General features: G+C 54.2%; 49 protein-coding genes, 2 tRNA genes and 2 pseudogenes (1 of these 53 running past the window's edge). 15 read left to right on the top strand and 38 right to left on the bottom strand.

The window, feature by feature from the left end:
- Nucleotides 1–111 precede the first annotated feature (111 nt).
- The 4 genes and pseudogenes from O1722_RS10270 to O1722_RS10255 form a co-directional block, all read right to left on the bottom strand.
- Nucleotides 112–333 carry a DNA-binding transcriptional regulator gene (locus O1722_RS10270; RefSeq protein ID WP_071963964.1) on the bottom strand — a complete coding sequence of 74 codons (222 nt, stop codon included), beginning with the start codon at nt 331–333 and terminating at the stop codon, nt 112–114.
- Between the two features lie 75 nt (nt 334–408).
- Nucleotides 409–798, bottom strand: a pseudogene (locus O1722_RS10265) (phage late control D family protein); the annotation flags it as partial.
- 228 nt (nt 799–1,026) lie between these two features.
- Nucleotides 1,027–3,402, bottom strand: coding sequence for a DUF4238 domain-containing protein (locus O1722_RS10260; protein WP_072015909.1), 2,376 nt, complete (start codon nt 3,400–3,402; stop codon nt 1,027–1,029).
- A 166-nt stretch (nt 3,403–3,568) separates the two neighbouring features.
- Nucleotides 3,569–4,024 carry a phage virion morphogenesis protein gene (locus O1722_RS10255; RefSeq protein ID WP_080296607.1) on the bottom strand — a complete coding sequence of 152 codons (456 nt, stop codon included), beginning with the start codon at nt 4,022–4,024 and terminating at the stop codon, nt 3,569–3,571.
- Here O1722_RS10255 and O1722_RS10250 point away from each other — a divergent pair.
- Nucleotides 3,974–4,708: pseudogene (locus O1722_RS10250) on the top strand (phage integrase); the annotation flags it as partial. The gene O1722_RS10255 and the pseudogene O1722_RS10250 sit on opposite strands and share 51 nt — an antisense overlap.
- A gap of 110 nt (nt 4,709–4,818) precedes the next feature.
- On the opposite strand, the gene leuE reads toward O1722_RS10250, so the two are convergent.
- The 4 genes from leuE to O1722_RS10230 all read right to left on the bottom strand — a co-directional run bounded on the left by leuE (nt 4,819) and on the right by O1722_RS10230 (nt 6,361).
- Nucleotides 4,819–5,454 carry a leucine efflux protein LeuE gene (leuE, locus tag O1722_RS10245; protein WP_006810877.1) on the bottom strand — a complete coding sequence of 212 codons (636 nt, stop codon included), beginning with the start codon at nt 5,452–5,454 and terminating at the stop codon, nt 4,819–4,821.
- Between the two features lie 67 nt (nt 5,455–5,521).
- Nucleotides 5,522–5,932 carry an Exc2 family lipoprotein gene (locus O1722_RS10240; RefSeq protein WP_033486847.1) on the bottom strand — a complete coding sequence of 137 codons (411 nt, stop codon included), beginning with the start codon at nt 5,930–5,932 and terminating at the stop codon, nt 5,522–5,524.
- Nucleotides 5,933–5,943: 11 nt separating this feature from the next.
- The gene (locus tag O1722_RS10235) at nt 5,944–6,069 is read right to left on the bottom strand and encodes a KPN_01571 family protein (RefSeq protein ID WP_208971014.1); all 126 of its coding nucleotides are present in this window, start codon (nt 6,067–6,069) and stop codon (nt 5,944–5,946) included.
- Nucleotides 6,070–6,187: 118 nt separating this feature from the next.
- On the bottom strand, nt 6,188–6,361 hold the full coding sequence (locus O1722_RS10230) for a YciY family protein (RefSeq protein ID WP_017384232.1): 174 nt from the start codon (nt 6,359–6,361) through the stop codon (nt 6,188–6,190).
- Nucleotides 6,362–6,504: 143 nt separating this feature from the next.
- Between O1722_RS10230 and cls the strand changes: the two genes are divergently transcribed.
- Both cls and O1722_RS10220 read left to right on the top strand, forming a co-directional pair.
- Nucleotides 6,505–7,965, top strand: coding sequence for a cardiolipin synthase (gene cls / locus O1722_RS10225; protein WP_003856750.1), 1,461 nt, complete (start codon nt 6,505–6,507; stop codon nt 7,963–7,965).
- Between the two features lie 33 nt (nt 7,966–7,998).
- Nucleotides 7,999–8,328 (top strand): HI1450 family dsDNA-mimic protein, encoded by a 330-nt coding sequence (locus tag O1722_RS10220; protein WP_003856748.1) that lies wholly within the window; start codon nt 7,999–8,001, stop codon nt 8,326–8,328.
- 31 nt (nt 8,329–8,359) lie between these two features.
- On the opposite strand, the gene O1722_RS10215 is transcribed toward O1722_RS10220, so the two are convergent.
- From O1722_RS10215 to O1722_RS10185, 7 genes are all read right to left on the bottom strand, one after another.
- Nucleotides 8,360–9,196 carry an ion transporter gene (locus tag O1722_RS10215; protein WP_003856745.1) on the bottom strand — a complete coding sequence of 279 codons (837 nt, stop codon included), beginning with the start codon at nt 9,194–9,196 and terminating at the stop codon, nt 8,360–8,362.
- A gap of 45 nt (nt 9,197–9,241) precedes the next feature.
- A complete protein-coding gene (gene oppF / locus O1722_RS10210; RefSeq protein WP_033486846.1) occupies nt 9,242–10,246 on the bottom strand; it encodes a murein tripeptide/oligopeptide ABC transporter ATP-binding protein OppF in 1,005 nt (334 codons plus the stop codon).
- The gene (gene oppD, locus O1722_RS10205; RefSeq protein WP_017384234.1) at nt 10,243–11,256 is read right to left on the bottom strand and encodes an ABC transporter ATP-binding protein; all 1,014 of its coding nucleotides are present in this window, start codon (nt 11,254–11,256) and stop codon (nt 10,243–10,245) included. The genes oppF and oppD overlap by 4 nt, the downstream gene beginning before the upstream one ends.
- An 11-nt stretch (nt 11,257–11,267) precedes the next feature.
- Nucleotides 11,268–12,176, bottom strand: coding sequence for an oligopeptide ABC transporter permease OppC (gene oppC, locus O1722_RS10200; protein ID WP_003856740.1), 909 nt, complete (start codon nt 12,174–12,176; stop codon nt 11,268–11,270).
- 12 nt (nt 12,177–12,188) lie between these two features.
- Nucleotides 12,189–13,109 carry an oligopeptide ABC transporter permease OppB gene (oppB, locus tag O1722_RS10195; RefSeq protein WP_003856738.1) on the bottom strand — a complete coding sequence of 307 codons (921 nt, stop codon included), beginning with the start codon at nt 13,107–13,109 and terminating at the stop codon, nt 12,189–12,191.
- Between the two features lie 82 nt (nt 13,110–13,191).
- Complete coding sequence (gene oppA, locus O1722_RS10190) at nt 13,192–14,823, bottom strand: oligopeptide ABC transporter substrate-binding protein OppA (protein ID WP_003856736.1); 1,632 nt, start codon at nt 14,821–14,823, stop codon at nt 13,192–13,194.
- A 770-nt stretch (nt 14,824–15,593) separates the two neighbouring features.
- The gene (locus O1722_RS10185; RefSeq protein ID WP_100151292.1) at nt 15,594–16,241 is read right to left on the bottom strand and encodes a YchE family NAAT transporter; all 648 of its coding nucleotides are present in this window, start codon (nt 16,239–16,241) and stop codon (nt 15,594–15,596) included.
- 480 nt (nt 16,242–16,721) lie between these two features.
- Here O1722_RS10185 and adhE point away from each other — a divergent pair, with 480 nt between their 5' ends.
- Entirely contained in the window at nt 16,722–19,403 is a 2,682-nt protein-coding gene (gene adhE, locus O1722_RS10180) for a bifunctional acetaldehyde-CoA/alcohol dehydrogenase (RefSeq protein ID WP_032103375.1), read from the top strand.
- A 70-nt stretch (nt 19,404–19,473) separates the two neighbouring features.
- Here adhE and tdk read toward each other — a convergent pair whose 3' ends face one another.
- Both tdk and O1722_RS10170 read right to left on the bottom strand, forming a co-directional pair.
- A complete protein-coding gene (tdk, locus tag O1722_RS10175) occupies nt 19,474–20,088 on the bottom strand; it encodes a thymidine kinase (RefSeq protein ID WP_033486914.1) in 615 nt (204 codons plus the stop codon).
- Between the two features lie 41 nt (nt 20,089–20,129).
- Complete coding sequence (locus tag O1722_RS10170; protein ID WP_126498617.1) at nt 20,130–20,318, bottom strand: hypothetical protein; 189 nt, start codon at nt 20,316–20,318, stop codon at nt 20,130–20,132.
- Nucleotides 20,319–20,638: 320 nt separating this feature from the next.
- Here O1722_RS10170 and hns point away from each other — a divergent pair, with 320 nt between their 5' ends.
- Nucleotides 20,639–21,052 (top strand): histone-like nucleoid-structuring protein H-NS, encoded by a 414-nt coding sequence (hns, locus tag O1722_RS10165; RefSeq protein ID WP_003856724.1) that lies wholly within the window; start codon nt 20,639–20,641, stop codon nt 21,050–21,052.
- 202 nt (nt 21,053–21,254) lie between these two features.
- Here the strand turns inward: hns and galU are convergent, their stop codons facing one another.
- The 3 genes from galU to rssA all read right to left on the bottom strand — a co-directional run bounded on the left by galU (nt 21,255) and on the right by rssA (nt 24,365).
- Nucleotides 21,255–22,160 carry a UTP--glucose-1-phosphate uridylyltransferase GalU gene (gene galU, locus O1722_RS10160; protein WP_003856723.1) on the bottom strand — a complete coding sequence of 302 codons (906 nt, stop codon included), beginning with the start codon at nt 22,158–22,160 and terminating at the stop codon, nt 21,255–21,257.
- 199 nt (nt 22,161–22,359) lie between these two features.
- Entirely contained in the window at nt 22,360–23,373 is a 1,014-nt protein-coding gene (gene rssB / locus O1722_RS10155; RefSeq protein WP_003856721.1) for a two-component system response regulator RssB, read from the bottom strand.
- Nucleotides 23,374–23,462: 89 nt separating this feature from the next.
- Nucleotides 23,463–24,365: a patatin-like phospholipase RssA gene (gene rssA, locus O1722_RS10150; protein ID WP_032653830.1), complete on the bottom strand. Its 903-nt coding sequence runs from the start codon at nt 24,363–24,365 to the stop codon at nt 23,463–23,465.
- 113 nt (nt 24,366–24,478) lie between these two features.
- Here rssA and O1722_RS10145 point away from each other — a divergent pair, with 113 nt between their 5' ends.
- From O1722_RS10145 to O1722_RS10130, 4 genes are all read left to right on the top strand, one after another.
- Nucleotides 24,479–24,943, top strand: coding sequence for a YchJ family protein (locus tag O1722_RS10145; RefSeq protein WP_026094296.1), 465 nt, complete (start codon nt 24,479–24,481; stop codon nt 24,941–24,943).
- Between the two features lie 41 nt (nt 24,944–24,984).
- Entirely contained in the window at nt 24,985–25,827 is an 843-nt protein-coding gene (gene purU, locus O1722_RS10140) for a formyltetrahydrofolate deformylase (RefSeq protein ID WP_003856715.1), read from the top strand.
- Between the two features lie 157 nt (nt 25,828–25,984).
- Nucleotides 25,985–26,069, top strand: a tRNA-Tyr gene (locus O1722_RS10135).
- A 34-nt stretch (nt 26,070–26,103) separates the two neighbouring features.
- Nucleotides 26,104–26,188: transfer RNA gene (locus tag O1722_RS10130), tRNA-Tyr, on the top strand.
- 225 nt (nt 26,189–26,413) lie between these two features.
- Here O1722_RS10130 and narI read toward each other — a convergent pair.
- From narI to O1722_RS10105, 5 genes are all read right to left on the bottom strand, one after another.
- The gene (narI, locus tag O1722_RS10125; RefSeq protein WP_017384241.1) at nt 26,414–27,091 is read right to left on the bottom strand and encodes a respiratory nitrate reductase subunit gamma; all 678 of its coding nucleotides are present in this window, start codon (nt 27,089–27,091) and stop codon (nt 26,414–26,416) included.
- Entirely contained in the window at nt 27,091–27,801 is a 711-nt protein-coding gene (gene narJ / locus O1722_RS10120; protein ID WP_022651366.1) for a nitrate reductase molybdenum cofactor assembly chaperone, read from the bottom strand. Before narJ ends, narI begins: the two co-directional genes overlap by 1 nt.
- Nucleotides 27,798–29,333 (bottom strand): nitrate reductase subunit beta, encoded by a 1,536-nt coding sequence (gene narH, locus O1722_RS10115; protein ID WP_017384243.1) that lies wholly within the window; start codon nt 29,331–29,333, stop codon nt 27,798–27,800. The genes narJ and narH overlap by 4 nt, the downstream gene beginning before the upstream one ends.
- The gene (locus O1722_RS10110; RefSeq protein WP_023300281.1) at nt 29,330–33,073 is read right to left on the bottom strand and encodes a nitrate reductase subunit alpha; all 3,744 of its coding nucleotides are present in this window, start codon (nt 33,071–33,073) and stop codon (nt 29,330–29,332) included. Before O1722_RS10110 ends, narH begins: the two co-directional genes overlap by 4 nt.
- Before the next feature lie 381 nt (nt 33,074–33,454).
- Nucleotides 33,455–34,852: a NarK family nitrate/nitrite MFS transporter gene (locus tag O1722_RS10105; protein WP_017693303.1), complete on the bottom strand. Its 1,398-nt coding sequence runs from the start codon at nt 34,850–34,852 to the stop codon at nt 33,455–33,457.
- A gap of 309 nt (nt 34,853–35,161) precedes the next feature.
- On the opposite strand from O1722_RS10105, the gene narX reads away from it, so the two are divergent.
- Both narX and narL read left to right on the top strand, forming a co-directional pair.
- Entirely contained in the window at nt 35,162–36,958 is a 1,797-nt protein-coding gene (narX, locus tag O1722_RS10100) for a nitrate/nitrite two-component system sensor histidine kinase NarX (protein WP_033486844.1), read from the top strand.
- Entirely contained in the window at nt 36,951–37,601 is a 651-nt protein-coding gene (narL, locus tag O1722_RS10095) for a two-component system response regulator NarL (RefSeq protein ID WP_479954567.1), read from the top strand. Before narX ends, narL begins: the two co-directional genes overlap by 8 nt.
- Before the next feature lies 1 nt (nt 37,602).
- Here the strand turns inward: narL and O1722_RS10090 are convergent, their stop codons facing one another.
- From O1722_RS10090 to nasR, 7 genes are all read right to left on the bottom strand, one after another.
- Nucleotides 37,603–39,021, bottom strand: coding sequence for a YchO/YchP family invasin (locus O1722_RS10090; RefSeq protein WP_033486843.1), 1,419 nt, complete (start codon nt 39,019–39,021; stop codon nt 37,603–37,605).
- A gap of 174 nt (nt 39,022–39,195) precedes the next feature.
- Nucleotides 39,196–41,673 carry a nitrate reductase gene (locus O1722_RS10085; RefSeq protein ID WP_032669672.1) on the bottom strand — a complete coding sequence of 826 codons (2,478 nt, stop codon included), beginning with the start codon at nt 41,671–41,673 and terminating at the stop codon, nt 39,196–39,198.
- Nucleotides 41,670–45,656: a nitrite reductase large subunit NirB gene (nirB, locus tag O1722_RS10080; RefSeq protein WP_072209404.1), complete on the bottom strand. Its 3,987-nt coding sequence runs from the start codon at nt 45,654–45,656 to the stop codon at nt 41,670–41,672. Before nirB ends, O1722_RS10085 begins: the two co-directional genes overlap by 4 nt.
- 12 nt (nt 45,657–45,668) lie before the next feature.
- Nucleotides 45,669–46,457 (bottom strand): ABC transporter ATP-binding protein, encoded by a 789-nt coding sequence (locus O1722_RS10075; protein WP_032648515.1) that lies wholly within the window; start codon nt 46,455–46,457, stop codon nt 45,669–45,671.
- Between the two features lie 9 nt (nt 46,458–46,466).
- Nucleotides 46,467–47,345: a nitrate ABC transporter permease gene (gene ntrB, locus O1722_RS10070; RefSeq protein WP_015570358.1), complete on the bottom strand. Its 879-nt coding sequence runs from the start codon at nt 47,343–47,345 to the stop codon at nt 46,467–46,469.
- A 2-nt stretch (nt 47,346–47,347) separates the two neighbouring features.
- Nucleotides 47,348–48,595 (bottom strand): CmpA/NrtA family ABC transporter substrate-binding protein, encoded by a 1,248-nt coding sequence (locus O1722_RS10065; protein WP_033486842.1) that lies wholly within the window; start codon nt 48,593–48,595, stop codon nt 47,348–47,350.
- A gap of 227 nt (nt 48,596–48,822) precedes the next feature.
- Nucleotides 48,823–49,995 carry a nitrate regulatory protein NasR gene (nasR, locus tag O1722_RS10060; protein WP_033486841.1) on the bottom strand — a complete coding sequence of 391 codons (1,173 nt, stop codon included), beginning with the start codon at nt 49,993–49,995 and terminating at the stop codon, nt 48,823–48,825.
- Between the two features lie 73 nt (nt 49,996–50,068).
- Between nasR and O1722_RS10055 the strand changes: the two genes are divergently transcribed.
- The 3 genes from O1722_RS10055 to O1722_RS10045 all read left to right on the top strand — a co-directional run bounded on the left by O1722_RS10055 (nt 50,069) and on the right by O1722_RS10045 (nt 52,747).
- Entirely contained in the window at nt 50,069–50,422 is a 354-nt protein-coding gene (locus tag O1722_RS10055; protein ID WP_015570354.1) for a DsrE/DsrF/TusD sulfur relay family protein, read from the top strand.
- A gap of 106 nt (nt 50,423–50,528) precedes the next feature.
- Nucleotides 50,529–52,313, top strand: coding sequence for a methyl-accepting chemotaxis protein (locus O1722_RS10050; RefSeq protein WP_479954564.1), 1,785 nt, complete (start codon nt 50,529–50,531; stop codon nt 52,311–52,313).
- A gap of 194 nt (nt 52,314–52,507) precedes the next feature.
- On the top strand, nt 52,508–52,747 hold the full coding sequence (locus O1722_RS10045; protein ID WP_015570352.1) for a hypothetical protein: 240 nt from the start codon (nt 52,508–52,510) through the stop codon (nt 52,745–52,747).
- Nucleotides 52,748–52,777: 30 nt separating this feature from the next.
- Here O1722_RS10045 and O1722_RS10040 read toward each other — a convergent pair whose 3' ends face one another.
- Together O1722_RS10040 and chaB are read right to left on the bottom strand one after the other, a co-directional pair.
- A complete protein-coding gene (locus O1722_RS10040) occupies nt 52,778–53,473 on the bottom strand; it encodes a gamma-glutamylcyclotransferase (protein WP_017384255.1) in 696 nt (231 codons plus the stop codon).
- Between the two features lie 177 nt (nt 53,474–53,650).
- Complete coding sequence (gene chaB, locus O1722_RS10035) at nt 53,651–53,881, bottom strand: putative cation transport regulator ChaB (protein WP_003856674.1); 231 nt, start codon at nt 53,879–53,881, stop codon at nt 53,651–53,653.
- A 269-nt stretch (nt 53,882–54,150) separates the two neighbouring features.
- On the opposite strand from chaB, the gene chaA reads away from it, so the two are divergent.
- Nucleotides 54,151–55,251: a sodium-potassium/proton antiporter ChaA gene (gene chaA / locus O1722_RS10030; protein ID WP_003856672.1), complete on the top strand. Its 1,101-nt coding sequence runs from the start codon at nt 54,151–54,153 to the stop codon at nt 55,249–55,251.
- A gap of 106 nt (nt 55,252–55,357) precedes the next feature.
- Here the strand turns inward: chaA and kdsA are convergent, their stop codons facing one another.
- The 4 genes in view from kdsA to prmC are tightly spaced (at most 36 nt apart) and all read right to left on the bottom strand, a layout consistent with a single transcriptional unit that may run on beyond the window.
- Nucleotides 55,358–56,212: a 3-deoxy-8-phosphooctulonate synthase gene (gene kdsA / locus O1722_RS10025; protein WP_003856671.1), complete on the bottom strand. Its 855-nt coding sequence runs from the start codon at nt 56,210–56,212 to the stop codon at nt 55,358–55,360.
- Between the two features lie 36 nt (nt 56,213–56,248).
- On the bottom strand, nt 56,249–57,058 hold the full coding sequence (gene sirB1 / locus O1722_RS10020; RefSeq protein WP_006810913.1) for an invasion regulator SirB1: 810 nt from the start codon (nt 57,056–57,058) through the stop codon (nt 56,249–56,251).
- Nucleotides 57,059–57,061: 3 nt separating this feature from the next.
- The gene (gene sirB2 / locus O1722_RS10015; protein ID WP_023296762.1) at nt 57,062–57,454 is read right to left on the bottom strand and encodes an invasion regulator SirB2; all 393 of its coding nucleotides are present in this window, start codon (nt 57,452–57,454) and stop codon (nt 57,062–57,064) included.
- On the bottom strand, nt 57,451–57,671 hold the 3' end of the coding sequence (prmC, locus tag O1722_RS10010; protein WP_023303859.1) for a peptide chain release factor N(5)-glutamine methyltransferase. 610 nt of this gene lie beyond the right edge of the window; the window shows 221 of its 831 coding nt (coding positions 611–831); its start codon lies beyond the right edge, outside the window; its stop codon occupies nt 57,451–57,453. The genes sirB2 and prmC overlap by 4 nt, the downstream gene beginning before the upstream one ends.

The following is a 57,671-nucleotide window of genomic DNA, read 5'->3' as shown; positions in this document are numbered from 1 at the left end:
TGCTTTTGCGAAGATTTTTCGTCTAACATACTGAATAAAAAGAGTTCCTTCTGGTAAGGTACATATTAAAAACATCGAACAAAAGCCCCGCATTTGCCGGGCTTTCTTTTGTCACATCCACGTGATTTGTTGCTGTCCTGATTGCGTCGGGTGCGGTGGCACTGGCACGACTTCACCCGGCGATACAATGAAACGCTCGACCGTCTCAGTGGTGACGAACGTGCAACTGCAGTTGATGTTTGTGCACTGATGATAACGCTCTTTTGTCGTATCGGAAAAATAGCGACTAGTGCGAGCGTGGGCGGCGTAATGGCATTTTGGACAGTGGAACATGGCGAGTACCTCAGAGCGTTATTGATGCATCAATCTTAACCATTAAAACCTTATATATCAAACACATAAACAACTTTATTGTGTTATCTCTTCGCTTTCATACTCCACCTCCGAAACCTTAACCTCAAGCTCTAAGCCCGTCGTGTAGCCGTTCCCGTTAAGGTTATGCACCACCCGGCTGATGATCCAAGCCTGCTCGTCTATAACGCGCTTAAAGCCTTTCACCGCTATCGGCGTTTCAGGAAATAAATCAGCCCTGCCATTAGCCAGCGAGATTGAAAACTCAGCGACACCACGCTGTAGCTTGTCCCACTTTGCCTGAGCGGCGCGCATGGCCTGCGCCTTTGTCGCGTAGATGGTTGTTAGCTCCAGCACGTTGTCAGACTCACCGGCCATATACTCACCCTCGCGGGCTTCCTGCTCTTTTTTGGCTTTTACCTTTGCCGTGGTTTTGGTCGCTTTCGGATCGCGCGTGCGATTTCCTGCAGAGAATTTAGATTATTCATGGGGAAAGGATGCCGCCGGGCGAGGCCAGCGGCAATTGAAAGGGGTTTTATGGTGGCTCAAACAACACACGTAGTTCTAAGATTTCTTCCACAATCTAATTTGAAATATCACGAAACTCTCTGAGAGTATTTTTAGCATCTAAAAAATCAAATTTAAATTCAGAAGCATTCCACTCACAAACCCACATTAAATATCAATACCAATAATAGCCGTCACATATCGCTTATACTTTAAACAACTCGAGCTAAGCAACAAACGCTGAACATTATCATCATGAAAACCATACTTTGGACATGATATTTTCAAGCCTCTCATTATTAATGACTCTCGAGACTGGTCAACACCTGCCATTACTTCATTAATCGTTTTTTTAGCATTGGATAAATGCTGAACATCATAATCCTGTGCATCTAACATCCGCACCAAAGATCGAATCAGATTTCTGATATTTGCAAACACACCCTGTGATTTGCAAAACGATTCCATGTAGGCAGCATCAATTGGCAACTTATTAAGGTCAAGAAGCATTTCACCCCAAGGAAAACTTATCATTCCTAATTCACGATGCTGAGCAGACATTAATTGTTCCCATCTAGCAAAACTATCGGTCACCACAACAGAACCTGTCACCTGAGCAATAAACAATGACATTTCATAATTAGGCTCCATCTTATTAAACATAACCTGCCCACTACCCTGCACTGTTGTATCTTGCAACATCATTAAGGGCGAATTTTCAGAAACCTTTTCAAAATCATCAAAGCGTAGTTCAGCCTCTTTAAAATCAATGCTCATCTGCTGAGCAATGTAATTAACTTTAGCTTCCCTTGGCAGCCCCACCGATGAATTCAACACATCTTGAATTATCAAGCTACGATGATATTGAAATTCATCTCCATTATATACAACTTGCTTATGCCTTCGTTTTTTAACCATCCTCATCATTTCCAATTTCAACTGAATATCAAATTCAGTTGGATCTGGAATAATATTAACCAAGCCCTTATCTATAAACGGTTCCAACTCAAGCATAAACAAAAACTCTTTTAGTGCTTGATATTTAAAATCCTCGGAGCGATGAATAGGATTAAATTCAGGCTTAATATTTATTGGGTTAGTTACGGGACTTTGGATTATAAACTCATCAAAAAATGATGACATCGGCACCGCATTAGAGTATATAGCCCTGATATCTAACAGACCTGAATATAATGCGCGACTTTTCCCGTCTGGTTTTGGCAGCAACGAATATATGTCTGTATCCTTAGGCCAAAGAAATTCATAAAACTCATAGATTTCCCTAACTTGCTTCTCTGACAACCCCTTTCTAACATCATCCCAGGACTTTCCATTATTAAGCCCTAACACATCTTTTATACATTGACAAAAACAAATATTCCTTTCTCTAATACTAATAAAATCCCACGTCGTTCGCATACCCACCGGTATATCTTTACAGCATTTTTTATATTTCTTTCCGCTACCGCAACCACAAGGGTCATTACAACCCATCTGTGACTCGTCTATTTTTTTCATTAGATATTCATTTTTATAAGTTGTCCTACCAAACTCATCTTGATAGTGAACGGATCCATCATCAAATTTGACAAACATTTCCCCCCCAAACCCAAATAAATCACTTAATTGTGGTAAGAGAGTGTTTTTTAGCTGAGACCAATCACATGAAATATCATCTTCCGGAAAAAGCCATTCCTCTCTTCCAGCTGCGATACATTCTTTTGATCTCGATTTAATAATATAGTTTATTTGAATTACTTGCTCTCTTGTTAGCTTGCGAGTATTGATAAAATTAATAGTATTAACCATACTCTGACGCAAACGTGTAGCATTAGTGCGTTGTTCCAAAGGATTTACATTTTCTGGAGATCGTGCATACTCTAAATTAGTTAAAATCAAACACCGATTTTTATCCAGAGGAAATATAGTCTGGGAACCCTTCAAAGAGATATCAGGGTCTCTAGGATACAGACATGCATCTGAATCGGGAGGACAAGCGTAATTATAGATAGTTACTGGATGATCCGAGGTAATGAATTTAACATCTGAGTCCTCAGCTGATACAAATTCCCTTACACCTTCTGCCCACAATGTACAATGCATAGTCCTGAGTGATTGCATCTCGACCATAAGGTTTTCCTGGGTTAAACCATGATACTGAGTTTTAATCCATTCCAAACCTTTGGGAGTTCGTAACTTTTGGGCATCCAGATAAGTAAAAAACTCCTTAAAGTTATGATGCCATTGCCCTTGGTCGTCAGTCAAAAAAGCCCGAACAGCCCTCGAACCATTATCATCGATTGGGCCAAACAATTTTCTTTCTATATCGTCATTAATATCACCATCAAATAATATTGAATATAAATCCTTTAGATACAGCTTCTGAGTGGGGTTATACCATTTTTTTTCATTGACAATTTTAACCTCAGAATTTTTTAATGGGAATTCCCTACGCGTCAAATAACATAAATGATTATCCCTCCCATCCATAAATCCCTTTTGATGCCATACCGGAACATAATGATTTTCTCGTGTTGTAGTCATTTTCCCTCACACCATTACACATAGTTAATTCATTCACAATTCATATGAAAAAACATCACCTTAGGAAAAATAAATTTTCACATAGGGAGGCAAGTTATTATAGTCAATTCAGATAGTTTGGTGTTACAAACTAACTTTAAATTATGCATTTTGCTTTAACAAATGTTTAGTGAAACTTCTTTAGATAGCCAATCACAAGCATTTCGACGAACTGCTCATGTTCTCTGCTAAATCCGAGTAGCTGCCGTTCTGCGTACTGTACGTCCTTAGCGCGCGGATTTGGCCGGTCCTTTAGGCCGTACTGATGGACACGCGCGATGCGCTGCACTTTGCCGGTAAATTCCACCACGGCACTATTTTCACGGCCACTGGCTTTCATGTACCGGTTAGTGCGCAGCTTTTGAAACATCGCCCGCTTAATCCGACCTCTTTTAGCCCTGAGAGGCTGACGCTTTCGCACCTGATACGGTGAGCCGTCCGGGGCTTTTTGCTGTTTGATGCGTTGCTGCTGCGCCGCTCTGAGCTGTTTCGCAATCTCACCGGCAAGCTTTCGACGCCCTGCAGGTGACAGAGCAGCAACCCATGCGCTTTCCAGATCACCAAGAGCCTGATAACGCAATATTGTGCTCAACGCCGGGCTGAAGGTATTAAGCCAACTACCATCAACCGCGACCTGATTACATTAGGTGGGATGTTTACTACCCTGATTGAGTCAGAAATGTATAACGGCGAGCATCCGTTTAGGGGGTTCAAAAAACTGAAAGAGCAGACTGCCGAAACGGGCTATCTCACTCTTGAGGAAATTGACGCCTTACTGGCAGCGCTTTCAGGAGATAATCGTAAAATTGCCGTCTTGTGTCTGAGTACCGGGGCAAGATGGGGTGAGGCTGCAAGGCTGAAAGCGGAGAACGTGATTCATAACCGGGTGTCTTTCGTTAAGACGAAAACCAACACACCGCGTACGGTCCCGATCTCTGATGACGTTGCGGCTTACGTAGTCGGCAAAACACGAGGCTTTCTTTTTCCTGAAGCCAGTTATGCTGACTTCAGGCGAACCCTCAAAGAGGTTAAGCCCGATTTACCGGCCGGACAAGCAACACATGCGCTACGACACTCTTTCGCCACGCACTTTATGATTAACGGGGGCAACATCATTACACTGCAGAGGATCTTAGGTCATACGAAAATTGCGCAGACAATGGTCTATGCGCACTTCGCTCCTCAGTACCTGCAGGATGCGATTTCGCTTAACCCGTTGAAGGGTGCAAATGGTTGTCAGAGTGTCCACAATGTGTCCACACCCTAGCCGCTTTTTATGGCTTTTGGCTGCTAGTAGTATAACGTGAAGCCTTGTCTGGCGCGGCTTCCCAGCTACGCCAGACATTAAAAAGGCCCCCTCGGGAGCCTTTTCTTCATTCAGTGCAGCGACGCCAGCCTCGCCGCAAATCCGACAAACAGCAGTCCTATCAGCCCGTTCCCCAGCTTCGCCAGTTTCTTTTTAGTTTTGAGGTAACGCGTGACAAACGCGCCTGAAAAAATCAGGAAGCTCATGTACATGAAGCTGATCAGCTCAAGCGTTGTGGCGAGGATCAGGAACGACGTGCCGGTATTCTTCGCATTGACATCAATGAACTGCACGAAGAACGACACGTAAAAGAGAATCGCTTTCGGGTTCGTCAGGCTAAGCACCAGCGAACGCTTAAGGATTGCGCTTGCCGGTTCGGCGCTACTTTCGTGCGCATTTTTTTGACGCGTCATAACGGACCAGAGCATTTTTCCGCCCAGCCACAGCAGATAAAACGCGCCCAGATAGCGGACAATATTAAATAAAACCGGAGTGGTCTGGATCAACGCGGCGACGCCCGCCCAGGCCAGAAACATCAGCACGGCATCACCAATAAACACACCGGTGGCTGCCAGATAGCCTTTCTTAACGCCGTGGCCAATCCCTGTTTTCAGCACAAACAAGGTGTTCGGTCCTGGAACCAGCACGATAAAAAATGCGCCGACAACATAGGTCCAGAAATTCAGTACACCAAACTCCGCAAACACGTCTCACTCCTTTCGCTCAAAAACAGCGGGGATACCGGTAATTACGGTATCCCCTGAATCAGTTGCGCTATTGTACGCCGTTATAGCCATCAAGATAAGTCGCGGCCAGTTCGTTACCAAATAATAGGGCGTCTTTACTGTCCATGTCCGAAGACCATTTATCCTTCGCGTTGCCTGCGAACAATTCCTGCGACTTCGCATTTTCTTTTAGCTGATCGCGAATGCTTTGCGCGTATTCACTGGCTTCAGCCTCAGTCCGCCCTTGCGCGCGGTCAGCTTTGCCACGGGCATAAAGCTCGCGGAACTGCGCCACGTTCAGCTGATAATTTTTCTGCACGCTGGAGGTGTAATTGCCGCCAGTAAAGCTGGACTGATGCGACACGAAATAAAACGCGTGCCGTTCGGGTGAGGTTTTGCTGCTGGCACAACCGCTTAATATCGCAATCCCAAAGAGTGCTGCCATTACTTTTCCGTTCATCCTTTTTTCCTTTAATAAAAATGTATTCCCCATGCGAAAACATAATCTGCCAATGAGGAAAATGACGAAAGTCCTAAATCTTCCCTGAGCGCATCCAGCGCCAAAAGTACAATAAAAATCCAGAGATAAGGATTCATCTTTTAATATCATGACGTTATGGGGACTTAGTATATCGCGGAAAGCAGATGGGAAGAGACTGCAAAAATTGATAGCCTGGATGTTTAATGGGCACCTTTACGGTGCCCTTCATGCTTTTCAGATGTCCTGGACCGCGAACAACAGCGCGTTACGGTGTCTGTTCAGTCCACATTTTCTGATGGCGTGGATACGCATATTGCGGCGGGATTGTGCTTCCAGCCAACGAGCCTTACGACGACTCACCTGTCGCAACATGCGCCAGCGCCCAACTTCAGTTCTACTGCGCTTCATGTCTACAACTCTTTCTCTAACAGAGATGCCATTATATGCCTAAGCAGGCGGCAAACCAGCGCTTTTATCTGCCGTTTTTATTTGCCAGATGAATCCTGATGCGTAAACTCATAACAATACGCTTTCAAAAGGATTTTTTATTTATGACAACCTTCTACACCGTGGTGAGTTGGCTGGTCATTTTAGGATACTGGCTGTTAATTGCCGGGGTGACGTTGCGCATTCTGATGAAACGCAGAGCGGTACCTTCCGCCATGGCCTGGCTTCTGATTATCTACATTCTGCCGCTGGTGGGCATCATCGCCTATCTCTCTTTCGGTGAACTTCATCTGGGTAAACGCCGCGCCGAACGCGCCCGCGCCATGTGGCCCTCCACGGCGAAATGGCTTGCCGACCTTAAAGCCTGCAAGCATATCTTCGCTGAAGAGAACAGTAGCGTGGCCGCATCTCTGTTCAAGCTGTGCGAACGCCGCCAGGGGATTGCTGGGGTAAAAGGCAATCAGCTGCAACTGATGACCTCTTCTGATGATGTGATGCAGGCGCTGATCCGTGATATCCAGCTCGCCCGGCATAATATCGAGATGGTGTTTTATATCTGGCAGCCGGGCGGCATGGCGGACCAGGTCGCCGAATCGCTAATGGCCGCTGCACGTCGCGGTATCCACTGCCGCCTGATGCTGGACTCCGCCGGCAGCGTGGCCTTTTTCCGTAGCCCGTGGGCAGGCATGATGCGCAACGCCGGTATCGAGGTGGTCGAGGCGCTGAAAGTGAATCTTTTCCGCGTCTTTCTGCGCCGCATGGATCTCCGCCAGCACCGGAAAATGGTTCTGATCGATAACTACATCGCCTACACCGGCAGCATGAACATGGTTGACCCCCGCTTCTTCAAGCAGGATTCCGGCGTGGGGCAATGGATCGATCTGATGGCGCGGATGGAGGGACCGATCGCGACCTCAATGGGCATCGTCTACTCCTGCGACTGGGAAATTGAAACCGGTAAACGCATTCTTCCCCCGCCGCCGGATGGCAATATCATGCCGTTTGAGGAAGCCAGCGGGCACACTATCCACACTATCGCCTCCGGTCCTGGCTTCCCGGAAGATCTGATCCATCAGGCACTGCTTACCGCCGCCTACTCCGCGCGGGAATATCTGATCATGACCACGCCCTATTTCGTTCCCAGCGACGACCTTCTGCATGCCATCTGTACAGCGGCACAGCGCGGAGTGGATGTGAGCATTATTATGCCGCGCAAGAACGATTCGCTGCTGGTAGGATGGGCAAGCCGCGCGTTCTTTAGTGAGCTGCTGGCCGCAGGCGTTAAAATTTATCAGTTCGAAGGCGGCCTGTTACACACCAAGAGCGTGCTGGTGGACGGAGAGCTGAGCCTGGTGGGTACCGTCAACCTCGATATGCGCAGTCTGTGGCTGAATTTTGAAATTACGCTGGTCATTGATGACGCCGGGTTCGGTGGCGATCTGGCAGCGGTTCAGGACGATTATATCTCCCGCTCACGCCTGCTGGACGCCAGACTGTGGGCGAAACGTCCGCTGTGGCAGCGAATTGCCGAACGACTGTTTTACTTCTTTAGTCCGTTGCTGTAAAACGTGCCCAACGATGTTTAACAGGTAGTCATCATGGAAATGGATCTGAACAATCGCCTGACCGAAGACGAAACGCTCGAACAGGCCTACGATATTTTTCTCGAGCTGGCGGTCGATAATCTCGACCCTGCTGACGTCATTCTTTTCAACCTGCAATTTGAAGAGCGTGGCGGTGCTGAGCTGTTCGATCCGGCTGAAGACTGGGCCGAACACGTTGATTTTGACCTCAACCCGGACTTCTTCGCCGAGGTGGTGATTGGCCTGGCAGATGAAGACGGCGGAGAAATTAACGACATCTTTGCCCGCGTCCTGCTATGCCGCGAGAAAGATCACAAACTGTGCCATATTCTCTGGCGCGAATAATAAAAAAGGCTGCCCGCGCAGCCTTTTTTATTTAATCCGGTAAGGCATTTCCACAGCGGTGACAAAACCGCGCGCCGGGTTCATGATTCCCCTGCTGACAATTCGGACATTTGCGTTGCTGCTTGCTGTTCTGGAAGGCGCTGCTCATATGGGTGGTAATTAGCCCCGTCGGAATCGCTATCACCGAATAGCCGATCAGGATAAGAACCGATGCCACAATACGTCCGAGCGGCGTATGCGGGGTAATATCGCCATAGCCCACGGTGGTCACCGTGACGATAGCCCAGTAAACAGACGCATTAAGCGTGGTAAACCCGTATTTCGGCCCTTCGATTAAATACATCAGGGAGCCAAAAACGATCATCACGATAGCAATAAACGAATAGAAGAGAATCAGCTGGTGGCGGGCGCTGACAATGGCAACCCAAAAAACCCGCAGCGACGGCATAAAGCGCAGCAGTTTGAGAATCCGTAACACACGAATCGCCCGCATTGCACGCCAGGCAAACACATAATTCAGGCTGATCTCAGGCCACAGCCACATGACATACAGCGGCAGGATGGTGGCTAAATCAATAAATCCCCAGAAGCTGAAAACGTATTTCGCCGGATTCGGCCAGCTAATGACCCTCAGCACATATTCCGCAGTAAACACCAGCGTGACAATCAATTCCAGCCAGACGAAAACGTGCCACTCCTCATACGTCATGTGGTACTGCGTTCCGGCGCCGGATTCGATAAAGATAATAATGACGCTAATCAGCGCAAATAAACCACACAGACCTTCGAAGCGGCGACCGGAAACCGTTTCAGGATCAAATAAAAGGTGATACAGCCGCTGACGGGCCGACGTGAATAATCGCGACACATTAACCTCGAAAAATAAGGGCTGACATCATGTCAGCCCTTGCGATTATAACGAGTCTACTTTCAGGCAGGAAACCGCATGTCGGAAACTGCCCTCCAGAACCGGCCGTGTTTTTGCACATTCCGGCCCGGCTATTGGGCATCGAGTACGGAATACGCAGCCTGAAGGCGGGTTGATTGGCGAAGGCAGTTCACCTTCCAGAAGCTGAATGGTTTTATTTTTTTCCAGATCGGGGTCCGGAACGGGAACCGCAGACATCAGCGCTTTGGTATAAGGGTGCAAAGGATTGTGGTACACCTCATCATACGTGCCCAGCTCTACGGCGTGGCCCAGATACATGACCAGCACACGGTCCGAAATGTGTTTTACCACCGCCAGATCGTGGGCGATGAAGATCAGCGACAGCCCCATTTCCCGTTGCAGTTTCTGTAGCAGGTTAACCACCTGGGCCTGGATGGAAACGTCCAGCGCCGAAACCGGCTCATCACAGATAATCAGTTTTGGTTCAAGGATCAACGCGCGTGCGATACCGATACGCTGGCACTGACCGCCGGAAAACTCGTGTGGGTAGCGGTTGATGAGGTTAGGCAGCAGACCCACCTTGAGCATCATCGCTTTCACCCGATCGCGAATTTCCTGGCGCGGCATCTTCGGATGATAGGTGCGCAGCGGCTCGGCAATGATTTCGCCAATGGTCATACGCGGGTTCAGGGACGCAAGTGGATCCTGGAAAATCATCTGGATGTCGCTGCGCACGTCGCGCCATTCATCCGGCTTCATCCCCAGCAGATCTTTGCCAAGCCAGGCCACTTTCCCGTCGGTAGCCTTCACCAGGCCGATGATCGCCCGCGCAAACGTCGATTTGCCGCAGCCGGATTCGCCTACCACGCCCAGAGTTTCGCCTTCGTACAGGCGCAACGTGACGCCATCCACCGCTTTCAGGGTTTTGGCAGGCTGCCAGAACCACTGTTTACCGTCTTTGATATCGAAATGGACCTTCAGGTCAGCGATTTCGAGCAGCACATTTCTTTTTTCGTCGATCGCGTTCATACCAGCTCCTCCAGCGGCTTAAAGCAGGCGCGCAGACGGCCTGGGGCAAACGCTTCCAGCGGCGGTGCGCTGTTACAGATTTCCATCGCATGCGGACAACGCGGCTGGAACGGGCAGCCTTTTGGCAGGCGCAGCAGGTTTGGCGGGTTACCCGGGATAGTCAGCAGCGACTCCCCTTCCGCATCAAGACGCGGAACGGCATTCAGCAGCCCGATAGAGTACGGATGGGCTGGCTGGTAGAACACATCGCGAGCATTACCGTATTCCATCGTGCGGCCTGCATACATGACTAACACTTTGTCGCAGATCCCGGCAACGACGCCTAAATCGTGGGTAATCATGATGATGGCGGTGTTGAACTCGCGCTTCAGCTCATTCAGCAACGTCATGATCTGCGCCTGAACGGTCACGTCCAGGGCGGTGGTCGGTTCATCAGCGATCAGCAGTTTTGGCCGGCAAAGCAATGCCATCGCGATCATAACGCGCTGACGCATACCGCCGGAAAACTCGTGCGGATACATGCGCATGCGCTTGCGTGCTTCAGGCATTTTCACCGCATCCAGCATTTTGACGGACTCTTCAAACGCTTCGGCTTTGCCCAGCCCCTTGTGGAGCATCAGCACTTCCATCAGCTGTTCACCCACCCGCATATAGGGGTTCAGGGACGTCATCGGATCCTGGAAAATCATTGAAATCTGCTCGGCGCGCAGCTTGTTCAGCTCATGTTCCGGCAAATTCAGGATCTCTTTCCCGTTAAACGTCGCCGAACCGCCGATCACGCCGTTTGACGCCAGCAGGCCCATCAGCGCGAATGCGGTCTGGGATTTACCGGAACCGGATTCGCCCACAATGCCCAGCGTTTCACCGGCACGCAGGTCGAAGTTGAGATCGTTAACGGCAGTAACATCACCGTCGGGGGTTTTAAACGTCACGCGGAGGTCTTTAACGTCCAGCAGTGCGCTGGTCCGCTGTTGCGCCTGTGGCGCGGTTGCCGTTTCAATAATGGTCATGACGGCGCTCCTTAACGGTCTTTCGGGTCGAGGGCATCACGCAGGCCATCGCCGATAAAGTTGAAACAGAACAGGGTGACGACCAGGAAGCCCGCCGGATACAGCAGTAACCACGGTGACACTTCCATGGAGTTTGCGCCATCACTTAACAGAGCGCCCCAGCTACTCAACGGCTCCTGCGTACCTAATCCCAGAAAGCTCAGGAAAGATTCAAACAGGATCATACTTGGCACCAGCAGAGAGGCGTATACCACCACCACGCCCAGCACGTTAGGAACGATATGACGCACCACAATATTGGCGGTAGAAACGCCCCCAACCTGTGCGGCTTCGATAAACTCCTTACGTTTGAGGCTCAGCGTCTGGCCGCGCACAATACGCGCCATATCCAGCCAGGACACCATCCCGATCGCCACGAAGATTAGCAGGATATTTTGACCAAAGAAGGTCACCAGCAGAATGACGAAGAACATGAACGGGAAGGAGTTCAGGATTTCTAGCAGACGCATCATCACGGAGTCCACTTTCCCGCCGAGGTAACCGGAAAGCGAGCCGTAAAGCGTGCCGACAATCACCGCCACCAGCGCCGCCGCGATGCCAACCATCAGGGAGATACGGCCGCCAATCGCCACACGCACCAGCAAATCACGCCCGGAGGAGTCGGTGCCGAAATAGTGCCCGGATTCCATATCCGGCGCGCTGGACATCATGCCCCAGTCCGTATCGAAATAGGTGAACTGAGAGAGCATGGGTGCCAGGGTTACGAACAGCGCGATAAGCACCAGCACGACCAGGCTGGCAACGGCGGCACGGTTATGCATAAAACGACGGCGGGCGTCCTGCCAAAGGCTACGACCTTCGACCTCCAGCTTTTCACTGAAGTTTTCCAGCGCCTCGCTGTTTTTCTTACTCAACATCATGGCGTGCTCCAGTTAGTAACGGATTTTCGGGTCGATAACGGCATATAGCACATCGACAACGGCATTAAACAGAATGGTCAGCGCGCCCACGAGGATCGTCAGGCTCAGCACCAGCGAATAGTCACGGTTAAGCGCGCCGTTAACAAACAGCTGCCCGATGCCCGGCAGACCATAAATGGTTTCAATCACCATTGAACCCGTGATAATGCCGACGAAAGCCGGACCCATATAGGAGAGTACCGGTAACAGTGCAGGCTTGAGGGCATGACGGAAAATAATCCGGCGCATCGGCAGCCCTTTCGCACGGGCGGTACGGATGAAGTTCGAGTGCAGGACTTCAATCATTGAACCGCGGGTAATACGGGCGATGCTGGCGATGTAGGCCAGAGATAATGCCACCATCGGCAATATCATGAACTTCAGCGCCCCGCCGTTCCAGCCGCCCCCGGGAAGCCATTTCAGGGTTATGGCGAATATCATGACCAGCAACGGCGCGACAACGAAGCTGGGGATAACCACCCCGGTCATTGCGACCCCCATTACGGCGTAATCCCATCGGGTATTTTGTTTTAGCGCAGCGATAACGCCCGCAGTGACACCGAGAACAACGGCCAGGATAAATGCAGCAGCCCCTAATTTAGCCGATACCGGGAAGCTGGACGCCACCAGGTCGTTAACGGAATAGTCTTTATATTTAAATGACGGACCAAAATCACCGTGTGCAAGCTGCTTCAGATAGTTGAAGTACTGCGTGGTGATAGGATCGTTTAAATGGTATTTCGCTTCGATGTTGGCCATAACTTCTGGCGGAAGCGTGCGTTCACCGGTAAAAGGACTGCCCGGTGCAAGACGCATCATGAAGAAGGAAATTGTAATTAGAATAAATAACGTTGGAATCGCTTCAAGACAGCGACGCAGGATAAATTTCAACATTGCCCGTACCTTCTGGCGTGTGCCTGATGAATGTTACAAAATAGACACAGTGGGGCAAGCTCGCTCGCCCCACGTATTGCCATTAATGCTTGATAATATAAAGATTCTTAACGGAAATATTATCCAACGGGTCTTTACCGGTATAACCCCCTACCCATGGTTTCACCAGGCGGGCGTTAACGTAGTAGTAAACCGGAACGATCGCAGAGTCTTTATCGAGCTGTTGTTCTGATTTCGCGTACAGATCGGCGCGCTGGGCGTCATCTGCCACCTTCAGGGTTTCGCCAATCAGCTTATCAAACGCCGGGCTCTTATAGTGTGCGGTATTGTTCGAACTGTCGCTCAGCATGGTGTTCAGGAATGAGGTCGGTTCGTTATAGTCCGCACACCATCCTGCACGAGCCACGTCAAAGGTTCCCTGGTGGCGCGTATCGAGGAAGGTTTTCCATTCCTGGTTTTCCAGCTTCACGTTCACGCCGAGGTTTTTCTTCCAGATTGACGCGACGGCAATAGCCAGCTTTTTATGCAGATCGGAGGTGTTGTACAACAGGCTAAAGGTCAGCGGCTTGTCGGCGGTATAGCCAGCTTCAGCCAGCAGTTTTTTCGCTTCTTCGTTACGTTTTTCCTGGGACCATTTGAACCATTCAGGTTCAACCAGCTTCATACCGTCGGTGTAAGGCGGGGTGTAGCTGTAAGCCGGCAGGTCGCCCTGATTCTTCACTTTATTCACGATAATGTCGCGATCCAGAGCCAGCTTCAGTGCGGTACGAACACGTACGTCGGTGAACGGTGCTTTCTGGTTGTTAATTTCGTAATAGTAGGTGCACAGATACGGATCGACGTGAACTTCTTTAGGGATCTCTTTTTTCAGCTTCTGGAACAGTTCAATCGGCATATTGTTATAGGTCATGTCGATTTCACCGCTGCGGTAGCGGTTTACGTCCGTCACTTCAGAAGAGATTGGCAGGTAGGTGACCTGATTGATAACGGTCTTCGCATTATCCCAATACTGCGGGTTGCGCTCCAGCACCATACGTTCGTTAACGACCCAGTCCTTCAGCTTATATGCACCGTTGGTCACGATATTCGCAGGCTGCGTCCATTTTTCACCAAATTTTTCTACTGCGGATTTTGGTACCGGGGAGACGGACGGGTGAACCAGCAGCTTATAGAAGTACGGAACAGGTTCGCTCAACGTCACTTCAAAGGTGTTGGCATCGATGGCTTTTACGCCCAGGTCGGTAACTGGCTTTTTACCCGTGATGATGTCATCGATATTGGCAATATGGCCATACTGGAGGTAACTCGCATACGGGGAGGCGGTATTCGGATCCGCCAGACGCTGCCAGCTATAGACGAAATCTTCGGCGGTAACCGGCGTACCGTCAGACCATTTCGCATCTTTACGCAGATGGAAGGTCCAGACTTTAAAATCTTTGTTGTCCCATTTTTCCGCCACGCCCGGAGCCGGGTGGCCGTCTACGTCAGTCACCAGCAGACCTTCAAACAGATCGCGGTTAACGTTAGACTCTGGAACACCTTCAATTTTGTGCGGATCAAGAGACTGCACTTCCGCACCGTTATTACGTACCAGCGTTTGCTTCTCAGCCAGCTGAACACCAGCAGGAACGTCCGCAGCCATTGCAGCGTTGCCCGCGATTAGCGCAGTTAAAATCCCCGCCGCTACCAGACTTTTTTTTGTGATGATGGACATTGTGTTGATACTCCACTCATTATAATGACCGGCCTTCGCCAGTTGTGTAATCCCCTGTTGGGGCCTGTACAGCGCAGGAGTTTTTTTTGCTACTGTCAGGTTCTTTTTTTACTTCTTGCTATCACCGACTTCATTATTACTGACCGCTCGTACGGCGGTCTTGCGTCGATTCTTTACACCTCTCCCCTGTCAGAGAGATGCGTTGGATATCTTATGTGAGGGCTATATGAAAATAGTTCTCATCAACTTGTTTAATGCTGCAAAATATAAGGCCGGAAAGTACCAAATGGTGCCAACTCTCGCCAATACATTTTGCAAATTTGTTAAGCATTTCTCTTTTGCGATGGCTGGCATAACTGTGGTGCCAACCCTGGCTTACGCCGAAATCAACAAAAAGAGATGTAATTCATACAGATAAGAAATTTTGTTGCTACAAACGCGACGACAAAGCTTGGCCGAACGATTTTTCACGATAATTTAACAATTGATTATTATTTAGCACATTCGTCTGAGTCAGCGTCGAAATTACTAATATCATTTCGGTTATCTGTCAGCAAGCCCCAGAGTATCATGTGAGTAAAATAACAGAGGGTTTGAGGGATTTATGCGCGGCAAGGGGAAATGAAAATAAACAACCCCTTGAAAAACAACAGAAGAGGATTATTAGTAGAACTTATTATGACTGGCGCCTATTTCAACTTTATTTATATGATTTGCAGATAATCACGTAAAAAAAACGGAGCCGCTGGCTCCGCTCTTTCAAATGAAAGTCAGTGTACTAACCCGGGGAATATACTTTTAATACCGGTAACGATAAATTCGATGCCCAACGCCATTAACAACAGACCCATGATACGGGTAATCACGTTGATGCCCGTTTGTCCCAGAAAGCGAACCAGCCATGGCGCCATACGAAATACACCCCAGCAGCACAGCGCGAACAGCGCAATAGCGACGGAAAAGCCAATCAGGTGCATCAGGCTGTGGTAGCGCGTTCCCCAGACAATAGTGGAACTGATCGCCCCCGGGCCCGCCATCAGCGGCAGTGCCAGTGGCACAACCCCGATGCTCTCGCGGATAGCTGTCTCTGATTTTTCCTGCTTGTTCTGTTTATCCTCCCCCAGCTTGCCGCTGATCATCGACATGGCAATCGTCACCACCAGGATCCCGCCTGCTATACGGAACGAATCAATTGAGATGCCGAAGACCTGAAGAATGGCGTCTCCGAGATAAAGAGAGGTAAGTAGGATGATCGCCACCGACAGGTTTGCCGTCAGGTTGGTTTTATTTCGTGCCGCAGCCGTCTGATAGCTGGTCATACTAATGAAGACAGGGATGATCCCTACCGGGTTAACCAGAGCAAACAAGCCGATAAAAAACTTGAAATATGTAGGGAAATCAAAGAGCGTTTGAATCACATTAAGCTCCGCAATTGAGCATGGCCAGGGAGAAACTGCGTGTCATGATAAATCCGCGCTGAAGATACGCTTTTTAGCCGCATACTTCACCAGAAATCTGTTCTTAAACGTTATCAATTCATGATGTTAAACATTTGTGTAATCAATGATATCGCTGCTTCCAATAGTTACTTAATTATTTAACAGTTGAATAATTAGCACAAAATAACCCTGCTGAAAGGTATCAGCTTAGGACAAAATTGATCTCGATCATAATTTTCGTACTCAGAAGTGAGTAATCTTGGTTACGCCGCCAGGGAGATCACCTATCAAAAAGGTATGATGCTAAGGTAAGGCTCTTTTAGTAAATTAGTGAGCTGGAGCAGTGAGTAATCCTTTGTTTTACTGTGTGTTACGCAAGTGGGATCGGCTCTGACTATACTGTCAGACGTATCGAGCGCTGGTTTACTAAAAGAGTTTAAACATTATCAGGAGAGCATTATGGCTGTTACCAATATCGCTGAACTGAACGCCCTCGTCGAGCGCGTAAAAAAAGCCCAGCGTGAATATGCCAATTTCACCCAAGAACAGGTTGATAAAATCTTCCGCGCGGCCGCTCTGGCTGCTGCTGATGCTCGAATCCCTCTCGCTAAAATGGCCGTTGCCGAATCTGGCATGGGTATCGTTGAAGATAAAGTGATCAAAAACCACTTTGCTTCAGAGTATATCTACAACGCCTATAAAGATGAGAAAACCTGCGGTGTGCTGTCAGAAGACGATACTTTCGGCACCATCACCATCGCAGAACCGATCGGCATCATTTGCGGTATCGTTCCAACCACTAACCCAACCTCTACCGCCATCTTCAAATCTCTCATCAGTCTGAAGACACGTAACGCAATCATTTTCTCCCCGCATCCACGTGCGAAGGATGCCACCAACAAAGCAGCAGATATCGTGCTTCAGGCTGCCATTGCGGCGGGTGCGCCAAAAGATCTCATCGGCTGGATCGACCAACCTTCTGTTGAACTGTCCAACGCACTGATGCATCACCCGGACATTAACCTGATTCTGGCGACCGGTGGTCCTGGTATGGTTAAAGCTGCGTACAGCTCCGGTAAACCAGCCATCGGCGTAGGCGCAGGTAATACCCCTGTGGTGATCGACGAAACGGCTGATATCAAGCGTGCTGTTGCCTCTGTGCTGATGTCTAAAACCTTCGATAACGGCGTTATCTGTGCATCTGAACAGTCTGTTGTCGTGGTTGATTCGGTATACGACGCCGTTCGTGAACGTTTCGCCAGCCACGGCGGCTACCTGTTGCAAGGTAAAGAACTGAAAGCCGTTCAGGACGTGATTCTGAAAAATGGTGCGCTGAACGCGGCTATCGTAGGTCAGCCTGCATATAAAATCGCTGAGCTCGCTGGCTTTAGCGTCCCTGCTACCACCAAGATTCTGATTGGTGAAGTGAAAGTCGTTGATGAAAGTGAGCCGTTTGCTCACGAGAAACTCTCCCCGACGCTGGCAATGTACCGTGCGAAAGATTTCGATGACGCGGTAGATAAAGCAGAGAAGCTGGTGGCGATGGGCGGTATCGGCCACACCTCTTGCCTGTACACCGACCAGGATAACCAGCCTGAGCGTGTTGCTTACTTCGGTCAGAAGATGAAGACGGCACGTATCCTGATCAACACTCCTGCTTCTCAGGGTGGTATCGGTGACCTGTACAACTTCAAACTCGCACCTTCCCTGACTCTGGGTTGTGGTTCCTGGGGTGGTAACTCCATCTCTGAAAACGTTGGTCCAAAACACCTGATCAACAAGAAAACCGTTGCTAAGCGAGCTGAAAACATGTTGTGGCACAAACTTCCGAAATCTATCTACTTCCGCCGCGGCTCTCTGCCAATCGCGCTGGATGAAGTGATTACTGATGGCCACAAACGTGCGCTCATCGTGACCGACCGTTTCCTGTTCAACAATGGCTATGCAGACCAGATCACCTCTGTTCTGAAAGCGGCTGGCGTTGAAACTGAAGTCTTCTTTGAAGTTGAAGCTGACCCAACCCTGAGCGTTGTACGTAAAGGCGCTGAACTGGCGAACTCCTTCAAACCTGATGTGATCATCGCACTGGGTGGCGGTTCCCCAATGGACGCCGCGAAAATTATGTGGGTGATGTACGAGCATCCGGAAACTCACTTCGAAGAACTGGCGCTGCGCTTTATGGATATCCGTAAACGTATCTACAAGTTCCCGAAAATGGGCGTGAAAGCGAAAATGATCGCCGTCACCACCACTTCCGGTACTGGTTCAGAAGTGACGCCATTTGCCGTTGTGACTGATGACGCAACCGGTCAGAAATACCCGCTGGCTGACTACGCACTGACGCCAGATATGGCTATCGTTGACGCCAACCTGGTCATGGAAATGCCGAAATCACTGTGTGCGTTCGGTGGTCTGGATGCGGTAACTCACGCTCTGGAAGCTTACGTTTCCGTACTGGCTTCTGAGTTCTCTGACGGTCAGGCTTTGCAGGCGCTGAAACTGCTGAAAGAAAACCTGCCAGCTTCTTACAACGAAGGTTCGAAAAACCCTGTTGCGCGTGAACGTGTACACAGTGCGGCAACCATCGCGGGCATTGCGTTTGCTAACGCCTTCCTGGGTGTCTGTCACTCCATGGCGCACAAGTTGGGTTCACAGTTCCACATTCCTCACGGTCTGGCGAACGCCCTGTTGATCAGCAACGTTATCCGCTATAACGCAAACGACAACCCAACCAAGCAGACTGCATTCAGCCAGTACGACCGCCCACAGGCGCGCCGTCGTTATGCTGAAATCGCAGATCACCTGGGTCTGAGCGCACCGGGCGACCGTACTGCCGCGAAGATCGAGAAACTGCTGGCATGGCTGGAGAGCCTGAAGGCTGAACTGGGTATTCCTAAATCTATCCGCGAAGCAGGCGTTCAGGAAGCTGACTTCCTCGCTCACGTAGATAAGCTGTCTGAAGATGCATTCGATGACCAGTGTACTGGTGCTAACCCGCGCTACCCACTGATTTCCGAACTGAAACAGATCCTGCTGGATACTTATTACGGTCGTAACTTCACTGAAAGCGATGTCGCTGCCGTAAAAGTTGAAATCCCCGCAGTTGTAAAGGCTGACAAGAAAGCGAAGAAAAATGCTTGATTGACAGTATGATAAAAAAACCCGCCGCTGGCGGGTTTTTTTATATCTGAGGATCCGTAAAACATTCTTATTATTTTCGATTGTCGCCCTGTAACGCCGTCAGCGAGCCTACAGCCAGCGCCTCTTTATAATGCTTGCGGCAGACCGAGACATAACGTTCATTGCCTCCTATCACCACCTGCTCGCCATCAGCATAGGGTTTACCCGACTGGTCCAGGCGAAGAACCATACTTGCCTTGCGGCCACAAAAGCAGATTGTTTTCAGCTCAACCAGCTTATCCGACCAGGCCAGCAGATACTGACTGCCGGCAAATAACTCCCCACGAAAATCGGTACGTAATCCATAGCAAAGAACGGGAATATCCAGCTCATCAACGACCTCTGAAAGCGCATGGACCTGCTCTCGGGTCAGGAACTGGCTTTCATCTACCAGCACGCAATGGACAGGCTTAGTGGCATGCTCGGCACGAATGTCCTCCAGCAGGTCCGTTTCAGGGTTAAACAGCCTTGCAGGCGACGAGAGCCCTATTCTTGAGCTCACCTTCCCTGCCCCAAAGCGATCGTCGATTTCGGCGGTATAAACAACGGTACGCATCCCCCGCTCCTGATAATTGTATGAGGATTGCAGTAACGCCGTCGATTTCCCTGCATTCATTGCCGAATAGTAGAAATAAAGTTGTGCCATTGGCCGAAGAACCCTAATCAATGTGTAATATTCCCGATGGATCATTGTACCATATTTTGTACCGTCATCAGCGGCGGGCTGCGCTCTCCACCCTGCCATGCATCAGTAAATCCTTCGCGAATGGCGCAAAATAATGCGTTAAAACAGGCAGTAAAGTCATTAAACACTGACAATAAGGTGAGTCCGCAACCAGAGATAACACTTCTTTTTATAGTGTCTTCTTCGTTCATTAAAATTCACTATTTATTAACTATTCTTGTCTTCGCTGCGCTTACTCGGGGTAATACAAAAGGCTGATATTTATCAATCGCAACTATAATTCCTGAGGTAAAAGTCACAAAACATACACGCAAATGACGCGCTTTTGCCGTTTGAAACGATATCTCACAGACCCAACAAACAATGAAATTTAAGTTAGCGTAATTAATAATAGCGTCGTTTATTTTGTATTTTTTGAATTCCTTACATTCCCACCTATTGCACAAGTGAAATTAAGGCTCTATTATTAGGACAACAAACCCACCCCCATTATAAGTTTGAGATTACTACAATGAGCGAAGCACTTAAAATTCTGAACAACATCCGTACTCTTCGTGCGCAGGCAAGAGAATGTACCCTTGAGACGCTTGAAGAAATGCTCGAAAAATTAGAAGTTGTAGTTAACGAACGTCGTGAAGAAGAAAGCGCTGCTGCGGCTGAAATCGAAGAACGTACACGTAAACTGCAACAGTATCGTGAAATGCTGATTGCCGATGGTATCGATCCAAACGAATTGCTGAACAGCATGGCTGCGGCTAAAACCGGTACCAAAGCAAAACGCGCGGCACGTCCTGCTAAATATAGCTACATCGATGAGAACGGCGAAGAGAAAACCTGGACCGGCCAGGGCCGTACTCCTGCTGTAATCAAGAAAGCAATGGACGAACAAGGTAAACAACTGGATGACTTCCTGATCAAGGATTAATCTGGAAAGATTCTGAAAAATCCCGCTTAATGCGGGATTTTTTATGCCTGTAATATTCGCCCGAACATCTCCTTACATTCTGTCATATTGTGAGGCTCCCTATTTAACGTCCTTGACAATCCCCCGCCAATTACGGAGCGACAGGCATAAAAAAACCGGTGGGCATCGCTCCACCGGTCTTGTTCACTGGGCTGTGAGTTTATTACTTAATACCCACGCTACCTTTGAGCCAGGCTTTAAATTCTTCACCCAGGCTGTTATGGCGAATACCATATTCGACGAATGCCTGCATATAACCGAGCTTATTCCCGCAGTCATGGCTCTTACCTTTCATATGGTAGGCTTCCACGGTCTCTTTCTCGATCAGCATATCGATAGCATCCGTCAGCTGGATTTCATCGCCCGCACCCGGAGGCGTTTTCGCCAGCAGAGCCCAAATTTCAGCACTCAGTACGTAACGACCAACGACAGCAAGGTTAGACGGCGCGACGTCCGCTTTAGGTTTTTCAACAACGCCAACCATCGGTACGCTTTCGCCAGGTTGCAGGTCAACGCCTTTGCAGTCAACCACGCCGTAAGCGGTTACGTCGTCGACTGGCTCAACCATAATCTGGCTGCTGCCGGTTTCGTCGAAGCGTTTAATCATTTCCGCCAGGTTTTCCTGGGAAAGATCGGACTCGTACTCATCAAGAATCACGTCAGGCAGAATAACCGCGACCGGCTCATCACCCACTACCGGGTGTGCACACAATACTGCGTGCCCCAGGCCTTTAGCCAGGCCCTGACGAACCTGCATAATGGTAACATGTGGAGGGCAAATAGACTGCACTTCCTCCAGCAGCTGGCGCTTAACGCGTTTTTCCAGCATTGCTTCGAGTTCGAAACTGGTATCGAAATGGTTTTCGATGGAGTTTTTAGATGAATGCGTCACCAGCACAATTTCGGTGATACCTGCTGCAATACATTCATTCACGACATACTGGATTAATGGCTTATCAACCAGAGGCAGCATCTCTTTTGGGATTGCCTTCGTCGCTGGCAACATCCTGGTACCCAATCCCGCCACCGGGATAACGGCCTTTCTGACTTTCGAATTAAGGGCAGCCATTGAAATTCTCCTGAACTGTTCAAGTTTTGAACTTTTATGCATTGAATAACGCGTTGAGTATACAGTCTCAGCCACTAATACGGGTCTGAAAAGAACGCGTTGCCGATCAATTAAGACAAATACGCATGAAACTTGCAGCGATAGTAGCACTGCCAGCAAAAACACAGGTAAAGCAATCTGAAAAATAAAATCTGACTGCTTACTCCGTGGACAACATTAAGCGTAACCGCCCTCCGGCACCCCAAATTTGGCACTGCCAGGAGGTGCAGCGATGGCTAATTTGATTAAGGTAAGTATTTCCCAGCGTACCCAACGGCACGCCGTTACTCACCTGAATATGGTGTTCGCCAGTATTCAGTGTGGCATTTAAACCCGCAGAGACCAGAATAAGGTTATTCAACCCGCTGTGATAATAGCCAACCAGAAGCGGGAACTGCCCCGGCAAATTGGCCTGGCGAAAAAGTTGGTTGACCTGTTTTAGTAAACTGCCTAACTCAGGAAGTCGTTGCCCCTGATGGGATAATTGTTCCTGTAGCAATCCATTAAACAGCGCACGGAGTAATAAGGCCGCCAGAACGCCGTTATCTCCCGCCCGGGTAACATCCAGGCAATAAAAAGCGAGGTCAGAATCTGATAACGGCGCAATATCCAGCACCAGCCCAGGCTGGTCAGCCGCTACCAGCTGGCGATAATTTACTCTGCAATGAGAGATATTTTGCTGAACCGGCGGCTGAAGTTCCTGAAGCAGCTTCGCGGCCGCGAGCGGATTACTGACTAAAGCATCCCAGTCCTGGAAAAGACGTTCTTCTTCTTCCACCCGGGAATTAAACATATTGGGATACAGGCAGGCCAACACCGTTTCACGCAGACGGTTCAAATCTTTAACCGGTTTGAGCAGAATATCCTGCACACCTAAACGCAACGCCTTAGCAATATCCGCCATATTTTCGGTGGCCGAGATCACCAGTATCGGTGTCTGATAACCTTCATTACGCAGGTTTTCCACCAGCATTAATCCGTCCATGCGCGGCATCTCAAGGTCGCAGATCATCAGATCAGGCGCCATGCTGGCCATTTTTTCCAGTGCCTCGACGCCATCTTCGGCAAGGGACGTGGTTGCACCCAGTGAGGATAACCACGAATCCAGTAGCGATCGGAAAACGGGCTCGTCTTCAACTATCAAAATATGTTTTCCGGCCAATGGCTGTGTCATGGTTCCTCCCCTGGCTGACAGTTACTCAATAGTGGCATGCTATTGGTACTATCGCCTTTCAGATTTTGCTGAAGTAATCAAAAAAGTGCTCAACGTGCTGTACGCACAAAAGGCAACAGTTCATCTATTTTCTTTTCGACGGCTAACGAGCCCGCTGCTATGGCGGCCTCAGCCCGGTGGAAATCAAGGGTAGAGATTTGTGGACAATAGGGTTGAATAAGAATATCCGGAGGATCGCCAGCCATACGGTTTCGCTTCAGGCGATTCTCAAGGATTTGAATAGAGGTCGTCATGATTTCAATGGCGTTCGGCGCGGTCACCGCGCGACGGGCGGTCAGGCGCCCTATTCTGCCGCGTAATCGCGCATGCCAGGCAAGTTTCTCTTCTTCCGCGTCATCGCTCTGAAGATTAACCGGCATCAAATCTTGCTGCATAAGGTGTGCGTCGTGCTGTAAATCCACGGCAATAACGATATCCGCCCCCATGGCGCGGGTCAGAGAGATGGGTACAGGATTCACTACGCCCCCATCAACGAGCCAGTAGCCGTTGTGAGGCACAGGCGCCATTAACCCCGGCATGCTACAGGATGCGCGAACGGCGAGATGAATATCCCCTTCAGTGAGCCATAACTCCCTGCCCGTACTGAGGTTGGTTGCAACGGCACCGAAAGGCATTTGGCAGTGGCTGAAGTCAGCGAGGGGCATTATCTTACGAAACTGATTGAACACGCGTTCGCCGCGCAGCAGGCCGCCACGCTGCCAGGAGAGATCCATCAGGCGCAGCACATCCCAGTATCTGAAGGAGCGCACCCAGCTTTCAAGCTCCGGGAGCTTACCGCAGGCGTACGCGGATCCGACCAGCGACCCGATAGAACATCCTGCGACAATATCAACGTCAATCCCCATCTGGTTTAAGGTATTGATAACGCCAATATGTGACCAACCCCGGGCTGCACCTGAGCCCAACGCCAGTCCAATTTTTACCTTTCTCATTAGCCCTGTTTTACTTCCCCTGGATTCCCGACATAGCGTCAACGCACCTGCTCAGTTAACATATTGCTACCTTAAGCGTTTAACGCCTTATTTTTTGTTCCAGGAAGAGAATCGTGTCTCAACTCTGCCCCTGTGGTAGCGCTCTGGAGTATAGCCTATGTTGCCAGCGATATCTTTCTGGCGAGCAGGTTGCACCAGAGCCGTCACACCTTATGCGCTCGCGGTATACTGCTTTTGTGATCAAAAACGCAGACTACCTGATTAAAACCTGGCATCCGTCCTGCCATGCTGCCGATTTTCGCCAAGAGATTGAAGCCGGATTTGCCAACACCGTCTGGCTGGGCCTCACCGTCTTTGAAGCCGCTCCCGGCCGCGATGCCAACGAGGGCTATGTCAGTTTTGTCGCCCGCTTTAGCGAACAAAACAAACCCGGCGCCATCATTGAGCGCTCACGGTTCTTAAAGGACAGCGGGCAATGGTATTATATTGACGGCACACGTCCGCAATTCGGTCGTAACGATCCCTGCCCCTGTGGTTCAGGAAAAAAATTTAAAAAGTGTTGCGGCAGTAATGCCTGACAACTCAGACTTCGCAAATACATAAACAGGATTTCCCGGCGATGCAATCATTACAACGTAAAGTTCTGCGCACTATCTGTCCCGATCAAAAAGGGCTGATCGCACGAATTACCAACATTTGCTACAAGCATGAACTGAATATCGTGCAGAACAACGAGTTCGTTGACCACCGTACCGGTCGCTTCTTTATGCGTACCGAACTGGAAGGCATTTTCAACGACACAACCCTGCTTGCCGATCTGGACAGCGCCCTGCCGGAAGGCTCGGTGCGCGAGCTGAACCCGGCGGGCCGTCGCCGCATTGTCATTCTGGTCACCAAAGAGGCGCACTGCCTGGGCGATCTGCTGATGAAAGCCAACTACGGTGGCCTGGACGTAGAAATTGCCGCCGTCATTGGCAACCACGAAACGCTGCGTACGCTGGTAGAACGTTTCGACATTCCGTTTGAACTGGTCAGTCACGAAGGCCATACCCGTGAAGAGCACGACAACCTGATGGCAGCTGCGATTGAAGCGCATAACCCGGACTACGTGGTGCTGGCGAAATATATGCGCGTGCTGACGCCATCCTTTGTGGCACGCTTCCCGAACAAAATTATCAACATCCACCACTCCTTCTTGCCAGCCTTTATTGGCGCGCGTCCTTATCACCAGGCATACGAGCGTGGGGTGAAGATCATTGGCGCAACCGCGCACTACGTGAATGACAATCTGGACGAAGGTCCAATCATCATGCAGGACGTGATCCACGTGGATCACACCTATACGGCAGAAGATATGATGCGTGCTGGCCGTGACGTTGAGAAGAACGTACTGAGCCGTGCGCTGTATCAGGTACTTGCTCAGCGCGTCTTTGTGTACGGCAACAGAACGATTATTCTTTAATCCCTCGGAAAATGAATTGATTAGCTTTACGCCTTTACGGATAAAAAGCAGGCAAACAGCTTCATTTTCCTAAAGGAATGCTTTACAGGGGCGTCTCATTTGATATGATGCGCCCCGCTTCCAACAGGAAGCAGGCCAGTTAAAAGTATTACCCCGTGGTGGGGTTCCCGAGCGGCCAAAGGGAGCAGACTGTAAATCTGCCGTCATCGACTTCGAAGGTTCGAATCCTTCCCCCACCACCATCTCCAGCTTTACCTCAAAATATGAATTACCCCTGGTGGGGTTCCCGAGCGGCCAAAGGGAGCAGACTGTAAATCTGCCGTCATCGACTTCGAAGGTTCGAATCCTTCCCCCACCACCATCACTTCCAGATTCTTAAGCACTCACTCAAGCACAATGCTCCATATTTCTCGATGCCGGGAGTAATCCTTCCCTGCCTGTTTTCCCCGGTGGCGCTTCGCTTACCGGGGCTACGAATAGGGTCTGTAGGCCGGGTAAGGCGCAGCCGCCACCCGGCATCCGCACGCCCCCCTGGATCGGGGACAAAAAAAACCCCGCAAATGCGGGGTTGTATTAATACAGCGAATCAGCGACGAGCACGCACAACCTGATATTTACGCGTCAGGTACTCCACCGGCGCACTCCAGATGTGCACCAGGCGAGAGAACGGGAACAGCACAAACAGGGTCATACCCAGCACCAGGTGAACGCGGAAGATAAACGCCACGCCGTCCAGATGCTCAGAAGCGCCCCCGCGGAAGGTCACGACAGACTGCGCCCATCCAACCAGCTTCATCATCTCGCTGCCGTCCATATGCTGCGCAGAGAATGGAATGGTCAGCAGACCAAGCGCACACTGCACCATCAGCAGGGAGAGGATCAGGATGTCCGCTCCGGTCGTGGTAGCCCGCACGCGTGGGCTGAACAGACGTCGTTTCAGCAGCAGCAGACCACCCACCAGGGTCATCACGCCACAGGCGCCGCCGGCAATCATCGCCATCTTCTGCTTCACGTCAATCGGCAGCCACGCTTCGTACATCCAGTGCGGGGTCAGCATCCCCAGGAAGTGGCCGGCGAAAATTCCCAAAATCCCGATGTGGAACAGGTTTGACGCCAGGTTCATCCCTTTACGATCCAGCATCTGGCTGGAGGCAGCACGCCAGGTGTACTGGCCATAGTCATAACGCAGCCAGCTTCCCACCAGGAACACGGTGCCCGCGATATACGGGTAAATGTCAAAGAAGAACATATTCAGGAAGTGCATTAGTGCTGTCCTCCGTTAGAGATATTCAAATATTGCGGAGCCACCGCTCCGGCAAAACGACGCTGATGCGCGGAGATTTCAGATTCGCCACAGCTCTGGTCAGCAAAGAATTTCACCTGCTCTTCTTCCCAGACGGCATCCAGTGCTTGTGGGGTATCGTCACGGGCTTCATCCGCAATTTTTTCCGCCACTTTTTGACTGTCAACCGAGGCGTTAGCCAGTTTCACCAGCAGATCGAACAGGACTGCATAGCTGCTCTCACGTTGCTGGAGACGCGCGCCGAGCAACGCCAGAATGGGAGCAATGTCCTGCAACCCGCCCAGCGCTTCCTCTTTCGGCAACTGTGCCAGATATTCCAGATACAGCGGCAGGTGATCCGGCAGCTCGCGGCTGTCGAGTTGCAAACCGTGCTGCTCGTACTGGGCCATCAGATCCACCATCGCCTGACCACGGTCGCGGGATTCACCGTGAACGTGTTCGAACAGCAGCAGAGACGTGGCACGGCCCCGGTCAAACAGCTGGCTGTAGTCCGCCTGCGCATCAAGAAGATCGCGTGCCAGCAGATCGCGGAGGAAAACGCCCAGCTTCTGGGCATCCTCTTTATCCAGGTTTTCAGATGACGCGAGTGCATCAAAGAGTTCCTGTTGATGCTGCACAAGCGCAGCATCAGGGTACTCGAGCAGACGCGAAACAATGACGAGTTCAATCATTGGTGCGGCTCCGTTTTGCTGGTCACATCCATCGCGTCAATGCGGCGGCTGTTGAACAGGTTGAATTTGCTGTCTGACCCGTGGCAACCGTCGCCAAAGGTAAAGCCACACCCACTTTTCTCCGGGAAGGCCTCGCGAGCCAGTTCACGGTGGCTGCTCGGCACCACGAAACGATCTTCGTAGTTAGCGATTGCCAGATAGCGGTACATCTCCTGCGCCTGCGCCTCGGTCAGGCCGACCTCCTCCAGCGCGCGGGTATCGTTAACGCCGTCAACGGTTTCCGCACGTTTGAAGTGACGCATCGCCAGCATACGTTTCAGCGCCAGCAGTACCGGCTGGGTATCCCCTGCGGTGAGCAGGTTGGCCAGATACTGAACCGGGATACGCAGGCTTTCCACGTCCGGCAGAATGCCGTTGCTGCCCAGTTCACCCGCGTCCGCCGCAGACTGAATCGGAGACAGCGGCGGCACGTACCAGACCATCGGCAGCGTGCGGTATTCCGGGTGCAGCGGCAGGGCCAGCTTCCAGTCCATCGCCATTTTGTACACCGGGGACTGCTGTGCGGCGTCAATCACGCTCTGCGGAATACCGTCTTTCAGCGCCTGCTCAATAACCTTCGGATCGTTTGGATCGAGGAAGACGTCCAGCTGACGCTGATACAGATCTTTCTCGTTCTCGGTGCTTGCGGCATTTTCAATCGCGTCCGCGTCGTACAGCAGCACGCCGAGGTAGCGGATACGACCTACGCAGCTTTCTGAGCAGACTGTCGGCATACCGGCTTCGATACGCGGGTAGCAGAAGATGCACTTCTCAGACTTACCGCTCTTCCAGTTGAAGTAGATTTTTTTGTACGGGCAGCCGGTGATGCACATACGCCAGCCGCGGCACTTGTCCTGGTCGATCAGCACAATGCCATCTTCTTCACGCTTGTAGATGGCGCCGCTTGGGCAGGTCGCCACGCACGCCGGGTTAAGGCAGTGTTCGCACAGGCGCGGCAGGTACATCATGAAGGTGTTTTCGAACTGGCCGTACATCGCCTTCTGCATGTTCTCGAAGTTCTGGTCTTTGGCGCGTTTTTCGAACTCGCCGCCCAGAATCTCTTCCCAGTTTGGACCGCTGGTAATTTTGTCCATGCGCTGGCCGGTGATCAGCGAGCGAGGACGGGCGATCGGCTGGTGTTTGCTTTCCGGCGCGTTGTGCAGGTTCTGGTAGTCGTAATCAAACGGCTCGTAGTAATCATCAATGCCCGGCAGATGCGGGTTAGCGAAGATTTTTCCCAGCAACATGGCACGGTTACCCATGCGCGGTTGCAGTTTGCCGTTGATTTTACGGATCCAGCCGCCCTTCCACTTCTCCTGGTTTTCCCAGTCGGTCGGGAAGCCGGTGCCCGGCTTACTTTCCACGTTGTTGAACCAGGCGTACTCCATACCTTCACGGCTGGTCCAGACGTTTTTACAGGTGACTGAGCAGGTATGACAGCCGATGCATTTATCCAGATTCAGCACCATGCCGACTTGTGAACGAATTTTCATTTTACGCTCTCCTGTACCTGGTCATTACCTTCGCCATCTAACCAGTTAATATTCTTCATCTTACGTACCACCACGAACTCATCGCGGTTCGATCCTACGGTGCCGTAGTAGTTAAAGCCGTAGGCCAGCTGGGCATAACCACCGATCATGTGGGTCGGCTTCGGCGTAATACGGGTCACGGAGTTGTGAATACCGCCGCGCTGCTCGGTGATCTCAGACCCCGGCAGGTTAACGATACGTTCCTGCGCGTGGTACATCATGGTCATCCCGGCCGGTACACGCTGGCTCACCACCGCACGTGCCGTCAGGGCGCCGTTGCTGTTGAACACTTCGATCCAGTCGTTATCTTCGATACCCAGATCTTTGGCGTCCGCTTCGCTCATCCAGACGATTGGCCCCCCGCGCGACAGGGTCAGCATCAGCAGGTTGTCGCTGTAGGTGGAGTGGATACCCCACTTCTGGTGCGGCGTCAGGAAGTTCAACGCCTTCTCAGGGTTACCGTTCGATTTCGCGCCCATCACCGCTTTCACGGAGCGGGTGTCGATTGGCGGACGGTAAACCAGCAGGCTTTCACCGAAGTCACGCATCCACTGGTGATCCTGATACAGAGACTGACGGCCAGAAAGCGTGCGCCATGGGATCAGCTCGTGAACGTTGGTGTATCCGGCGTTATAGGACACATGTTCATCTTCGAGGCCAGACCAGGTCGGGCTGGAGATAATCTTGCGCGGCTGGGCCTGAATATCGCGGAAGCGGATTTTCTCTTCCTCTTTATTCTTCGCCAGGTGCGTGTGATCACGACCGGTAAACTCGCTCAGGGCCGCCCAGGCTTTCACCGCCACGTGGCCGTTGGTTTCCGGGGCCAGGGTCAGGATCATCTCTGCCGCATCAATTGCCGTGTTCAGCATCGGCTGGCCTTTCGCCGGGCCGTCTGCTTTGGTGTAATTGAGCTTGCGCAGCAGGTCCATTTCGCTCTGGGTGTTCCAGGCGATGCCTTTACCGCCGTTACCGATCTTCTCCATCAGCGGGCCGATAGAGGTAAAGCGCTCGTAGGTTGCCGGGTAATCACGTTCAACCGGAATAATGTGCGGCGCGGTTACGCCCGGGATCAGGTCGCACTCGCCTTTTTTCCAGTCCTTCACGTCCAGCGGCTGCGCCAGTTCGGCAGCGGAGTCATGCTGGATTGGCAGCGTCACCACGTCGGTCTCTTTGCCCAGGTGCCCTACACAGACTTCAGAGAATTTCTTCGCGATGTCTTTGTAAATTTCCCAGTCGCTTTTTGATTCCCACGCCGGGTCAACGGCCGCCGACAGCGGATGAATAAACGGATGCATATCCGACGTATTCATGTCGTCTTTTTCGTACCAGGTGGCAGTAGGTAGCACGATGTCGGAGTACAGGCAGGTACTGGACAGACGGAAGTCCAGCGTCACCACCAGATCCAACTTGCCGTCGAGACCGTTGTCTTTCCACTCCACTTCTTCCGGCTTCACGCCGCCCTGCTTGCCGAGATCTTTACCCTGAATACCGTTTTCGGTACCGAGCAGGTATTTCAGCATGTACTCGTGACCTTTACCGGACGAACCCAGCAGGTTAGAGCGCCAGATGAACAGGTTACGCGGATGGTTTTTACCGTTCTCCGGCTGTTCTGCCGCGAAGCGGATTGAGCCGTCTTTGAGGGATTTAACGGTGTAGTCCACCGGTGACATGCCCGCTTTCTTCGCCGCTTCCGCAATACGCAGCGGGTTCGTACCCAGCTGCGGCGCAGACGGCAGCCAGCCCATACGCTCAGCGCGGACGTTGAAGTCAATCAGGTGGCCGCTGTAGCGGGATTTATCCGCCATCGGCGACAGCAGTTCCTGGGCGGTAACCGTCTCGTAGCGCCACTGGCTGGAGTGGTTATAGAAGTAGGAGGTGCTGTTCATGTGACGAGCCGGACGCTGCCAGTCAAGGGCAAACGCCAGCGGTTGCCAGCCGGTCTGCGGACGCAGTTTTTCCTGGCCCACGTAGTGCGCCCAGCCACCGCCGCTCTGCCCGACGCAGCCGCAGAAGATCAGCATGTTGATCAGGCCGCGATAGTTCATATCGAGGTGATACCAGTGGTTCAGACCGGCACCGACGATGATCATGGAGCGACCGTGGGTTTTGTCGGCGTTTTCCGCAAATTCGCGGGCGATACGGGTGATCTGGGCGCGTGGCACACCGGTGATCTGCTCCGCCCAGGCTGGGGTATAAGCCTTCACGTCATCATAGCTGGTCGCGCAGTTTTCGTCGTTCAGGCCGCGCTCCAGGCCGTAGTTCGCCATGGTCAGATCGTAGACGGTAGTGACCAGAGCAGTAGAACCGTCCGCCAGTTGCAGGCGCTTCACCGGCAGCTTGTGCATCAGAACGTTTTGCAACTCAACCTTGTTGAAGTGCTCGGAACCTTCACCACCAAAGTACGGGAAGCCGACATCGGCGATCTCATCCTGGCTGCCCAGCATGCTGAGACGCAGCTCCGTCTCTTCACCCGTGGTGCCGTTACGCTGCTCCAGGTTCCATTTGCCTTTTTCGCCCCAGCGGAAGCCGATAGAACCGTTTGGCGCCACCAGCTCGCCGTTGCTGTTGCAGGCGACCGTTTTCCACTCCGGGTTGTTTTCCTGACCCAGCGCGTCCACCAGATCCGCGGCACGCAGCATACGGCCTGCGGCGTAATAGCCGTCACGCTCTTCGAGCATCACCAGCATTGGCATGTCGGTGTAGCGACGCACGTAATCGGTGAAATACTGGCTTGGCTTGTCGAGGTGGAATTCACGCAGCATGACGTGGCCCATCGCCAGCGCCATTGCGGCATCGGTACCCTGTTTCGGCGCCAGCCACAGGTCGCACAGTTTGGCGATTTCGGCGTAGTCCGGGGTCACGGCGACGGTTTTGGTCCCTTTGTAACGTACTTCGGTAAAGAAGTGCGCATCCGGGGTACGGGTCTGCGGAACGTTAGAGCCCCAGGCGATGATGTAGCTGGAGTTATACCAGTCGGCGGACTCCGGCACGTCGGTCTGCTCACCCCAGGTCTGTGGTGACGCTGGCGGCAGGTCGCAGTACCAGTCGTAGAAGCTCAGGCAGGTACCACCGATGAGTGACAGGTAGCGCGCGCCGGAGGCGTAAGAGACCATCGACATCGCCGGGATTGGCGAGAAGCCTGCCACACGGTCAGGACCGTAGGTTTTCACGGTGTAGACGTTGGAAGCCGCAATCAGCTCGTTCACCTCTTTCCAGGAAGAGCGAACGAAACCACCGCGACCACGCGCCTGCTTGAAGCTTTTCGCTTTGTCGGCATCTTCAATGATGGAGGCCCAGGCATCAACCGGATCGCTGTGCTGCACTTTCGCTTCACGCCACATTTTCATCAGGCGTTTACGCATCAGCGGGTATTTCAGACGGTTGGCGCTGTAGAGATACCAGGAGTAGCTGGCCCCACGCGGGCAGCCGCGCGGCTCGTGGTTCGGCATATCCGGACGGGTACGCGGATAATCGGTCTGCTGCATTTCCCAGGTCACCAGACCGTTTTTAACGAAAATCTTCCAGCTACATGAGCCAGTGCAGTTTACGCCGTGGGTAGAACGGACAACTTTGTCATGCTGCCAGCGTTGACGGTAACCGTCTTCCCAGTCCCGGTTGGTATCCAGAACCTGGCCGTGCCCATCGGCAAAAGTTTCACCCTTCTGTTTGAAGTAGCGAAACCGGTCCAAAAATTTGCTCATCGGGTATCTCCTGTGTGGAGCCTGTGGCTCTCTAAATCGACATTGCTGATTTGCAGCGAAGGTAACGCTATGAAAGATGGTGAGAATTGATAACGATCAAGACGAAGGGGGACTCTGAGGGGGGGTATTAGATCAAATACCACCAAAGCGGTAGCCGTTAATATTTTTTAACCTTATGATTTATATAGATATATTTTATTTATCGTACAATAAGCGAGGCAAAATTTAACATCTTAGGTATTAAGGGGTAGAAACACCTGTAAAGCGATGGCGATCACAGCGTTACCTGCGTATGACCACAGGAAAAGCTATTAGTATGTTGTAACTATTTAGCGATTAAAAAAAGCGCGGCACTCAGGCCGCGCAAACGGATAATCAAGCTTACTTGTTTTTCTTGGTATTACGGCCATATACCAGCCAGGTGATGACCACGCAGGCGATATAGAAGACGAGGAATATTTTCATCGCACCCGCCGGAGAGCCGGTCAGATCCAGTGAGATACCGAACGCTTTTGGAATAAAGAAGCCGCCAATCGCGCCAATCGCAGAGATAAACCCAAGCGCCGCAGCGGTATCGGTGGCGGCTTCACGCATTGCCTGCTCATCGCTCCCGCCCTGCGCTTTCACGCGGTCCATGGTCAGCTTGCGAAAGATGACAGAGATCATCTGGAAAGTAGACGCACTGCCCAGCCCGGCGGTCAGGAACAGCACCATGAATACGCCGAAGAAGGCAAAGAAGTTACCCCCCTCACCACCCGCAGGCAGCGTCAGGAACAGCAGCGCACAGAAGATGGCCATCACAACAAAGTTCACCAGCGTAACGCGCGTTCCCCCCAGACGGTCGGAGATCATCCCGCCCAGCGAACGTGCCAGCGCGCCGATAAACGGACCGAAGAAGGCAAACTGAAGGATCTGCACGTCCGGGAACTGGGTTTTAGACAGCATGGCAAAGCCTGCGGAGAAACCGATGAACGAGCCGAAGGTCGCCAGATACAGCAGCGCCATCACCCACAGGTGGCCACGCTTCAGCACCGGCAGCTGCTCGCTCAGTGACGCTTTGGACGCGGACAGATCGTTCATGAAGAACCACGCCGCCAGGGTAAAGACCACCAGGAACGGTACCCAAATCCAGGAGGCGTTTTGCAGGAACAGCACGGAACCGTCGGGCTGCGTCACACCGCCGCCGCCAAAGGCCGCAAAGATGGAGACAGAGATCGCCAGCGGGGCAATCAGCTGCATCACGCTCACGCCCATATTACCGAGGCCGCCGTTAATGCCCAGCGCACCACCCTGCTTCGCTTTCGGGAAGAAGAAGCTGATGTTTGCCATACTGGACGCAAAGTTCGCCCCCGCAAAACCGCACAGCAGAGAGATAATCACGAATACGCTAAACGGTGTGGAGGTATCCTGCACCGCAAAACCGAGCCACACGCACGGTACGATCATGATCCCGGTACTGAAAGCCGTCCAGCGACGACCACCAAAGACCGGCACCATAAACGCGTAAGGAACGCGCAGCAGTGCGCCTGAAAGCGACGGCAACGCGGTCAACATAAACAGCTGATCGGTGGTAAAGGTAAAGCCCACTTTTGGAAGGTTAACCGCAACCGCACTAAACAACATCCAGACGCAAAACGCCAGTAACAGACATGGAACGGAAATCCACAGATTACGACTTGCTACACGATGGCCGCGCTGTTGCCAGAACGCCGGATCCTCTGGACGCCAGTCTGTAATAACGGCACCAGTTTCCCTTTCGGGAGCGGAAGAGTGACTCATAGACACCTCTGATTCTCGAATGATGCTGCAAACATTAGGGCTTTAGAGCGGCGGTAAGTTGATATAAATCAAAGGAAAAGTGGGAGGTTTTGCGGCGAAAAAAAAGCCATCACTCTTAATGAGTAGATGCAAAACGTAAAAAAGGTGTGGTTTTTCACGGTGCTGACGCATCCCTGCTTCGTCCACCCACTAACCGTTACCCCTCTGGCAATTTAGAGGTAATCCTTTATTGGTATGGGTATACTCCAGGGTATGCACCAGAATAGCGCCATTCCTGCAATCAGGTCACGTCAGGAGCCCGGCAACTCTATGTTAAAAAGATGTTTATCTCCGCTGACGCTGGTTAACCAGCTGGCGCTTATTGTTCTGCTGTCCACCGCTATCGGTGTGACCGGCATGGCTATTTCTGGCTGGCTGGTACAGGGTGTACAGGGTAACGCGCATGCCATCAACGAGGCAGGCTCGCTACGTATGCAGAGTTACCGGCTGCTGGCGTCGGTGCCGCTGACGCAGGCTGACCAACCGCTTATCGACGAAATGGAGCGTACCGCATTCAGCCCTGAACTGGAAAGAGCCGCCATCCGTGACGGTCAGCAATCTCAGCTTAAGGCGCTTCAGGGCTACTGGCATACCCAGCTGGAGCCTGGGTTAAAACGGGCGGAAGACCGGGAAACGGTCGCCCGGGACGTCGCCGGGTTTGTGTCACGCATCGATCATCTTGTCTCCTCATTCGATCGCACCACAGAGTTACGCATTGACCGTGTGGTGATGGTTCACCGCGCAATGGCGCTGTTTATGGGTTTGCTGCTGATTTTCACGGTTATCTGGCTACGCGCGCGGTTGCTTAATCCCTGGAAACAGCTCCTGGCGATGGCCCGCGCCGTCACACAGCGCGATTTTACCCAGCGCACGCACATCAGCGGGCGCAACGAAATGGCGATGCTCGGCGAGGCGCTCAACACCATGTCGGCAGAGCTATCAGAAAGCTACGCGGTACTGGAACAACGCGTCCAGGAGAAAACCGCCGGGCTTGAGCAGAAAAACGAGATCCTCTCTTTCCTCTGGCAGGCGAACCGTCGCCTGCATATGCAGGTCCCGCTTTGCGAACGTCTCTCGCCGGTACTGAACGGCCTGCAAAATCTGACTCTGCTCCGCGATCTTGAGCTTCGGGTTTACGACGTTGAGGATGAGGAAAACCATCAGGAATTTACCTGTCAGTCGGACATCTCCTGCGACGATAAAGGGTGTCATCTGTGCCCGCGCGGCTTGCCGCCACTTACCACCAGCGGCACGACCCTCAAGTGGCGGCTGATGGACAGCCATACCCAGTACGGTATTTTGCTGGCCACCCTGCCCGCCGGACGTCACCTGAGCCACGACCAGCAGCAGCTGGTCGATACGCTTGTTGAGCAGCTCACGGCCACGCTGGCGCTCGACCGCCACCAGGAGAAACAGCAGCAGCTGATCGTGATGGAGGAGCGTGCCACCATCGCCCGCGAGCTGCACGACTCCATCGCCCAGTCCCTCTCCTGCATGAAGATGCAGGTGAGCTGCCTGCAAATGCAGGACGAAGGCATGCCCGAGAGCAGCAAACAGCTGCTCAGCCAGATCCGCAACGAGCTTAACACCTCGTGGGTTCAGCTTCGCGAGCTGCTGACCACCTTCCGTTTGCAGCTCACCGAGCCGGGGCTGCGCCCTGCGCTGGAGTCCAGCTGTCAGGAGTTTAGTGCCCGGCTGGGCTTCCCGGTGAAACTGGATTACCAGTTGCCACCGCGTTTTGTTCCCTCTCACCAGGCGATCCATTTGCTGCAAATTGCCCGTGAAGCCCTGAGCAACGTGCTCAAGCATGCCGAGGCGACGGCCGTCACGGTCACCGTCAGCTGCCAGGATAATCAGGTGAAGCTCAGGGTTCAGGATAACGGCCGCGGCGTGCCGGAAAATGCCGAACGAACGAACCATTATGGTTTAATTATCATGCGAGACCGCGCGCAAAGCCTGCGCGGTGATTGCCAGGTTCGCCGGGGAGAGTCAGGTGGCACCGAAGTTGTGGTCACCTTTATACCCGAAAAGCCCCTCATAACTGCTCAAGGAGAAAACCATGACTAATCAGGAACCGGCATCTATCCTGTTGATTGACGATCATCCGATGCTGCGCACTGGCGTTAAACAGCTTGTCAGCATGGCGCCAGATATCACCGTCGTCGGGGAAGCCAGTAACGGCGAACAGGGTATTGAACTTGCCGAATCGCTCGATCCTGATTTGATCTTGCTCGATCTCAACATGCCGGGCATGAATGGCCTGGAAACCCTCGACAAGCTGCGGGAGAAATCCCTCTCTGGCCGGGTGGTGGTCTTCAGCGCCTCAAACCATGAAGAAGACGTGGTCACCGCCCTCAAGCGAGGGGCAGACGGCTATCTGCTGAAAGATATGGAGCCGGAAGATCTGCTCAAGGCGCTGCAACAGGCTGCCGCAGGCGAGATGATGCTGAGTGAAGCGTTAACGCCGGTACTGGCCGCCAGCCTGCGTGCGAACCGCGCCACGTCTGATCGTGACGTCAGCCAGTTGACCCCGCGTGAGCGTGACATTCTGAAGCTGATTGCCCAGGGGCTGCCGAACAAAATGATCGCCCGCCGTCTGGACATCACCGAGAGCACGGTCAAAGTGCATGTCAAACACATGCTGAAAAAAATGAAGTTAAAATCCCGCGTCGAAGCCGCCGTCTGGGTGCATCAGGAGCGCATTTTTTAACTTACTCATCCGGCAGCAACTTCCACCGTGGATCGTCGGCAGGCATTGCGACGAGCGGTTGCACCACGGAAAGCGTGATCTCATTGGAGGAGACACGCTGCCCATCCTTATCTTCCACCACGGCCGTAAGCCGCCATGCGTTTTTCGCCCCTTCTGAATCATCCCATACAGGCATGATCACACTCCAGCCATCGCTGCTGTTGCCGTTTGCCGGTGAGGTCAGGCTGAGCGCCTGGGTATCACCCAGCCAGTGGATCTGCCGGATACCGTGCGTGCTGCGAATTTGCAGCTTCAGCATCACCGTTTCGCCTGGCTTAAGATCCCACGGCGGCGTGGCCAGATATACCGAGAGGGTTTTGCGCTGACGGAATTCCATCACGGGCAGATTATCGCGATCGGGTGAATCATAGCGGCTCCCCCGCAGCGAGCGCGTCGCCGCCACTTCCCCGGCGGAAAGCTGTTTCGCCAGCGGCACGCCAAAACGATAGTTGAGCTTCAGCCCGAGGTTATTCTGGCTAACGCCGCTCTCCCCCTGCTTATGGGCAGCCGTCAGGGTGACCAGCGGTACGGGGGTATAGTTCAGCCCCAGGTTGACCGCAACCGGGTTGTGATACCCCGTACCGCTGTTAAACAGATCGACGTTATCGCCAAAATACTGTTCAAAGCTGACGCTGGTGTTCAGGTGGTGAAACCAGGGAAGCCAGGCTTTGGCCGTTACGTCGTACCCGCGCGCCATGCGCTGCTCGCGGATGTCGGAACGCGGCTGCCAGCCAGCGAACGGCTGGTAGTAATTGGCCGACAGGCGCAGGTTTTCACCCCACGCCTCTGCGCCCAGCCCGGCACGTTGCAGGTTGTCTTCCAGCAGGTTGTCGTAAAAAGTGTTGTAGCCCAGCAGCCAGTTTCCGGCAACCCAGCGCTGACCAGCCCCGACGTTACTCACCAGCCCGTCTGTCTGCTGCGTCAGCCCAAGCTGGCTCCAGCTCAGATAGCGGGTGTTGTCGTTCCAGGGGATAAACCAGCTTCCGCTGCTGCCGTTAAAGTTGCCGTCGTCATCCACCAGCACATTGACGTTGGCGTTTCCCCAGGGTGAAAGCCAGGATTCAATCTGCTCGTTGACTTCCCCGCTCACGGCATCCCGCACCTTGCCAAACGCGAACTGTCGCGCCTGCTGCCCGGCCGTCAGGCCGTTATCGGTCATACTGGCTTCACCGAAGGCCTTAGCCATTTCAGCCAGATGCTTTTCGCCTTCGCTGGTCGGTTGCGCCATGCCGAGATCCGGCAGACTATCGCCGTTGTGATCAAACGGATTTTGCGCCTGCTGCACGAAGGATTTCGGCGCACCATGAACGGCTCCAGCCGTAAAAAGGGGGAGTAACAGCAAAAAACGGATGCGGGACGATACAGCCTTCAACGTCGTCAATCAGAACCTGTGTTTATGAACAAACACTTATTATGTTAACGCCATAAGTCCTGAAAACCAGTCTTAAGAGAAATTTCAGGAATATCCTGAAAAGATTTGTCGGGTGGCGTCTTCGCCTTACCCGACCTACAAATTCGTACCGGTGCGAAGCCGCCACCCGACGCCCTTACACTATTATCCCAACAGCGCTTTCAGCTCCGGCACGCAGGAACCACAGTTCGTGCCGCAGCGCAGCTTCACGCCCAGCGCTGGGGCAGAATCACAGCCTCCGGCTATTGCCTTACGTATCGTATTTTCACCCACGCTGAAGCAGCTACAGATAATTCGCCCGGGATCGGCATCTTCGTCCGGCCGTTGCCCGTGCAGCAGCGCATGGCGTTCAGCAAGTTGGACGGGCGCAGCAGCAAAGGCTTCTTCAATAAACGCATGCGCCAGCGCCGGCAGCGTATGGCCCTCCCAGTAGCCCAGCATCAGCTCACCGTGATGCCAGGCGAGCACGCTGCTGCGTTCTCCCGTCTGTGCCACCTGTAACTGCCAGCCCCGACCGCTGGCGTACGCCATGATCCACGACAGCAACGGCTGCTCCCCCGCCACCGTCAGACGTGAGGCTTTACGCCACCAGCAGACCGACGGCGGCAGCGCTGGCAGCTCGCGGGCATACAGTTCACCCTGCCAGGCCGGTAGCCAGGGCAGGATCCTCACCGCGGTTTGTTTACTCTCCGGCTGGCCGGACCCGGCATCAACCCGCCCTTCCACCAGCGCATTGACCTTACCCTGCCGGGCAAATTGCGCGTTCCAGTGCATCGGCGCAAACAGCTCGCCTGCACGCTGCGCGGTGGAGATACGTACTCTGGCAACCATCACTCCGCGCGGGGAGCTTACCCGCGCCAGCTGGCCGTCAGTCAGCCCGGCGCGCGCCGCATCGGTTGCGTTCATCTCAACAAAAGGCTCATCGATATGCTGCATCAGACGCGGAACATACCCCGTGCGCGTCATGGTGTGCCACTGATCGCGGATCCGCCCGGTATTCAGTATCAAGGGGTACAATTCGTCGACGCCTGCCCCATGCGGGGAGGGGTCAACCGGAACAAGCGTTCTTTGCGGGAAATCACCGGCATGCCACTGATACGGCGCCAGCTCGTCCCACGCCTCTCGTGACAGCGACGCCAGTTCGCGCAGGTTTAGCGCCCGTTCGCCGTTATTTTCAAACGCCGTTAGCGCCGCATGTTCACAAAATATCTCCTGAGGGTGTTCCCAGGCGAAGGCATCGCCATAACCGAGCTGGTCTGCGATCCGGGCGATGATCCACCAGTCCGGTCTGGCCTCGCCCGGCGCAGGCAGAAAGGCGCGCTGGCGGGAGATACGGCGTTCTGAATTGGTCACCGTGCCGTTTTTCTCGCCCCAGCCCAGGGCGGGAAAACGGATATGGGCAAACCGGCTGGTGTCCGTCTCCTGCATCACCTCAGATACCATGACCAGCGGGCAGGCCGCCAGCGCCTGGCACACCGCGTGGCTGTCGGGAAGTGACACGGCAGGGTTGGTGCCCATGATCCACACCGCCTTCACCTCGCCGCGGGCAATAGCGTCAAACAGTTCCACCGCCATCAGGCCCGGGGTCTGCGCCAGCTGTTCCGTTCCCCAGAAACGCGCCACGCGCGAGAGATCGTCCGGCTCGAAGTTCATGTGCGCCGCCAGCTGGTTCGCCAGTCCCCCCACTTCCCGCCCGCCCATGGCATTTGGCTGTCCGGTCAGCGAAAACGGGCCGCAGCCAGGACGGTTGAACTTCCCGCTGGCAAGATGCACGTTAATGATGGCGTTGCACTTGTCGCTGCCGCTGGAGGACTGGTTGATCCCCATGGTGTAGAGCGTGATCGCGCGTGGCGCGGTGACAAACCAGTCGTAGAAGGTGCCAATCTCGTCTGAAGGCAGATCGCAAAACGCCGCCACGCGAGGGATCGGCCACTCGCCGCGCCCCTGAATCAGATTGAGCAACCCCACAAACAGCCCGGCGTCACTGCCGGGTCTGAGCGCGAGGTGGAGATCGGCGATATCGCAGGTGGCGGTTTTACGCGGATCGATCACGACCACTTTCATCTGCGGATTGTTGTGTTTTGCCTGCACCAGCCGCTGATACAGCACCGGATGCGTCCAGGCCGCGTTCGAGCCAACGAGTACCACCAGATCGCTGTTTTCCACGTCCTCGTAGCTGCACGGCACCACGTCTTCACCGAAGGCGCGTTTGTAGCCCACCACCGCCGATGACATGCACAGCCGCGAGTTGGTATCAATGTTCGCCGCCCCGATAAAGCCTTTCATCAGCTTGTTGGCGGCATAGTAATCCTCGGTCAACAGCTGGCCGGAGGCATAAAACGCCACCGCCTGCGGCCCCCATTCGTTGATGATGTTCCGCAGCCGCTCGCCCGCTTCGCCCAGCGCCTGCGGCCATGCCACCTCCCGGCCATCGACAACCGGGCGCAGCAGGCGTCCCTGTAGCCCCGTGGTTTCCCCAAGGGCAGATCCTTTTACGCACAGACGACCGAAATTCGCCGGATGAGTTTCATCCCCCCGAATGCTGACCTTTTCACCGTCTGCGCTGGCGACCACGCCGCAGCCCACCCCGCAGTAAGGGCACGTTGTCCGGGTTTCCGTCATGAAGCCTCCGCGCGCATCACCAGCTCTTCATTTCCAACCCACACCTTGCCGTTTTCGATTTTTACCGGCCAGGCACGCACCGCAGGCGCCCCGCTCTCAGCCTGACACCCGTCGCGCAGACGAATACGTTGCTTGTAGAGCGGCGAGATCACCACCGGTTCCCCCGCCGCATCGCCGAGGATGCCGCGTGAAAGCACGTTCGCGCGGCTGCCCGGCTCCCGATCGTCGAGGGCATAAACGGTTTTGCCAAAGCGGAACAGCGCAATCGGTTTGCGCCCAAGATGCGCGCCAATACCCGCCTGCTCCGGGATCTCGTCGATATTACAAATTTCCTGCCAGCGCTTGTTCCCCTCCGCGGCGGGGACGTTTACCGCGGTGCGGAACAGCGCCAGGCGGTCAGGATCGTTAAGGGTGGTTTGCCATTCGCACTGGTAGGTCTCCACCACCCGGGCCATCTCCTGCTCCAGCTCGTGGGCGATCCCCAGGCTGTCGTTGAGGATCACCTCGCGTAGATAGTCGAGGCCGCCTTCCAGGTTATCCATCCAGGTACTGGTGCGTTGCAGACGATCTGCCGTGCGAATGTAGAACATCAGGAAACGGTCAACGGTGCGGATCAGCGTTTCGTCGTCCAGATCGCTGGCGAAGAGATCCGCGTGGCGCGGCTTCATCCCGCCGTTGCCGCACAGATAGAGGTTCCAGCCTTTGTCCGTGGCAATCACCCCTACGTCTTTGCTCTGCGCCTCTGCGCACTCACGGGTACAGCCGGAGACCGCCATTTTGATTTTGTGCGGCGCGCGCAGCCCCTTGTAGCGGTGCTCCAGCCTGACCGCGAGGCCGGTGGAATCCTGCACGCCGTAGCGGCACCAGGTCGACCCGACGCATGATTTCACCGTGCGCAGGGATTTCCCGTAAGCATGTCCGGTCTCAAACCCGGCCTCTACCAGCGCCTGCCAGATTTCCGGCAACTGTTCGAGCGTGGCGCCAAACAGGTCAATACGCTGCCCGCCGGTAATTTTGCTGTAAAGTCTATAGCGTTTCGCGATCTGGCCGATGGCGATCAGCCCGTCGGCGGTCACTTCACCCGCAGGCATCCGCGGGACGATGGAGTAGGTTCCGTCCTTCTGAATATTGGCGAAATAGCGGTCGTTGGTGTCCTGCAACGGCAGATGCGCCGGTTTCAGCAGATACTCGTTCCAGCAGGAAGCCAATACCGATCCCACCAGCGGCTTACAGATCTCGCACCCGTGCCCCTGACCGTAGCGGCTGATAAGCTGGTCGAAGGTGCGGATATGGTTGACGCGCACCAGGTGGTAAATCTCCTGACGCGAGTACGGGAAGTGTTCGCAGATATCCTTTTTCACCTCCACGCCCTGCGCTGCAAGCTGGAACTCCATCACCTGCTTCACCAGCGCGCTACAGCCTCCGCAGCCGGTCGCGGCTTTGGTGCACTGCTTAATGGCGCCGATATCCGTCGCACCCGCGCTTACCGCCTGGCAGATATCCCCTTTGCTGACGTTATGACACGAACAGATCTGCGCGCTTTCCGGCAGCGCCGCCACGCCCAGCGCTTTCGGCGCGCTGCCTGACGATACGGGTAAGATCAGCGTTTCCGGCTCTTTTGGCAGGCTGATGCCGTTGAGCATCATCTGCACCAGCGTGGCGTATTCGCTGGCATCGCCCACCAGCACGCCACCCAGCAGGGTTTTGCTGTCGTGGCTGACCACAATCTTTTTGTAGATTTGCTGCGGCCCGTGCGTCCACTGGTAGCTCAGCGCGCCCGGCGTGCGCCCGTGGGCATCGCCTAACGACGCCACATCCACGCCCAGCAACTTGAGTTTGGTACTCATATCTGCGCCGGTGAAGCGCTTCTCCTCACCCGCCAGCACAGCGGCGGCCACGCGCGCCATCTGGTAGCCCGGTGCCACCAGGCCAAAGATTTTCCCCTCCCACAGCGCGCATTCACCGATGGCAAGCACATCCGGATCGGAGGTCCGGCAGCCGTCGTCAATGCAGATCCCGCCGCGCTCGCCGACAGCCAGCCCGCTGCTGCGCGCCAGCGCGTCCTGCGGCCGAATACCAGCAGAGAAGACCACCATGTCCGTTTCCAGCTGTTCACCATCGGCAAAGCGCAGCACCAGCCCGTCGTCTGCGGTGGCAATCTCCGTCGTCGATTTACTGGTGTGTACCCCTACGCCCAGCGCCTCAATTTTCTTACGCAGCATTGCCGCGCCGTCGCTGTCGAGCTGCACCGCCATCAGGTTAGGCGCAAACTCCACCACGTGGGTTTCCAGCCCGAGCTGCTTAAGCGCATTCGCCGCCTCCAGCCCCAGCAGGCCGCCGCCAATTACCACGCCGCGGCGAGAGCCTGTCGCATGGGCCGCAATGTTGTCCAGATCGTCGAGGGTGCGGTAGACAAAACAACCCGGCAGATCGTTGCCCGGAACGGGTGGTACGAACGGGTACGAGCCGGTCGCCAGCACCAGCTTGTCCCAGTGAGTCTCATGGCCACTGGCGGTACGCACTACGTGTGCATCACGATCGATAGCGACGATCTGCTGCGAGAGGCGCAGCTCAATGCCGTTATCGGCAAAGAACGCCCCCGCCACCAGCGAGAGCGAGTCCGCGCTGCGTCCGCCAAAATATTCCGACAGATGCACGCGGTCATAGGCCGCATAGCGCTCTTCGCCAAAAACAATAATCTGATATTGCTGATGCAAATTGCGGTTAACGCAGTCTTCGAGGAAATGATGGCCGACCATACCGTGCCCAACCACCACCAGAGTAGGTTTTGTCATAGCGTTCTGTCCTGCAACCTGCGGTTGCGTTGTGAAACGATCGAACAGCCAGTCCGCGTGGGCGGGCGCAGCCGTTGCCAGTAAATCGGTAAAGGTTGCCGCGCTGCGGCAGTCACCCATCAGCAGCACGCCAGCCAGCGCCCCCTGATGGATCAGTAAACGTCGATAGTGACGGGTCAGCGGGTCCCATGAACTCCAGACCACATCGTCCGCCTGCGCCGTCGCGCGTCCGAGGCTGAACAGCGCCACGCCGGTCACCTTAAGGCGCACGCCGTTGTCGGTCAGGGTAAACGGCGCGGTGACCTCCCCGGCCAGCCGCGCGGCAAGAATATCCGCCTGCGCCAGACAGGGGGCGACCAGGCCAAACGTCTGGCCGTCAATTTCGCAGCACTCGCCGATGGCGTAGATATCCGGCACGGAGGTTTGCATCTGCTGATCCACCACGATGCCGCGCGCGCAGCGAATGCCGCTGGCTTTTGCCAGCGCGACGTTGGGCTGTACACCCGTAGCCAGCACCACGCGCGTGGCGGCGATGCGGCGTCCGTCGAGCAACGTCACGGCATCGTCAGCGATGGCCGTGATGCCGGAGGCGAGTTCACAGCGTACGCCCCGCTTCGCCAGCGCCTCGTCAAGCAGCAGTCCCGCCTGCTGATCCAGCTGCTGTTCCATCAGCCACGTGCCGCGATGGATAATCGTGACGTTGTCACCGTTTCGCGCCAGCGCTGCCGCTGCCTCCACGCCGAGTACGCCGCCGCCCAGCACTACCGCCGGCCCGGAGATATTCTGGATGGCGCGGGTCTCTGCCAGGGTGCGAAAGGTGAACACATGCGGTGCATCGCCGCCGGGGATCGGCGGCACTACAGGGGTAGACCCGGTGGCAAACACCAGCGCATCCCAGCCCAGCGTGCGAGCAGAGGTATGCACTTCACGCGCGTTGACGTCTACTGCGAGCGCCTTTTCTCCTCGCAGCACCGTCACGCCTCGTGCCGTGTACCAGTCTTCATCGTGCAGACAGATGTGCTCCGCCTGCTTTTCACCACCCAGCACCGGTGAAAGCTGGATGCGGTTGTACGCCTGCTCAGGCTCGTCACCGATGACGGTGACAGCGAAACGACCGGGAACACGCCCGGTGAGCGACGCAATCAGCCGGGTTGCCGCCATACCATTACCGATAATGACCAGTCGCATCGTGCCCCCTCATTACGCCGCTTTCGGCTGTTTTTCGTAGAGGAAATGGAGGATCTGCTGGCGCATGTGGTGATAGCGGCTGTCATCCGCCAGCTGCACCCTGTTGCGCGGGCGCGGCAGATCGACGCGCAGGATCTCACCCACGGTGGCCGCCGGGCCGTTGGTCATCATCAGTACGCGGTCAGAGAGCAGTACCGCCTCGTCCACGTCGTGGGTGATGAGCACGATGGTGGTGTTCAACGCCTGCTGGATCTGCATCACCGAGTCCTGAAGATGGGCACGCGTCAGCGCATCGAGCGCGCCAAACGGCTCATCCATCAGCAGCACTTTCGGCTTCATTGCCAGCGCCCGGGCAATCCCGACGCGCTGCTTCATACCGCCGGAGATCTCCCCGGGGCGCTTATGCAGCGCGTGGCCCATCTGCACCCGGTCGAGGTTGTGCTCAATCCACGCTTTGCGCTCGGCCTTACTCATGGTGTGACGGAAGACCTGATCCACCGCCAGCGCCACGTTGTCGAAGCAGGTCAGCCACGGCAGCAGCGAATGGTTCTGGAACACCACCGCGCGCTCGGGCCCCGGCCCGGCGATTTCGCGGTTGTCGCAAATCAGCCCCCCTTCCGTCGGCAGCGTGATCCCGGCGATCAGGTTTAACAGCGTCGACTTGCCGCAGCCGGAGTGACCAATCAGACTGACGGTTTCGCCCTCGTGGATATCAAAAGAGACGTTGTGCAGCGCCAGAAACTCGCCGCTGGCGGTGGAAAAACGCTGGCTCACGGCCTGGACCTGAATTAACGGTTTCATCTTCACTCCTTATTTTTCCTGCCAGCTAAAGCGACGGGCGATCAGCATCAGCCCCTGCTCCAGCAGCAACCCGACCACGCCAATGATGACGATGGCGATGAGAATGTTTTCGACGTTGAGGTTGTTCCACTCATTCCAGATCCAGAATCCAATGCCTAAACCTCCGGTGAGCATCTCGGCGGCGACAATCACCAGCCAGGCAATGCCAATGGAAAGACGTACCCCGGTGAGCACCGCAGGCAGCACGGCGGGGAAAAGAATGCGGCGCATGATGGTCCACTCTGAGAGTTGCAACACCCGGGCCACGTTGAGGTAGTCCTGCGGAATACGGCGTACCCCTTCAGCGGTGTTGATTACCATCGGCCAGATGGAGCAGATAAAAATGGTCCAGCTCGATGCAGGCTCCGCTTTCTGGAACAGCAGCAGGCCGATAGGCAGCCAGGCCAGCGGGCTGACGGGACGCAGGAGCGCGATCAGCGGGTTGAACATGCGCGAGAAAAAGGTGAAGCGGCCAATCAAAAAGCCCAGCGGAATGCCCGCCATCGCTGCCAGACCGAAGCCGATGGCGACGCGCTGCAACGACGCCAGCACGTTCCAGCCAATGCCCATATCGTTTGGCCCGTCGCGATAAAACGGATCGGCAAACAGGGTCATGGCCGAATCGAGCGTGCTGAGCGGCGTCGGAAAGCCTTTACTGTTTATCGCCGCCAGCTGCCAAAGCACCACCAGCAGGCCGAGACCGAGCAGCGCCGGGATGACGCGCTGTAAAAAATCATTCATCCGACGCGTAAACGCTGGCGTACGACGGCGAACCTGTAGCGGAGGCAGGACAATCACTTCCCCGCTCTCTGACGTCTCTTGTGGTTTTGTATTTTGCAGATGCTGCATACTCAGGCCCCTTTACGGTGAATGGCGAAGCGGTTGGCGTACCCTTCCGGATCGGTGCCGTTCCAGACGGTGCCGTCCATCAGGGTGCTGCTGCGATACGGTGATGACGGTGTGGACATGCCGCCCACGGCGGTCGCGGCATCCTGCCAGACCGCGGTCTGGTTAATACGCTGTGCAATGCCCGCGTAATCCGGCACGGCGTTGAGCAAGCCCCAGCGGCGGAACTGGGTTAAGAACCACATGCCGTCGGAGAGATACGGGTAGCTCACGGCACCCTCGTTGAAGAAACGGATCGGGTGCGCATCCTGCCAGCGCTGACCGACCCCGTTGTCGTACTCGCCAAGCATACGTCCGGTGAGATACTGTTCCTTGCAGTTGAGCCAGGCGCGGCGCGAGAGGATCTGCGCGGTTTCGCGTTTGTTTTCCGCTGACGCCTCGATCCAGCGCGCGGCTTCCATCACGGCGCTCACCAGCGCCCGTGCGGTGTTCGGATTTTTCGCCACCCAGTCGCGTCGGGTGCCGAGGATCTTTTCCGGGTGATCGGCCCAGATGGACTGCGACGTGGCGGCGGTAAACCCGATGCGGTCGTTAATCGCCCGCGCGTTCCACGGCTCGCCGACGCAAAACCCGACCATGTTGCCAATGCGCATGTTCATCACCATCTGCGGCGGCGGCACCACCACGGTGCGCACGTCGTCAAACGGGTTAATCCCCGCGCTGGCCAGCCAGTAGTAGAGCCACATGGCGTGCGTTCCCGTCGGGAAGGTATGCGCGAAGGTGTAGGTTCCCGGCGCCTGCTGCGCAATCAGCTTTTTCAGCCCGTCGAGGTCACGAACGCCCCTCTCCGCCAGATCGCTGGAGAGCGTAATGGCCTGTCCGTTCTGATTGAGGGTCATCAGGTTCGCCATCTGCTGTGGCTTGCCCGCGATCCCCAGCTCCAGACCGTACAGCAGGCCGTAAAGAATGTGTGCGGCGTCCAGTTCGCCCGCCACCAGCTTGTCGCGCACCGCCGCCCAGCTCGCCTCTTTGGTCGGCACAATAGTAATGCCATGCTTTTTATCGAACCCCTTCAGAGCCGCGATAACCACGGGCGCGCAGTCGGTCAGGGGGATAAACCCGATACGCACGGTATCCTGCTCCGGCTTATCTGACCCCGCCGCCCATGCGGCCTGCATGACACCCGGCAACAGCATCGCACCACTCGCCAGCATGCTGGCCTGCAATAACCGCCGTCTCGACAAATCCGCCATAATTGCTCCTGAAAAAAGGCAAAAAAAAGCGCCCGACGGTGCTGAAGCACCGCTGGACGCCTTTATCCCGAAGACGCATGCACCGCCGTTGGCGCATCGTCGAAAATGGTTAATCTGTTAATGCAAAGGTAATGCCAGCTTTTCATCCCCGGCGTTACGGGGTTTCTGCAAGAAGAGCGCTGTTTTACGCACCTCAATCAGGCACAAAATGCCCACTGACTGTGCAACTACTCCCCAGGGGGTATCTTCCAAAGATTTTTCACCGTAAGCAGCGCACGGGCGATATCCACCATGCGTTGGTTTTTATCCATCGCCATTTTGCGCAGGGCAGTCCACGCCTGCTCCTCGCTCATGTTCTGGTGCGTCATCAGCACGCTTTTGGCTTTGTCGATGGTCTTACGCTCCTCCAGCGTGTCGCGCAGGGAAGCAAGCTGACGGGAGAGTTGCTCAATTTCACGCGCCTGCTGGCGCACCAGCGGCAGCAGCGGTTTATCCGGAAATCGCGCCAGGATATCGTCGTGTTCATCGTCTGCGTGCAGGTTTTCGCTATAGCGGCGCTCCTCAACTGCCGTCATCAGATCGGCAATTGCCACCTCCTCCAGCGTGCGCAGGTGCTCAAGGCGCGCGGTTTGCAGGGCAAACCATTTGAGGGCGGTATCGCCGTTATCTGCCGGAGGCTGGCGGGTGCACGCTTCACGCCTGAGTTTTTCAGTCTCCAGACCCGGCTGGCAGTTGAGGATAAACGTCTCCTGCACGTCTGGAGTGCAATGGGAGATAAAAACCTCAAAGCAGGCCTGCTGGCCATCAATGCGATCCACCAGCCGCTGGCGGGTTTCATCGTCAAAGAATCCCTGGGTGAAACCAATAGCCCCCAGCGCCCGCTCTTGTCCCACAAGTTCTTTGCCCTGCATCAGGCTGTAAAGGGCCACAAATCGGCCCGCGATGTGCGGATCGTCAATGCTGTCGCTGAGTTGGGGTACGATACTGAGCAAATGTCGCAGTATGCGGCTGTAATGTTCCATCGCCTGCGGCGCGGTGACGCATTGACCTGTAACGCCATCACGCAGCGCCGTTAGCGTCTCAAGGCCGTGCAGTGCGCTGGCAATACGTTCGCACAGGGCGCTGCCCGGCAGCGGTTCGTTAAACTGAAGGTGCAATGCGGCGAGGTTTTCATCCACCAGGGCCCTGCTGGCCTTGCATTCAGGCGCGTACAATTTGCCCTGCGAGCAGAGCCAGACATTTGACGCACCGCGCTCGCACTGTAGCATATGCACCAGTCGACTGATGCCGTTCACCAGTGCGCCCAGCTGCGCCAGTCTGCCGAGCTGTTCCTCGCGCAACATTCTCGCACGCTGGAACCATTCGGTTGCGCCAGGGGAACTGCCAGCCACTATCGTCATCGTTTCTCTCCCCGATACGTATTCTTCGGTACGAGAAGCAATATTCGTGCCTTTTCAAAGAACAGGAGTCAACATGCAGAAGATTGTGATCGTCGCCAACGGTGCGGCCTACGGCAGTGAATCCCTTTTTAACAGCCTGCGCCTGGCAATCGCGCTGCGCGATAAGGAGAGTGAGCTGGAGCTGCGCCTCTTTTTGATGTCCGATGCCGTCACGGCCGGGCTGAAGGGGCAGAAACCCGCAGAGGGCTACAACATTCAACAAATGCTGGAGATCCTGACCGCGCAAAACGTTCCGGTCAAACTGTGCAAAACCTGTACCGACGGGCGCGGCATTACCGGGCTACCGCTGATTGATGGCGTGGAAATTGGCACGCTGGTGGAGCTGGCTGAATGGACGCTTTCCGCCGATAAAGTATTAACTTTTTAATAATAACCCGCTAAAAATATTATTTTCTTATGGACGCGGTTTCAGCATCAAGTTTACCTGCACCGTTGCCGATAGGCATGGAAACAACACAGCAGGTATTACACTTATGTTCAGATCCATACGCGCCCGCATCATTGCCGCGACGACAGGCTGTCTGGTCGTCGCCCTTCTTCTTAATACTATTATTAACTTTCAGGTCACGCGCCAGGATAACCAGCAGTCGCAGCGCGATATTCTGACCAGCACCAGCGCCAGCCACAACATGGCGATTGCCGACTGGGTGAACAGCAAAATGACCGTCATCACCTCGGCGCAACCAGTCGCGCTCAGCGACGATCCGGTTCCGGTGTTTAAACAGCTTGCGCTGGCGGGTGGATTCACCAACGTCTACGTGGGTTATGCCAGCAAAACGGCTAAATTTTCTGACCCAACCGGGGTACCCGCTGATTACGATCCCACCCTTCGCCCGTGGTATCAGCAGGCCGACAGCGCTGATGGTCCGGTAGTGACTGCACCTTATGTAGACGCGGGCACCGGGAAACTGGTGGTGACGTTCGCGGTACCGGTTAAAGAGCAAGGCGCCCTGAAAGCAGTGGTGGCGGGCGATGTGGCGATGGACAGCGTGGTGGCTAACGTGCGCGGTATTCACCCGACTCCGGCCAGCAGCGGACTGCTTCTGGACAGCAACGGCACCGTTATTGCCGGCAGCGATCCTGCGCTGACGCTTAAGCCTTTTACGGAGACGATCAAAGGGACCGATTTTGCCACCCTGAAAAGCGGCAACCTGGTTGACGGAACGTTTAACGGACGCGAAAAAATGTTCCTGGCCACCGCCGTACCGGGGACGCACTGGCTGCTGGTTGTGGCGCTCGATAACGGCGATGCCACCGCCGGGATGCGGTCATTGCTAAAAGCATCTGCACTGTCTCTGGCGATCCTCGCCCTGCTGAGCGGAGCCCTCATGCACCTCCTGATTGCCCGCCTGCTTAAGCGGCTGTCCGGTATCCGTGACGCGATGAACAACATTGCTAACGGTACTAACGATCTGTCGCAGCGTCTGCCGGATAAGGGGGGCGATGAAGTGGCGCAAATCGCGCAGGCGTTTAACGCCTTCAGCGATAAGCTTTCTGTGGTGATGGTCCAGCTGCGTGATGCCAGCGCCTCAGTGAAAAACGCCGCGCATGAGATTGCGGCAGGTAATCAGGATCTTTCCGGGCGTACCGAGCAGGCGGCATCAAGCCTTCGCGAAACCGCCAGCGCCGTGGAAGAGATCACGGCCTCCGTTACGCAGTCAAACGAGTCGGCAGCAGAAGCGAACGAACAGGCGAGCAAGGCCTCAGCCGCCGCATCCCGCGGAGGCGACGTCGTCGCTCAGGCCATCAGCACCATGCAGTCCATCGAACTGGCTTCCGCGAAAATCGGCGATATCACCAGCGTCATTGACGGCATCGCCTTCCAGACCAATATTCTGGCGCTTAACGCCTCGGTGGAAGCGGCGCGTGCCGGGGAGCAAGGCCGTGGGTTCGCGGTCGTTGCGGGGGAAGTACGTAACCTGGCCAGCCGCAGTGCTCAGGCGGCGAAGGAGATCAAATCCCTTATTGATTCCACCACCGAAAGCGTTGCAACCGGCTCCCGGTTTGTGCACCTTGCGGGCGACAGCATGGATGAGATCCGCGCCAGCGTCGGGAGCGTGTCAGGCATTATGCGTGAAATATCCATTGCTACCCGCGAGCAGATGAAAGGGATCCATGAGATTAACCACGCGGTGACTCACCTGGATCGCATGGTGCAGCAGAACGCCGAACTTGTTGTACAGTCTGCTGCGGCGGCCAGCGCGCTGCAAAGCCAGGCGGGCGACCTTGCTGAGACCGCTGGCCATTTCCGCATATAATTTTTCCCGGGCGCGCGTTAAGCAGGGTAAACGCGCGTCCGCTGAAAGGTTTCAGGGATTTTGTCATTTTTGTTTAATCGTTGCGCCATTTTTTGATCGAAATCAGCATCCCACCCCTGCCCCTTTGGTGTTATGCAATGAGTAAATTGTGAACAACATCACGCTCGGGATGGGCAAAAACGACGGGGTATAAAATGGCACGAGTTAAAACGAGTCTGAAACTGTTTGGCGGGGATACGGTAGTGGTACGTTGCTCAGAGCGTTGCCGCATCCATCTGATGAGTACAAAAGGACAGAAGCAATCGCAGGCAGATATCCTTACCGTCCAGGACGATAAGGCCTGGCTGACGGTGCCTTACACCGGCACCTGGGATGTGCTGATCGACAGCCACAGCCAGTCGCTCGAACATTCCGTAAGTTACGTGGCGGCATAACAGTCAACGCCCGGCCAGCCGGGCGTATTATCAGGCAAAACCCGGCCGCAGCGTATTGCTGAGCGGGTTCCCTTCCAGCAGCGCTTTCACCTTCACCACCAGCTCACTCAGACAGTCGTCCTGCATACCGAGACGCGTCAGCTCCTGATCGAGCGAGAAAAGGTACTGGGCGTTAGTGCCCAGCGGTCCGCTGGCGGCGGCAATCAGCGGGGCAATCACCTGGGTTCGGGTATCGGCTTCATACAGCGGGTGGCGCGGATCCATAATGAACACCAGCGCGTTGACGGTGCGCCCGTCATCCAGTTCCAGCTTGCACCAGCTGGGCATATAGCAGCCCGTGATCATCTCGCGCTTCCACAGCAGCGTCAGCTCATCTTCCAGCGTGGTATCCGGCAGCCGGTATGCCACGCCCGTGGTGCGCCCGCCTTCTTTTAGTGCAAGCATGCGGCCAGGCTGACACGCGCTGCCGCGTCCGGCGGTCAGGCGCAAACAGAAGGCGCGGTGCCAGCCAGGCAGCGTTCCGGTTGCCGATTCAACAAATTCGAGCGCCGGGTTCCACATCAGCGAGCCGTAACCAAAGATCCAGACCGGGCCATCATCCGGGCGGCAGGCCAGCGTTGCCGCAAGCGACGCCGCACGTTGTTCAGCCGACCACAGAAGCGATTCCTCAATAGCACCAAATGCCGTCTTACAATCTGCCTTCATCAAGAAATCACGCGTTAACACATTCCACCTCCGCCACTGCATGCTTCCTTGCGACATCTGTAATTCGCCTTCCCGGCATTCTGTGCTGTTCATTTTAACAGCAGTTGAGCAACGATAAGCAATTCGCGGGCCAGATGCAATACAGCGGCAGATCAACCGCCTGAAATGTCAAAATGGAGGCAGCGTGTTATTTGGCGGCTATTTCTTTTTGTGCCATTTATCATCGTCCCCTTTCTCATAGTCATTTTTCACGGCGGCCCAGGCCACCTTATGCGCCGTCTCTTCACGGCTGGCATCGTCCCGGCGATCTTCTTTATCTTTGTACTGATCCCAGGCGCTGTTAAAGGCTTCTTTGTAGATATCCTGGGCGTGGGCAGGCAATACGTTTTGCACGTTATCCGGTAATTCGCTTTTCGATTTGTATGGCATCGTTAACCTCTCTTTTGGCTAAAAGATAAGTGTGGACGACGATACGCGAGGGTGCCACCCAACAGAAAGAAATGAACAATATAAAAATGCAATTCATTGTTATTAAACTAATATTTAACAGAGATAAGGCATTATAATGCCTCAGACATAAAAATTATAATAAAGGGTAAAATTAAGTAAAAAATACAGGGTATTTAACAGATTTCTGTTAATTTAATACCTTTAAAATCTATCTATAATTACAAGCACCTGCATTGTTGGAGAAACACATGACAGCAACACACGAGGCGGTAAAAACCCGCCACAAGGAGACCTCTCTCATTTTCCCGGTTCTGGCACTGGCTGTGCTGCTCTTCTGGGGAAGCAGTCAGTCATTGCCAGTGGTTGTGGGGATCAATATTCTGGCTCTGGTGGGTATTTTAACCAGTGCATTTAGCGTGGTACGCCATGCGGATGTGTTAGCCCACCGTCTTGGAGAGCCGTATGGGTCATTAATTTTAAGCCTTTCGGTTGTGATTCTTGAAGTCAGTTTAATTTCCGCATTAATGGCCACCGGCGACGCCGCGCCAACGCTAATGCGCGATACGCTCTACTCCATCATTATGATTGTTACCGGCGGCCTGGTCGGTTTTTCACTTTTATTAGGTGGTCGCAAATTTGCCACCCAGTACATGAACCTCTTTGGCATTAAACAGTACCTGATCGCCCTGTTCCCGCTGGCGATTATTGTGCTGGTGTTCCCGATGGCGCTGCCGGGTGCAAATTTCACCACCGGCCAGGCGCTGCTGGTGGCGCTGATTTCCGCGGCGATGTACGGCGTGTTCCTGCTGATCCAGACCAAAACGCACCAGAGCCTGTTTGTTTACGAGCATGAAGACGACGGCGACGACGATGACCCGCATCACGGTAAGCCGTCGGCGCACAGCAGCGCGTGGCATACGGTTTGGCTGATCGTGCATCTGATTGCCGTTATTGCTGTCACCAAGATGAATGCGAACCCGCTGGAGGCGCTATTAACTGAACTGAACGCGCCGGTCGCCTTTACCGGTTTCCTGGTGGCCCTGTTGATCCTGTCGCCAGAAGGCCTGGGAGCGCTGAAAGCGGTGCTCAATAATCAGGTGCAGCGTGCGATGAATCTGTTCTTCGGCTCCGTTCTGGCGACCATCTCCCTTACCGTTCCGGTGGTGACGTTGATTGCCTTTATGACGGGAAATGAATTGCAGTTTGCGCTGGGTGCGCCAGAGATGATTGTGATGGTGGCATCCTTGCTGCTGTGCCAGATATCCTTCTCCACCGGCCGCACCAATGTGCTGAACGGCGCGGCGCATATGGCGCTGTTTATTGCGTATCTGATGACGATATTTGCGTAATTTTTTTTGCCGGGTGCGCTGCGCTTACCCGGCCTACGAAACCCGTAGGCCCGCGCAAGCGTAGCGCCGCCGGGCAAAGAAAAACCCGCCGAAGCGGGTTTTTTTATTAGTTGCTGGTATCCAGCTCGTCGAAGCTCTTCACCAGATCGTCAATCGCTTTGATCTGTTTCAGGAACGGCTCCAGCTTATCCAGCGGCAGCGCGGATGGACCGTCGCATTTCGCGTTAGCCGGATCCGGGTGCGCTTCAATGAACAGACCCGCCAGGCCGGTTGCCATACCGGCGCGCGCCAGTTCGGTCACCTGCGCACGACGCCCGCCAGACGCGGCGCCAAACGGGTCGCGGCATTGCAGGGAGTGGGTCACGTCGAAAATCACCGGGGACTGGTTAGAGACGTTCTTCATCACGCTGAAGCCCAGCATATCCACAACCAGGTTGTCATAACCGAAGTTTGAACCACGGTCGCAGAGGATCACCTGGTCGTTACCGCCTTCGATAAACTTGTCGACGATGTTACCCATCTGGCCAGGGCTCACGAACTGCGGTTTTTTCACGTTAATCACGGCACCGGTTTTCGCCATCGCTTCTACCAGGTCAGTCTGGCGAGCGAGGAACGCCGGAAGCTGAATCACGTCTACCACATCAGCCACGGGCTGTGCCTGAGACGCTTCGTGCACGTCGGTGATCACTTTCACGCCAAACGTCTGTTTCAGCTCCTGGAAAATCTTCATCCCCTCTTCCAGGCCCGGGCCACGGTAGGAGTGAATGGAGGAGCGGTTGGCTTTGTCAAAAGAGGCTTTAAACACGTACGGGATGCCCAGCTTTTGGGTCACGGTCACGTAGTGTTCGCAGATGCGCATAGCGAGATCGCGGGATTCCAGAACGTTCATACCGCCAAACAGCACGAACGGCAGGTCGTTTGCCACGTTGATATCACCAATGCTAACCACTTTTTGTTTCATAGGATCGCCTTATTCAGGTGTGAATCGGAATTAAGATTAATGCAGTGTAATGTGTTTATGCGCGATCGCGTTAATCTGCGCGCGGATCATCTCGCTGATCGGGTCTTCCGGACATTGCTCGACGAAATAATTCAAATCATTCAGCGCCACGTGCTCGCAGTCGAGCTGCGCATAAATCAGGCCGCGGTCGCGGATTTCGTACGGATCTTCCGGATTGAACTGCAACAGCACTTCGCTTGCGCGCAGAGCCAGCTCCATCTGACGCTCTTCCATCAGCGCAGACTTCAGCGTATCCAGGAGCTTGCGGATCACTTCGGCGTTATCGGCTTCATCGAGATCTTCATTGAACAACTCAGCTATCGGGCTGATGTTGCCTTTCAGCCAGACGTCCAGCGTATGCTCATCCAGCGTGTCGCCGTTAAACGGATTGATTAACCACATCTCACCGTCCAGCCACTCCGCCCGCAAAATCATCTGCGTCGGGAAAATGACCGGCACCAGTGGAATATCCAGCTCGTGCGCAACCCACAGTAAAATGGCGCCCAACGCGACGGCGCTGCCCTGACGATTTTTCAACACCTGGTCCAGCCACAGTGCGTCAGACAGGCGGTACACGCCTCGCGTGTCGCAGAAACCCCATTCGCCGTAGAAAAGCTCAATCAGCTTCTCTAATTGCCAGTCCTGCGGACGTGCCTGATTGATCTCTTCGCGCGCCAGGCTGACCAGATTCTCCAGTTCAGCGTAAACGTACTGTGACGTAAAATCGTCGCGGATCATCTCTGAAATCAGGATCATACCATCGCAGAGCGGCACTTTGTTAAATTCGAAATCGGCTAAGGACCTCATGACTTACCCCAGTAACGGTATTCTTGTGGTGGCGAGTTTAATGATGATGTACAGCACCACCAGACCCAGCAAAAAGGCGATAAACCCTGTCTGCTGGCTGCGCGGACGATGACGCCCAAGCGCGATAAAACCCAAAACGATGTAGATGATAACGCCAAACAGCTTTTCAGTCAGCCATGCGCCTTTATCAGTAAATGGCAGATAGCCGGTTTTCCACATTAACCCGGCTCCGGAAAGGAACAGCACCGTGTCGATACAGTGCGGGGCGATGCGTACCCAGCGGGCGTTAATCAGCGGATTGTTGCTGTAGCGCCACCAGTAGCGGGCAATGAAAAAGCCGATGGTCAGGGCAACGGAAATCAGGTGAACGGAGATCAGCAGCGTAAACAGGCTCATGACCACTGCCCCAGCGTCAGACGTTCATTGCCGCCGTAATCCCGGCAGGTTTCCACGGCAGCGTATCCGGCACGCGTAAACAGCGCTCGCACCGCCTCTCCCTGCGTCCAGCCATGTTCCACCAGCAGCCAGCCACCGGGAAGCAAATGTTGTCGTGACGTTGTCACAATGTGATCGAGATCCGCAAGTCCCTGATTCGCAGCGACCAGCGCGGTCA

The organism is Enterobacter cloacae complex sp. HYC003_NIDB (assembly GCF_056673375.1).
This window is presented reverse-complemented; position numbering and strand designations above follow the sequence as displayed.

Excerpts from the sequence above, each read along its gene's own strand:
- nirB (WP_072209404.1), bottom strand. The coding sequence starts at position 45,656 with ATGCGACTGGTCATTATCGGTAATGGTATGGCGGCAACCCGGCTGATT.
- sirB2 (WP_023296762.1), bottom strand. The coding sequence starts at position 57,454 with ATGAGCCTGTTTACGCTGCTGATCTCCGTTCACCTGATTTCCGTTGCC.
- narL (WP_479954567.1), top strand. The coding sequence starts at position 36,951 with ATGACTAATCAGGAACCGGCATCTATCCTGTTGATTGACGATCATCCG.
- O1722_RS10075 (WP_032648515.1), bottom strand. The coding sequence starts at position 46,457 with ATGAAACCGTTAATTCAGGTCCAGGCCGTGAGCCAGCGTTTTTCCACC.
- O1722_RS10085 (WP_032669672.1), bottom strand. The coding sequence starts at position 41,673 with ATGACGGAAACCCGGACAACGTGCCCTTACTGCGGGGTGGGCTGCGGC.
- oppF (WP_033486846.1), bottom strand. The coding sequence starts at position 10,246 with ATGAACGCGATCGACGAAAAAAGAAATGTGCTGCTCGAAATCGCTGAC.
- kdsA (WP_003856671.1), bottom strand. The coding sequence starts at position 56,212 with ATGAAACAAAAAGTGGTTAGCATTGGTGATATCAACGTGGCAAACGAC.
- chaB (WP_003856674.1), bottom strand. The coding sequence starts at position 53,881 with ATGCCATACAAATCGAAAAGCGAATTACCGGATAACGTGCAAAACGTA.
- galU (WP_003856723.1), bottom strand. The coding sequence starts at position 22,160 with ATGGCTGCCCTTAATTCGAAAGTCAGAAAGGCCGTTATCCCGGTGGCG.
- sirB1 (WP_006810913.1), bottom strand. The coding sequence starts at position 57,058 with ATGAGGTCCTTAGCCGATTTCGAATTTAACAAAGTGCCGCTCTGCGAT.
- O1722_RS10260 (WP_072015909.1), bottom strand. The coding sequence starts at position 3,402 with ATGACTACAACACGAGAAAATCATTATGTTCCGGTATGGCATCAAAAG.
- oppA (WP_003856736.1), bottom strand. The coding sequence starts at position 14,823 with ATGTCCATCATCACAAAAAAAAGTCTGGTAGCGGCGGGGATTTTAACT.
- O1722_RS10105 (WP_017693303.1), bottom strand. The coding sequence starts at position 34,852 with ATGAGTCACTCTTCCGCTCCCGAAAGGGAAACTGGTGCCGTTATTACA.
- O1722_RS10050 (WP_479954564.1), top strand. The coding sequence starts at position 50,529 with ATGTTCAGATCCATACGCGCCCGCATCATTGCCGCGACGACAGGCTGT.
- rssA (WP_032653830.1), bottom strand. The coding sequence starts at position 24,365 with ATGAGAAAGGTAAAAATTGGACTGGCGTTGGGCTCAGGTGCAGCCCGG.
- narH (WP_017384243.1), bottom strand. The coding sequence starts at position 29,333 with ATGAAAATTCGTTCACAAGTCGGCATGGTGCTGAATCTGGATAAATGC.
- purU (WP_003856715.1), top strand. The coding sequence starts at position 24,985 with ATGCAATCATTACAACGTAAAGTTCTGCGCACTATCTGTCCCGATCAA.
- rssB (WP_003856721.1), bottom strand. The coding sequence starts at position 23,373 with ATGACACAGCCATTGGCCGGAAAACATATTTTGATAGTTGAAGACGAG.
- O1722_RS10230 (WP_017384232.1), bottom strand. The coding sequence starts at position 6,361 with ATGAAGCGCAGTAGAACTGAAGTTGGGCGCTGGCGCATGTTGCGACAG.
- chaA (WP_003856672.1), top strand. The coding sequence starts at position 54,151 with ATGACAGCAACACACGAGGCGGTAAAAACCCGCCACAAGGAGACCTCT.
- O1722_RS10055 (WP_015570354.1), top strand. The coding sequence starts at position 50,069 with ATGCAGAAGATTGTGATCGTCGCCAACGGTGCGGCCTACGGCAGTGAA.
- oppB (WP_003856738.1), bottom strand. The coding sequence starts at position 13,109 with ATGTTGAAATTTATCCTGCGTCGCTGTCTTGAAGCGATTCCAACGTTA.
- adhE (WP_032103375.1), top strand. The coding sequence starts at position 16,722 with ATGGCTGTTACCAATATCGCTGAACTGAACGCCCTCGTCGAGCGCGTA.
- tdk (WP_033486914.1), bottom strand. The coding sequence starts at position 20,088 with ATGGCACAACTTTATTTCTACTATTCGGCAATGAATGCAGGGAAATCG.
- O1722_RS10045 (WP_015570352.1), top strand. The coding sequence starts at position 52,508 with ATGGCACGAGTTAAAACGAGTCTGAAACTGTTTGGCGGGGATACGGTA.
- ntrB (WP_015570358.1), bottom strand. The coding sequence starts at position 47,345 with ATGCAGCATCTGCAAAATACAAAACCACAAGAGACGTCAGAGAGCGGG.
- O1722_RS10220 (WP_003856748.1), top strand. The coding sequence starts at position 7,999 with ATGGAAATGGATCTGAACAATCGCCTGACCGAAGACGAAACGCTCGAA.
- narI (WP_017384241.1), bottom strand. The coding sequence starts at position 27,091 with ATGCACTTCCTGAATATGTTCTTCTTTGACATTTACCCGTATATCGCG.
- oppC (WP_003856740.1), bottom strand. The coding sequence starts at position 12,176 with ATGATGTTGAGTAAGAAAAACAGCGAGGCGCTGGAAAACTTCAGTGAA.
- cls (WP_003856750.1), top strand. The coding sequence starts at position 6,505 with ATGACAACCTTCTACACCGTGGTGAGTTGGCTGGTCATTTTAGGATAC.
- nasR (WP_033486841.1), bottom strand. The coding sequence starts at position 49,995 with ATGACGATAGTGGCTGGCAGTTCCCCTGGCGCAACCGAATGGTTCCAG.
- narJ (WP_022651366.1), bottom strand. The coding sequence starts at position 27,801 with ATGATTGAACTCGTCATTGTTTCGCGTCTGCTCGAGTACCCTGATGCT.
- O1722_RS10110 (WP_023300281.1), bottom strand. The coding sequence starts at position 33,073 with ATGAGCAAATTTTTGGACCGGTTTCGCTACTTCAAACAGAAGGGTGAA.
- hns (WP_003856724.1), top strand. The coding sequence starts at position 20,639 with ATGAGCGAAGCACTTAAAATTCTGAACAACATCCGTACTCTTCGTGCG.
- O1722_RS10170 (WP_126498617.1), bottom strand. The coding sequence starts at position 20,318 with ATGAACGAAGAAGACACTATAAAAAGAAGTGTTATCTCTGGTTGCGGA.
- oppD (WP_017384234.1), bottom strand. The coding sequence starts at position 11,256 with ATGACCATTATTGAAACGGCAACCGCGCCACAGGCGCAACAGCGGACC.
- O1722_RS10240 (WP_033486847.1), bottom strand. The coding sequence starts at position 5,932 with ATGAACGGAAAAGTAATGGCAGCACTCTTTGGGATTGCGATATTAAGC.
- O1722_RS10065 (WP_033486842.1), bottom strand. The coding sequence starts at position 48,595 with ATGGCGGATTTGTCGAGACGGCGGTTATTGCAGGCCAGCATGCTGGCG.
- O1722_RS10235 (WP_208971014.1), bottom strand. The coding sequence starts at position 6,069 with ATGAATCCTTATCTCTGGATTTTTATTGTACTTTTGGCGCTGGATGCG.
- narX (WP_033486844.1), top strand. The coding sequence starts at position 35,162 with ATGTTAAAAAGATGTTTATCTCCGCTGACGCTGGTTAACCAGCTGGCG.
- O1722_RS10270 (WP_071963964.1), bottom strand. The coding sequence starts at position 333 with ATGTTCCACTGTCCAAAATGCCATTACGCCGCCCACGCTCGCACTAGT.